Source organism: Ruegeria atlantica (assembly GCF_947495585.1).
Lineage (GTDB): Bacteria > Pseudomonadota > Alphaproteobacteria > Rhodobacterales > Rhodobacteraceae > Ruegeria > Ruegeria atlantica_G.
The window spans coordinates 1-40912 of sequence record NZ_CANLZK010000022.1 but is presented as its reverse complement, the minus strand read 5'-3'; the positions used below and the strand labels follow the sequence as shown (position 1 = coordinate 40912).

Below are 40912 nucleotides of genomic sequence, written 5' to 3'. Positions count from 1 at the left end.
TTTCGGCTGATTATTGCTGCTGATCACTCGCGCGCTAACCCAACAATCGTCAATGTCAAAAAGTTTGCAACAGAGCCCCGGAAAACTACTAGGGCAGACCGGCTTGGGCAGCAGGCGAAGATCCGTTTCTGTCGCCATCAAATTCGGCAATCTGACGCTTTTGTCCGAACGACGTCGTGCCCACAAACCGCATCTTGGCGTCGCCCTTCATGAACGGGTTGGGGGCCTCGATACCCACCGGGTTCGCATTCAATGTCACCAAAATGTACTCCAACGCGCAAACCTTGGTGTTGGACTCGTCGTTATACTCGCCGAAGATATCGGTATAGCGTTTGACGAATTCTTTCATGTCATCCGATGCAATCTCAGGCGTTGACGCGCCCCCAACCGACATGAAGCCGTTGGCCAAGTCCCCTGCCACCTCGCGCAGAACCGTCGCATCCTGCACGGTTTCGGTTGAGAACATGCCTTTGAACCCAAGTTCACACGCCGAGCGGATCAACTGCGGCGCATTGGCCGGGGATACTCCGGACAGGACCAGCAAGTCAGGCTGCGAGCGCATGACAGGGGTTAGAACCGCAGTAAAATCCGTGGTATCCACCTGATAGGTTACGTTGTCAGAAACAACCTCAAGCCCCAAAACATTGGCAGCTTCGATACCTCCATCCCGTTGGCTGAGCGGGTCGGACTCGTTCGCGGCCACAAAAGCAACGGATTTTACACTCTTTTCATCCTTGAGGTATTTATAGATCGCGGATCCTGATTGATAGTTCGCAACCATGCCCAAAACGGCGTTTGACGTCGGGGCCGAGTATAACTCTTTCGGGAAAGCATAGGGAAAATACATGATCCCTTGGGTTTCGGCGACAGGTCGCACGGCTGCAGCACCGTCATCCACGTTGGGACCGAACAGATAGTTGATATCTTCCTGCGCCATCTTTTCCATACCGGCGATCACACGCTTGGGGTCTTATTGATGAACAAAAGAAACGATTTCGCTATCGTAAGTGGTGTCTCCGATCCTGTAACCGCCGGACTCGTTTATCCAGTCGGCCCGTGCCTCCATCGCACGTTGATTTGAGATACCCCAAGCAGCCGCCGGACCCGAGGTCACCCCAACAAAGCCTATCTTCAGCACTGGGTTTTCGGCCCAGGCTGTCGATCCAAGGACGGATGCGGCCGAAGCCAAAGCAACAGAAGATTTCATCAGATTTCTGCGGTTCACTATTTCCTCCCTACTTAGATCTCGGCGCCTATGTAGCGTGCCCCAGTGCTGATGAAGCCCGCGAGGTTTTTGTTGCCCGCCTGATGATTGAAACCGGGATCGTGCGGGAACTGGCACGCGACGTTGGCGAAACTGGAGTTCAAATCCTGCGCGCACATGTCGAGAGGAAAGAGGTCGCGCGCAAAATTGATGACCGAACCGAAATTATTAGCCTTTCGGGTGCCTTTCATGTCGAACTAGCGAGGTGCCATGAGAACTCGGTTCCGACCCGCGTTGTACGCGAATTGGTAACCCGAGCTTCACTGATCGTCGCACTATTCGGAACAAACCAAGGCTCAACCTGCCCGGATGATGTGCACGTATCTATTATCGATGCTATTGTCAGCGGAGACCCTCAATCTGCTGAAGACGCCATTCGTCATCACCTCCTGCACGTTCAAACCAACACTCATATCGCTCAAACGTAAATCAGGCTTAATGCTCAAAAGAAGAACATAATGCGCACCACTTTGCGCTTGGTGAAATCTCATAATCTGCGTAAAAAAGCAACAGCCTTAGTGCACGCTTTTGAAACAACACTCATATGAATACCTCTGGTTCGAGATCTTCCCAGAATTCGAATATCTTTGTGGCGTTCAACCCTGATCGCCACCCATGAGCTCTGAAATGCTCTCGGTCGAGATCATTATCAAGGCCCGATAGAAAGAGCCGCTTGTCGGCATCGCGTTGCGTTGGGTTTCGCCGCGAAACCAGGTCCTCAACAATTGCCAATCGCCGCGCGCGTTCGGTTCGCTCTACAGTCCTTGCTTCGTATTCCTTGTCCTGCTGCACTTGTTCGGCAGTCCTGCGTTTTACAGCATCACCCACTGATGGGCCTGGCACCGCCGACGTCCTCTTTTCTGGTGCTTGATAGTTGTCCCGCAAAGCAGCGGACAGGAAACCAAGAGTCGATTTAACTCCATCCCTGCCCTTGGCATATTCGAGCTTTTCCCGAACATAGTCTTCGCCATGTTCAGAAATCCATTGTCGTGCCAACCTGTCGGACACACCTTGCTGGCGCAGCGTCTTGTAGATTGTCAGATTGCGAACGCCATCTTCATCATCAATCTCAAACATCGCTTTCTGCGGGTTACCCTTTATCAGAAACCGGATATCTGTAACTGTGCGGCCTTTCTTCTGAAATTCAGGCTCAATGAGAATATCAGAGCTTTTGTTAACTTCGGCGACAGCTGGTTTAATGATCTTGGCATTTAGATGCTTGAAGCTGCCATAGTAATCGCTTCCGTCGACCCCCATCAGCTTTCTGAAGACTTCCAATGCCCACCAACCGGTCGATCCTGTCCGGACAAATCGATAGCAATTTTCATAGAGCGCTAAACCGTGTCCTGAACTAAAATTTCTCTGAATCTGGACATTTATTAACGCGTAGATCTTCGGATCATAAAGTTTCTGCGCCAATGCTGGTGAATATGCGTATTCACAGATTCCATTCTTCAACTTTGCAAAACTCAACAAAGATGAAACACCCCATTCCTGGCGTCCCTGCTCATCCAACATGTCCCATTCAGCGACCGTTTCAGCCAGAGCGCGCAAGCTTGCTCGCAACGTGTCAAAGTCGTTTGAGTTATATCCAACCATCATCGCCAACGTCCGGGCGTCAATTGTATGGGTCGGGGCGGACGTCAGCGCGTCATATGCATTCAACAACAAAACGTTCGACAACTTGCGTTGCAACAGCGTCAACTTCCCGCTGATGTGAATCGCGGCGACGTTTTTCTTAACTGTCTCCCGACGCAACGCGCCTGAGAGGTTGTCCATGTTTACTTGTGTATCCGGCATGATTCTGCCTGGCTGCTCGTTTGCTCATTATTTGCATGATAGGTACCTGAGTTGCAATCTAATTTAGGTGCCTATATACAGGATGACGCCAATCCCGTGGACGGGTACCTTAGGAAGTTAGCCCAAAAGTTATCCACAGAAACGCATGGGAAAGATTCGCACGAAGCAAAGAACACGCAAACTCTCGTGCCCTGAACCCCAATTTAGAGCCTTTTTCAAGGTAAATACTGGCGTCCTGAGAATCGGGACCCGTCTAACCGTAACTTGGCGCCATACGTCCTGTACTTGGGTACTTATGATCCCGTATGCGGGTCCCCTTGACCCTGTAAATGGTTACTCAAAAACATGTAATCTTTTGTATTAAATAGATTTTTTCACCCCAAAGATTCTAAATTATACAAACTAACTAAACAATTTGTTGCGTTCTGTTTTATTGATTATTCAAGTTTCGTGGCGAAACCTAGTGGGAACTACAACTTCAGTGGAAAAAACGAAGAGGAAGGATAGCCTCTCATCTAAATGTTCGCTACATTGCGCTATATACGCCGCCAAGGCGAACATTACCTGAGGTACCGACAGTGAATAAGACCAACCAACCTCCCCTGCCCCCTTATCTTAATCTCGATCCGGAAAAAGCAGCGGCAAAGTTACCTGATCCTATTGGAACTTCACGATTCGCTAAAGCCGCCACTTTCTGTGCAAAAGGACGCGAGGACTTAGCCCGGAGAGGCTACGCACCCGACGGTGAAAAACGGTTACGTCGTTTCTCTATCTGGGAGATCACCAAGTACCTAATTCCCGTAGCCCCTGCTCACCTAAGACGCGTCCTCAAAGCAAATACCGAGCTCCCACAAGGAGAGGGAGAAGCAGGGTCAAAGTGGTTTACTCTTGAAGAGGTTCTAACGCTTAGAAAACACTTTGCCGCGGAAGGTGTCAGTACTAAGGAATACTTGCCATATCGTCCGGAAGGCCTGCCTGCCAAAGTCGTATCAGTAGCGAACTTCAAAGGGGGCGTTGGCAAGACATCAACCGCTGCTCACCTTGCTATGTCTGCGGCATTAGATGGCTACAAAGTTCTGGTAATTGATCTAGATAGCCAGGGATCGATGACGTCAATTCTTGGCGGAACAGTTGCGGACGAGTGGCAAACAGTATTTCCGCTGATAGCCAAAGATTACGCGAGGGCTGTTCAAGAAGAGAACCGCGTCCGGCAGGTTGGCGGGCAGGCCGAAATCCCTTTGGATGAAACACTGCAAGAGGCGCTAGCAACAAGCCCAACTGACGTCATCCAGAAAACGCATTGGCCCAATATCGACCTTATTGGTGCCCAACTGAATTTGTACTGGGCAGAATTCCAAATCCCGGTGTGGCGTATGGGGTTAAAAAGTTGGCCACTGTGGGATGGTCTGACCAACTTTCTTGAGACTGAAGGTGTTCTTAACGACTACGACATCGTATTCATTGATACCCCTCCTGCACTTGGGTACCTAACGATCAACGCATTGGCTGCAGCGGATATCCTTTTGGTCCCGCTTGGAGCGTCATTCCTGGAGTTCGATTCAACCGGCCGCTTCTTTGACATGCTGTATACGACGTTCGCAAGTATCGAAGATGGGGAGAACACCGCCCAGCGAGCAGCCGGATTGCCAGAGTTGAAGTTCGAATGGGATGTCGTTCGGGCAATCATTACCCGATTTGATGCCAGCCAACAGACAGATATGGCGAACGTGATCCAGGCGTATTTTGGCGACTTCATGAACGCTTACCGACAGGACTTCACTGCTTTGGTCGGGCAGGCGGGTGAACAAGTGAACGGTATTTACGAGGCTGATTACCGAGATTTTAACCGCGAAACCTATGTCCGTGGACGTGAAACTTTTGATCGTACCTACGCGGAATTTAAAGAAGTTCTAATAGGTTGTTGGTGGCGGGATGCCCAAATGGGAGGAGAGTCGAATGGCTAAACGTAGAAGACTTGCTGTTCCAAACACAGCGGAATTAGAAGAGTTGGAGGTGGGTTTCGCCGCGAAACCTTCTTTGAACCCGTTTGACGGTACAACGCCTACACCACCGATTGCACAGGTAGCAGCAGAGGCTGCATCCTTAAGTGGAATGGCGACTGTCACGGACCGTGTGGAATTAGCCAAGGATCAAAGCGACGCAGCAAGGTGGCGAGACGCAAAGGATGCGGGTTTGGTGGCTGAAATGCTACCGATTGAGTCGATTGATGCTGAGTATATTCGTCGAGATCGGATGGTCGAAGACGAAGAGGCTATGGCGGAGCTTTTGGAGTCTTTGAGAACAAACGGGTTGCGTACACCTATTGAAGTGACGCGTGATGGCGAAAGCTATGGTCTTATTTCGGGGTTCAGGCGCTTAGACGCTTTTAGACGTTTGTCCAAAACTGATGATCGGTTTGCAACCATTCCTGCCTTCGTGAGAGGTGCCGGTTCGGGGCAGGGGGCTTACGTATCGATGGTCGAGGAAAATGAGCTACGCTCTAACCTAAGCCCATACGAGCGTGGACGAATTGCAGTTCTGGCAGTAGGGCAGGGGATATTCGAGTCTACCGAGGCAGCAGTCGATGTCTTGTTTGCAGCGGCCTCCAAAGCCAAGAGATCAAAAGTTCGTAGCTTTGCTATGGTCCATGAAGCTCTCGGTGACTTGCTGCAACATCCTGTGGCGCTTTCTGAGAAGGCGGGATTAAAACTCGCATCGGCGCTGAGAGGGGGGGCTCAGAGTAAACTTCGTCGGGCACTGGCAGAGGCAGAGGTTATTGACCCTAAAACCGAATGGGACGCTCTGGAAAATGCAATGAAGTCGTCTCCTTCGCCTACTACTGAGAAGCCCCGTGGCGGGCGTCCGCAGCTAGTCCAACCGTTGACACCTATCAAGTTGGGTGGAGGGGGGACAATACAGGCCGAGCTGTCACCAGATGAAGTTCGCATTCGAGTCCGAGTGCGGGGAGTATCGACCGAGGATGCTCAAGAACTGATAGAACAGATCGCGCGCCACCTTGGTTAGTTTCGTGGCGAAACCAGAACTAAGCAGATGATGTCCGTTTCCATTGGCGGCTTGGCATCAAAAAGTTCGCGCAACTGCAGGTCATCTATATAGTGATCAAAAAACTCTTTTTATGATCACTATGGGAACTGGCGCTTTGCTACCTTAAAACCCCTTGAACTCAAGTTTTCGACAGATTATGGTTGAACGCTGGGATCTGTTGCAAACTTTTGACCATTGACATTCGTGGCCGAAGCGCCGGCGTAGCGACCGGCGTTACCCAGTTGAAGGTTGGTCTATGATTACTTTCAAAGGTGCGCAGTATCTAAAAGAAGTGATCCCATTCGCAGTGTGTTTCTTTGTTCGATACGGTGTCTCTTAGCCAGACCTGGAAGAAATCATGGCCGAGCGCGGTGTTTCAGTGGATTGCACCACGCTGAACCGATGGGTAACACGCTATTCTGGTGCATTCGCTGAGGCAGCACGTCGCCGCATAGTGCCATGCGACCATTCTTGGAGATTGGGCAAAACCTAAATCAAAGTGAAAGGTGCATCGGGTTACCTATATTGGGCCGTCGTCTAATACGGCAAGACCCTAGAATTCATGCTTTCACGACGTCTAAACAAACCCGCCGCGACAAAATTTTTTGCCCATGATGGTGGAGGGCAAGGCTTTCCCTGCACCGGAGACACAAAACGGGATCGAAGTTGCGCACGAAATCCGCAAGGGCCAACTCACGCTAGGGCTCTGTCCGTTTCGGCAGCTCGCCGAGGGAGCTCGTCTTACTTCGGTGTTGTCGCAAGAACACCTGTGCACGATCAGAACTTTGCAACAAAACCTCATTGGCACAATTTCTTGTCTGGATTGAAGATCACGCAGGATCCAACGTTTGTTCTCTGGCGGGTTTCAGCATGATCTTTTTGAAACGCTGCCACCGTCCCAGAAATGTGGTTTTGTATGTCGTGTACTTCTATTTGAGATGCGCAGTTTCCTCTCGAGATCTGGAGAAGATCCTAACCGAGCGCGGCGTCACTGTTGATCATGCGACACTCAGCAGGAGGGTGGTTAAACTCTCCCCCTTTGGTTGCTAACGAAGCGCACAAGCGAAAGAAAGCTTGCGCTGCTTACTTATGCACGGATGAAACCCATCTCAAAGGGCGCGGCCAGTGGACGTAACTTTACCTCTCAGTCGTTCCCGATCTAGGAGCCGAGGTTCGCGCTGCAGGCGGCCTTGGATGTTTGAACTTTGGTTACAACTGGTTCAGTGTGTCTGATGGCCCGGCTATTATTCACGCGCCGACCTATAACAGGTTTTTCCGTATTTCGATCTTTGATATTAACCACAACACCTATGCGGTCATTGTGAATCCCGACCTGCTTATTCTGATCACACGTCCGGGCCAACCCATTCCCAAGGGCTCATATGGCCACGTCGTCAACCTGGAAACGGATCAGGGCCTCGTGTCTACGCGTATGTTAGTCGACGAAAACCTCGGCGAAGTACCGGGCCTTGGCAAATCCATCACAATGGACGGCGGTAAGGGGGACATGAATCGCAATGTTCAAAGGTTCCCGTCCGAAATTGAATGGCAAGCTCTGGAAATCATCGATTCGATTGTGTTGAACGGCAGCAGTCCGAGTGTTTCTTTTGGCAAGAGATCTAGTGACGTTGGGGAGTTGTCGCTCGCTGCCGGGGGCCAGCAAGGACAGTTGGACACACCACCTGACGCCGTTGGTTACAATGCGCTCTTCACGGACACCCAAGGTGAACCGTTCAATGGAGAGGACTCGCACAAAGTTACGGTTCCGGTAGAAATAGTGCGTGACGACGGCTATCTTTCGATTACGGTCTACGGGCCCAATGACAAGCTTCTAATATCCAATGATCAAAACGGGTACGACCGGACGACCTTTTTGTCTGGAACCAACGAAGACGAATCCCACACCGTGACGCACAGCCGGGATGACAGCGGCGAAAACGATCCCGACCGGGACGCCGGTTTACGTTCTTCTGCGCGCTTATGTGCCTGTCGCCGGAGCAGACATAGAAACTGTTGTGGAGAAGCAATAAATGAGCATGCATTTAGAATTATTTTACGTGTCAGCGATTTGCAGCTCTGTATTTCCGGCCCTTGCATTGGTGGACAAAATGCCTGTCACCCTCGACAACTACAAGGTTGCGAAAACCGGTCTGAGTTTTTCTGATGCCGCCAAAATCGCTTTTGGATACAGTGTTTGCTACCATCCCGATGGCTTGGTTGCGCTTGATGAGCAAGCGGTTGTTCGGATGAACTGTGACGCCGTTCATTCAGCCTACGTCGCCGACGTAGCAATGGTGGGACAACCACTTTGCCGGATGCTGGAGATCGCTATCTCTGGGCCATGGTGCACAAAACAATCACTATATCGATTAGGTTCTTTTGGAACCGGACACCCACGAGATCAAATCCGAGACCGATTTTGCCCTCATTGTTGTCCACATCCAGATAAATGCCAAATTGCACGAAGGCCGGTTTTTCTCAATCACCGTATATCGTGAGCACGGCTATATCGACACCGAGAACGCCATGTTGAACAAATACAACATTGCTTTCTACGACGACGATACATTCACCGGCTCAATAGGAGACACCGTATCGAACATAGAAACACATAGCGAACGGTTTCACGTCATTTTGACACTGCGTACCTTTGAAAGCAATCATGGATCAACCTTTAATTGGCTAACGCCGGTCGCCACGCAGGCGCTGATAGCCACCAAGGTCAATGGTCAAAAGTTTGCTACAGAGTCCTAGCGTTCTGCTCCGCTATCCTTTCGCATGGTCAGACCAATACGCTTGCGCTGCACGTCTACCTGGACCACTCTGACTTTGACCATCTGGCCTGTTTTCACCACCTCATGCGGGTCTTTGACAAACCTGTCCGCTAGCTGACTGACATGGACCAAGCCGTCCTGATGCACGCCCACGTCGACAAAGGCGCCAAACGCGGCCACATTGGTGACTGTCCCTTCCAGCACCATTCCAGATTTCAGATCGGTAATCTCTTCGACCCCATCAGTAAACGAAGCGGTCACGAAACTAGGGCGAGGATCACGACCTGGCTTTTCCAGCTCTGAGAAAATGTCTTGCACAGTCGGAAGGCCAAAATCTTCATTCACGAACTGTTCTACGCTCAGCCCTTTCAAGGCACCGTCATGCCCCATGATTTGGCGAATATCACGACCACAGGCAGATACGATCCGTTTTGCAATTTTGTATGCTTCTGGATGCACCGAGGACGCGTCCAAGGGTTCCACGCCATCCCGTATCCGCAAAAAACCTGCGCACTGCTCGTAGGCGCGCGGGCCAAGACGCGCGACGCGCAGCAACTCCTTGCGGGATTGGAACGCGCCGTTGAGATCACGATGCATAACAATAGCCTCCGCAAGGCCGGGCCCAAGACCAGAAACGTGTGAGAGTAGGGGGGCAGAGGCCGTATTCAGATCCACACCCACAGCATTCACAACGTCTTCGATTACGGAAGCCAGCGACTGTGACAGGCGATGTTGATCAACGTCGTGCTGGTATTGACCGACGCCAATGGATTTTGGTTCGATTTTTACCAGTTCTGCCAGCGGATCCTGCAAACGGCGGGCAATCGAAACAGCGCCACGCAGCGATACATCCAGGTCCGGAAATTCACGCGCGGCCAATTCTGATGCCGAATAGACCGAAGCTCCGGCCTCTGAAACGACAACCTTGGTTGGGGCTTTGACGCCCTTCGGCAGCAGTTTTAACGTGTCAGCAACCATCTTTTCGGTCTCGCGGCTCGCTGTGCCGTTGCCGATAGCGATTAGGTCAATCTTATGGGCTGAGATCAAGCGCAGGATCGCCGCCTGCGATCCGCGCAAATCATTCTTGGGTTGGAATGGGTACAAGGTTTCCGTCGCAACCACCTTGCCTGTTGCATCAACGACTGCGGCTTTGACGCCGGTTCGGATTCCGGGATCTAATCCCAACGTGGCCCTCGCGCCGGCGGGTGCGGAGAATAGTAAGTCTTTGAGATTGCGTGAAAAAACGTGAATTGCTTCGTCTTGCGCACGGCTGCGTAAATCGGCCATCAACTCGACCATCATCGAAAGGGATAGTTTTACCCGCCACGTCCAGCCGGCAACCTTTCGCAGCCATTTATCACCGGGTGCATCGCTGCGCGTCTGCAGATGAGTAGCCACCATAGCTTCGGCTCGCGCAGCGCCAGCCTCGGGCTCTGGGGCGATGTCCAGCGTGACGATCCCCTCTTTCGACGCTCGTAACATTGCAAGGGCGCGGTGCGATGGGGTCTTGGCCCAAAGTTCCGTATGATCGAAGTAGTCGCTGAACTTGGCGCCCTCTTGCTGTTTACCCTCGATCACTTTCGAGGTCAGCAAGGCCTCGCGTTGCATGAAATTTCGCAATTCACCCAGAAGCGCGGCGTTTTCAGTCAACCGTTCAGTGATTATGTCCCGAGCGCCATTCAATGCGTCTTTTGTCGTGGGAACCGGCTCGCCAATGTAACCCTGTGCCAGCCCTTCGGGATCGGTGGAACGGTTCGATAGGATTGCATCGGCAAGCGGTTCCAGCCCATTTTCGCGCGCAATCATCGCCTTGGTGCGGCGCTTGGGTTTGTAGGGCAGGTAGATGTCTTCCAGTTGGGCTTTGGTGTCTGCCTGCGCGATGGACTTCGCCAACTCGTCGGTCAATTTGTCCTGATCCTTGATTGAACTCAGGATGGTTGCGCGTCGCGCCTCTAGTTCGCGCAGATAGGTCAAACGGTCCGACAAAGTTCGAAGTTGCGTGTCATCCAACCCGCCCGTCACCTCTTTACGGTAACGCGCCACGAATGGAACCGTGGCCCCTTCGTCCAGCAATTTTACCGCTGCTCTGACCTGTTCAGGGCGGGCGTTGATTTCGGTGGCGATGGTGCGGGCGATGCGGTCCAAGGGGGCCTCCTGAATTCAATTGGGAGGAACTTCTTAGCCAGCCGCACCGCTAAGGGAAAGAGAAGATCGCGGGCCTTACACCTGTTCGGCCAAAACCAGCAAATCTTCGTGCAGGGTTTTCGCGATCTCAACATATCCACGAGCGGTGTTGCGTGCGCGCGCAGCGAAACGTCTTTGCGACGGCAGGCGCGCACCCTGATCGACGATATCGGCAAAAAGACGTTCGGCGCGATCATCATTTGCTGCAGCACGACCACCGCTGAACTGGGCGGGGTCAAAGGCCAGAATGATCTCGCCGTGATAGGGCGCGCCGCCTTGGCCCTCGGCAAACTCCATGCTTTCCAGGCTGGTCAGGTCGTCGATCAACGGACCGGCCAACAGCTCGATCATAATCGACAGGGCCGACCCTTTGTAGCTGCCGAAGGTCAGCATCGCGCCTTCCATCGCGGTTTGCGGATCGGTGGTTGGATTACCGTCCTTGTCTATGGCCACACCCTCGGGCAGGGGCTTACCCGCCCTGTGATAAAGCTCAATCTCACCACGGGCAAAGGCGCTGGTGGCAAAATCAAACGTGAAGGGGTCCTTGCCCTGACGCGGCCAGCTGAAAGCCAGCGGGTTCGTACCCAGACTGCCACGATTCCCCCCAGCCGGTGCAACCCAGCTGTGGCTGGGCACCATCGCCATCGCGGCCAGGCCTTCTGAAGACAGACTTTCCACTTCGGGCCAAAGGGCCGAGAAGTGAAAACAGCGGTTGATTGCCATTGCAGCGATGCCGTGGGTGCGGGTCTTTTCGATCAGCACAGGCAATGCTTCGCGAAAAGCCAGCAAAGACATGCCTCCGCGCGCATCGACACGAACAATGGCATTATCCGAAGGCGCAAGAGCCGGGGCCACATGCCCGTCAATCTTGCCTGTCTTCATGGTGTCATTGCACATGAACAGGCGGAACAACCCATGAGATTGGCAATCGTCGACCTGGCAGGTCGTCAATACATCGGCAATGGCGGCCGCGTGTTCCGGGCCAAACCCCGACTTGGTCAGGATGGACAGGCTGAGGTTTCGGATCTCGTCCAGTGTCAGTTTGACCGTGTCGCTCATGCCGCGCGTCTCCCTTGTCTGAGGTCAGACAAGGGATAGCGTGGCAGTGCGTGTAAAGGGAACCCGCTTTATTGGATTGGCTCAGGTTTAACCCTGTGCTTCGGCTTGCAAATAGGCGATCACATTCAGGATATCGGCTTCCTTTTTCAGGCCGCGAAACTGCATCTTGTTGCCCGGAACTGTGCCTTTGGGATCCGCCAGAAAGGCGGTCAGGGTGTCGGGTGTCCAGATGATACCGGACTCCTGCAGAGGGGCCGAGAACTTAAATCCGTCAGCCTGACCCGCCGTAGCGCCGATAATGCGGTGAAGCGATGGGCCCACCGTATGGCGGTTTTCGTCCAACTTGTGGCATGCGATGCATTTGCGGAACACCTTCTTACCTGCTTTTACGTCACCTTCGATAGCAACGGCGGCAGTTACGGCGGTGGCGGCAGGTTCCGCTTGGGCTTTCTTTTCGTTCAAGTTAAATATCAGGCGCGCTGTGATGGGTACGGTCCGGGTGATGCCGGGCAGGTCGGCTAATTCCATCAACTTTTCCACACCAGCATCGACGCCTGCATCTTCTGTACTGATGAACACCATGTCATTTGTTGAAACCAAGACGGATGTTTCAGACAGGCGCGCCACAAACATCTCGGCATCAAACGCTACATCTGTGCCTGCCAGCGAAAGCATCGCTTCGACATCGACAATCGTGGTTTCGCCAACGCTCAGGGCCGTTACATCTGCCATGTCGAACTGCACCGTCAGCGATGCGCTGCCAGCTTTGCGGAACACGTATTCAACCATTCGTTCGTTTCGAATGTCGATATTGGTTTCCACCGACGAAAGGTCAATTTCAATATCGGCCTTGCCATCCGGGCCGACTTGGCCAGAGAGATTTGTGAAGGAGTTAACTTCGCCCACGGTATCTTTTTTGATCGAACCATAGGCCAGATGCGAACCTTCGGGGGCTAACGTCCAAGTTTGGGACAAAACAGGGGTTGCAACAATCGCCGACGCGATTGTGACTGCCTTCAACAGAAGTTTCATTTCTTTCCTCCTCGGGTTATGTCAGTCCTGACCCCGCGGGCCCGGTCCGTGGAAAGCAAACACACACAGGTCGCGATTTATTCGATGAGTCCCGAAATTAACTCCGAACAGGCCGTGCGCGGCGCTATCCAGACGCATTCCAAGCGGGTCTGGCGGTTTGGTCTTGCACTATCGGGGGCGTCGGACGTTGCCGATGATCTTTTGCAATCGACTTGTCTGCGTGCGTTGGAGCGTCATCATCAGGTTACGTCGTATGATCGGTTGGACAGTTGGCTGATGACGATCTGCCGCTCGATCTGGCTGAATGAGGTGCGCGCACGCTCGGTGCGTAAGGCCCAGGCGCTGTCCGTAACGCCCGAGGCCGAATTGGTTGCGACCGGACCGGATTCAGAAACGAATATTTTCGCCGCTGAGGTGTTTACACAAGTAATGGAGTTGCCAGAAGCGCAGCGGGAGACAGTCATGCTTGTGTTTGTTGAAGGATATAGCTACCGCGAAGCCGCCGCGTTGCTGGAGGTGCCAATAGGCACTATCATGAGCCGGTTGTCCAACGCCCGGCAAAAACTGAAAAACGTGATGCAGCATGATGCGGCAGACACCGTTCGACGGAGTGGCAAATGAAGTTTTCCGACGAGACGCTGAGGGCGTATCTGGAAGGCAATGCGGATGCGGCCGAGGCCGCCGCAATCGAAGCGGCGATTGAAACCGATCTTGCGCTGGAACAACGCCTGATGACACTGGACCCGTTGGCACCTGTGGTGCAATCAGTGTTCGAAAACATCCCTGCGGATGCGCCGCAGATTGAATTGCCGCAGCCAATGCCGGTCAGTACGGCCGACACCGCAGGCGGTCTCTGGCGCTTGATTGCAGTTGCCGCGTCAGTTGCCGTCGTGGCCGTGTATGCAACATTCTGGGCCACACGCCCAGAGCCAATGGGTTGGGCCGAACAGGCAGCAATCTATCAGTCGCTTTATTCGCCGGATACGATTGAATCGTTGGACAGTTCTCCGGTTGCGCTGGATGCGCAATTTGCGCGGGCTGAGGCACAGTTGGGCCGGTCGCTTAACCGGGATGCGCTTGAGACGCTGCCCGGATTGGAATTAAAACGTGCTCAGGTTCTGTCTTTTAAGGGGAAACCTCTGATTCAGGTGGTCTTTGCGGATGATCAGGGTCAGCCGCTGGCCTTCTGTGTGATCCGCCAGGGTGAAGGTGCGCCGGCAAAGGATGTCAAACTTGCGGCGATAAGTGGTGTTGCCACAGCGACATGGGCGCAGGATGGATTTGGCTATATGCTTATCGGCAGCAGCGAGCAGACTGATCTTGACCAGCAACTGAACATTCTGACCACAACATTCGCCGGTTGACCGGGGGCAGGGCGGAATACGTCTTGTGAACCGCACGAAATGTCCGAAATATAGCGGGCATGACTATGAAACCTGTGATGCCGGACCCGGATGAGGACGACGACGCGATCGGTCCTCCCAGCATCTATGACACCGACCCGGCTGAGGAAGATGATCTTTGGTTTCTCCCTCCCGATGAAGGTATGGCACAGGACGTATTTCTGCCCCCCGGTCCGGCGGTCGATCGCCGCCTTCTGTTTGACCCAAGGGATTGGCGCGCGGCGCAGGCCGAGCTGTCTTATGAACTGGCGGAACTGGCGGCCACGTTTGGGGCGTTGGACGAACGTTTGCGCGCAGGGCCGACAGGGTGGGGACACCGGTTGGCGCTGATGGATGTGTCTGATCTGGGCTGGTGGACAGGGGACAGGATCGGTGTCGACCGGCTTGCATTGTGGGTCGGATTACGGATTGGCGCAACCGGCGATGATGTCCAGGCGATGTTCCGGGCAGGCTGGGCCGTGCGCCGTCTGACGGCGGGGGCTGGCCCAGCAGAGGACGGCTGGGCCACCGGCCTGACCGCATTTCTTGATCGCATGGCACAGGGTATCGAAGACATGCCAGCGGCCGTCGCCGATTTGGCTGAGATCATGCAGAATGCAGAAGGCTTGCATCCCGTCACGCAGGCCGCAATCGGGTTTCATGCCTGGCGCGCCCTGTCGGAAGGCGTTGGTCAGGACACTGAGGCAGCGATCATTGCAGCCCGACATGCTGCGTCGATGGGGCGGGGTGGGGCGATCTTCATGCCGCTGGCGCTGTCAGGTCCGGGGGCGCTGCGCGGGGTTGGCGAACCACAGGAGAAACTCTCGGCCTGGATCAAAGGGGCAGGGCAGTCGATTTTGGCGGCTTTGTTGCACCTGGATCGGGTCAGCGCCTGGGATCAGCGCGCCCGCGAGGAGACAAGCGACCTGAGTGGTCGCACGCCACCGCGCCTGATCGACGCGCTGACCGCATGGCCCATGGTGTCGGCGCCGCTGGCCGAGGACCTGACGCAGGCTTCGCGCGCAGCGGTGCAACGCAATATCGACCGTTTTATGAACCGGGGTTTGATCCGAGAGGTAACGGGGCAGGGGCGTTACCGGGTCTGGACTGCTGCACTGTAATCTTTGAACAGCCTGCGAAATGCCCGGGCGGCAGGAAGACCTTTGGTTAACCGTCGTACCGTGTTGCGACGCGCCGCCAACTCGTCCGGTGTCCGAACATAAACTGGATGCGGTTTCGGCGTTTGGAACGCCGCTTGTCATATCGGACAGGCTTGTCGTGTGATTTTCGACCCCGGATACAGGACTTTTTAAAAAATTAGGTCGAAGGCGCGCTATCTGCTCGTTGGCCAACCGGAATAGATTGCTCATGGTACACCTTTGGAACTATGGGGCTTGAACTACGTAGACGAAATGGCGGCAACTAAATTCATGGGACCAGAACCTAGCCACTCTTATGTGCCTTTCCGTCAATATTACCGAGTTGACCTGCCCGCATTTGTTTGGCGCCGGGTGAAATGCTACAAAATAGGTGTCCTGGTGTATCCGCCTAGGGCTGTTCTGGGAAGAACAACACCTGATTGGTCACGTTGACCGGTCAGCTTGAGAGCGTGACCTGCGGATGGTCAAATGTACATGGCGCATATGCAGTCAGGAATCCCCATGATCAGTGAAATTCCCCAGGAAAATCAGGCACATGAACAATCTAAGATCTCAATCATCTTGTCTTCGCAGGATACGGTAGTGCGGCGTTATCGCAAGGGGGAAGTAATCTACTTTCCGGAAGATGAGGCTAACTACCTTTGCATTCTGGCCGATGGTTATGTTCGCCTGAGCAGCCTGACACAGAACAGTTCGAGTTTACCTATGCTATTTTGCGCCCCGGTGATACATTTGGTGAATTGGGCGTATTCCAAAAAAGCCAATATGCAGGCACCGCAACTGCGTTGAATTACGTCACTGTCTATCGCATTTGCAAGGATGTTGTGAATATGCTCAGCCGATCCAATATGTCGACCTGTCTGGCTCTGAGCGATCTGGTCGCGGAAAGGTTCCGAACATTCGTTGACGCTATGCGTTGTCTGACGATGAACAGCCGGTCGACACGCCTTGCAGAAGCTTTGTTGCGCGTTGCCAGTCAAATCGCGAGCCGATCTCGGTCGACGGACGGCGGGCGATCAAGATAGGGGCGTTTGTCACGCAATCCGATATCGGAAGCATGGTCCGCGGTACCCGCAGCAACGTGAATCGATGCCTGAAAGAGTGAAAGCGAGCCGACGCAATTCGAATTCAGGATCGCTCGATCAATATTCTGAATGCATCCTTTCTCGAGCGGCTTCACGAAATGAAATGCAGTACGGAGCAGTCAAAAAATCTTGAGTCTTGAGACGTAACCAGTGGATTTCTCAGGCAGCATCGAAGGCTTCGTTCAGATTCCGCGCGGGTCCTCTAGCAAGGTCAGGCTCTTTAGAGCGATCGGGTTATCCTGACCAAGGCGCGATAGCCAGGCGTAGATTATTGTGCCCTTAGGGCGCTACTTTTTGGCATTTCCACTGGTTCGCCCCACGCCAGACAGACTTTGATGGATCCTCGCCAGCGGCCAAAGGATTCAGCGACATAGTGGCATGCACGACGACCGTTCAACAACTTGCCGATCCCCATCAAACGGCTGTTACTCTGATGGAAGCACAATCAATTGTGCGGGAACGACTTTGAGATAGGCCGCAATTGCCAAACGGTCGTCATCTGTGAGCTGAGATGTATTCTCGATTACCTCAACCATCTCGCCACCTGCACTGTCATAATCCGGTGTGAAGCCAGATTTCAAATACTCTGCAATGTCAGCCTCGGACCAATCAAGCTGGTCAGATGTCAGGCCTGGTATGCGCCCTTTTCCATTAGGATTTGGCGCACCTGTCAGCCAAAGATCGCGTTTCAAACCACCCAAGCCATTTCGCGGCGTATGACATTCAGCACAGTGCCCAAGCGCTTCCACCAGGTATCGGCCTCGGATTTGTTGGTTGGTCAAATCGCCTTCTACCACCCAACCTGACGCCATGAACAACAGCTTCCACCCACCCAAACCCCGCCTAACGCTAAAGGGAAAACCAACCTCATGCGCTTTGCTTTCGGTCGCGACCGCAGGAAGCGTGCCGAGGAAGGCATGGAGCGATACAATATCCTCTGCGGTCATGTTGGCGTAGGTCGTATAGGGAAACGCCGGGTAATAGTGCTGCCCATTGCGTCCGGTTCCATGGATCAGGGCATTGGCCAATTCCAACGTGGACCACGAACCAATACCGGCTGCCGTATCACTGGATATATTTGGGGCAATGAAGGTGCCGAAATCCGTCTCGAACCGACGACCGCCGGCAAGCATGAGCTTTTCTTCTCCAACGGCGTCCGGTGCAGAGTGGCAAGAGGCACATCCAGCTGCGTAGAAAACGATCTCACCTCTCGTAAGATCAGAAGAGACCCCGTGCAGAAAAGCCTGGTCGACGCTTTTTGGCCGGGTCAGAACCAACCCAGCCAATCCAACCAAAAGTGCAGAGACAGCAGCGAAGAGGAAAAGCCGCCGCACAGCTATCTACCAGTCAGTCTTTCGGTGCTCTGTAAGCTTTGTGACATGCCGAGCAAGCTCCACCCAGATTACCCATTGCCCCCTTCAGGGCATCAACATCTTGCCCTGCCGCAGCCTGCATCGTAACAGCGGCGTCAGCCATGGCCTGCCCCTTAGCAGCTACGTCCGGGAAGTTTTCCCAGATTGCGGGCAGAGCACGTGTGGAAGGGTCAGATACGTTATCTGATCCAGCCGGCCACATTGCGGATTGATCAATCTGCGTCAGAACGACCAGGTTATTCGCGGCCCGTGTTGCCGCCTCCGCATCGTATTCTGTCTCTCCTTTGGCCATGCCGCCTAGAGTACCAAGATTGAATGCATAGAGCTGCATGATTGAGGTCCGAGCTTTCACAGCCGGGTTTTCGCTTTCATGGGCGATGGCAGCGCCAATTGCGGCAACTGACAATAGACCTGCCGCGAAGATTGTGAACTTCTTCATCATGATGTGTCTCCCTGTTCAATAAGCCGAATGTAAGCTTGAACGAAATTTATTGTAATTGTTTGTTATTCGTCGTCACTTGTTAATATATGAACAACGAGAATTGGGATAACATTCGCTACGCGCTTGCCGTTAGTAAACACGGTTCATTGAATGCAGCTGCCGCGGCCTTGGGTGTCACGCATGCCACGGTCCTTCGTAGAGTTGCTGCATTCGAAGAGCAAAATGGCTGCATGATTTTTCAAAAGGGCCCATCAGGGTATGCCGTTCTCCCTGAGGCTAGTGCGATTTTGTCTGCTATGGAAAGTGTTGAAGACGCAGTGCTTTCGGTGGAGCGGGCCATTGTCGGTGCAAATCGTTCCCCTGTGGGCCACGTACGCATTACATCCACCGATAGTCTTTGTCAGATTGTTCTTCCACCAATACTAAACGAGATCTCACACCTTTACCCGGGCTTGAAACTGACATTGTTGAGCGGAAACAACCACCATGATCTATCCCGGCTTTCTGCGGACATTGCTGTGCGCCCATCGGTAAAGCTGGGGGAAGGGTTAATCGGGCAACAGGCAGGAACGCTATCATTTGGAGTCTTTGACGACGGCTCCCCCGGTCGCAAGTGGATGAGGCTTGATGGAGCGTTAAGCCGTTCACTCCCTGCTAAATGGCTGAAGGAAAATGTGAGTGCCGACGATATGATCAACGGTGCAGATAGCTTTTTGGTGCTACAGCAGATGGCCGCTTCGGGAGTCGGCAAAACGATCTTGCCTTCATTTTTTGGCGACGCGGATCCTCGACTTCACAGGTCGCACGACGTGGTCCCCGAATTCGAGGTTCCGCTCTGGGTCGCAATCTTGGACGAAATAGCAAACACGCCGAGGTTTGCAATTGTACAACGAGCGTTGGTTGAACGCTTGGCCAATGTGCTGGTTGGATGATACTTTTTTCAACCGTGCTCACCCAGCAGCCAACCTATCTTTGGTAGGCTGACCGGCAGCACCCATACTTCTAGAAGAAGTACATAATGCCAAAGTATGGGCAATGTTGGTCGACGTCATGTGCGAATTCACCGGAACTTAGCGTGTCGCTGTAATCGACGCTGAAATAGCGGTATCCAAATGTGAGTGCCGTTTTCTCCCAGAGTTGGCAATCGAACCCGATATTCACGCCGATCTGAAGGTCATTCCCACCGGCGCCGAAACCGCCAGGCTATAAAGAAGCAATCCCGGTCCATTGCTTATTCAGACGCCACATACCGCGCGCGCCGATTACGGGTTCGATCCAATTCTGATCGCCACCCAAAACGAGCGGATTTCCGGGACCCGGTGTGGCTACGTCGATTTCCTGACGAATGGAGTTGTATCTAACGCCACCCTGGAGATCGGCACCCAATGGGCCAAGCATATAAGTTTCCTGTTCGATGCCAACGTAGTTGGCGTCAACGATTACTCCAAAGTCCCCATTCCATGCCTCGTACCGCCCTGTGGCCGCGAAATAGAGCATGCCCAGCAGGTCACCAAGATCCAGATCAGCACATCTGCATAGAGGGCAATTCCGGGGCTGAGATTTTTGCCACTCTGAAACTCGGCGGTCGCGAGCCAAGCGTCATTTCTCCAATCATAGGGCGCTTTGATATCTGCTTTGGCCCAATACCCGTCGCCAAACGGCTGAAGCGCAATCAAGTGCTTAGCGGTTTGGCTGACATCGGTCAGGCCATTATACGATGGAAATGCTTGACCAAAGGGATCAGCGTCAGCCCGGTGTTTGTGTTGGCAAAGGCAAAGCCACCAAACGGGGCGATCTGATCCGACCCGGTGCCAATGCCTTCATCGGGGTCGCCAAAATCAAGGGTCCACTCCAACCCAAGCGCGGATTTGACGGTCCAGGTGTCATTCAGGGGTTTCTGTGACGGGAAATAGATCAGCTTCAAACTGGTCTTTTCAAACCCGCTGAACCGTGCGCCAGTCGCATTTGTCGAATTGTAGTGGAGCTCATATTTCAGCTTCAGATCAGGGCGCAGCATATATGCGCCATCAATGAACACATCCTGACGGTCTGCCCCACCTTCAAGATCAAAATACTGATAACGAATGTCCATGTTGTTGACAGCAGCCAATGGGTTCGACGCGTTTTCCTCTGCTCCGGCAGCGATACCCGCCATCAGCAACGAGGGCGTCAGTAATGATTGGATAGTGAAATGGCGGGCCATCGTGTACCAAAAAACTTCGTGCGACTGGTGAGACGGTGGCTTTGCCACCACCATCCCAAGTTCGTTATTGCCAACTGGAAAAGACTTCTCTGGTCAGTTCGCTTTCAGGGCGAAGATTCTCGATACCTTCGTAAGGAACACCCTTTCCAAGTGGCAGATGCGGGTGTCTGGCAATGGTTTTTTGATGGCGCTTGACCATGTCCTGAAAGGACGCGCCGGACCACAGAGAATACCCGACAAGGGGATGTTCTTCACGCGGGTCGCGGTAGACATTGAAAACTGGTGCCGCCGCGCCCGGCTGGCCCGGGGCAGGCAGGTGCATTTTAAACTCCTGCTTGACCACCGAGCGTAAGACCGGCCCCTCGTACACATAGACGTAGTCGCGGCGCGAGTTGCCTTCGCCTTCAAGCAGCAGCGCGGTCTGGTCAATCCCGTCAATCACACGGTCGCGTGGAATACGGTCGGTCGCACCTGCGATCCGGGCAAAGGTAGTGAACAGATCTGAGACATGCACGATATCGCCAGCTGCGCTTCCCGGCTCGATTACTCCAGGCCAACGGATAAATGCATCAGTACGCACGCCACCTTCCAGGTGCTGGGTTTTGCCGCCGCGGTAAATCAGCTGGTTCAGGCCTGATGTCCCCTCGTAGTGATACATCAAGCCATTGTCAGCCATGATCATGACGACGGTACTATCTGACTTGCCGGTTTCATCGAGCTTGGCCAGAACTTCGCCGATCCAGCCGTCCAAAATCTGCAACTTGTCGGCATGGAAGCCGCCATTGCGGGAAACGGCTTCATCAGGATAGGCAAAGTTCAACGGATAAAGCGGCCAGTATTGCATGAAAAACGGGTCGTCCTGCGAAGCCAGCTGCTCCAACTGCTCCAATGCCTGACGCTGATAGCGCAGGTTCATTTCTTCGTATTTCGCCTGTGTCCATTCTTCGCCCGGCGCTATGTCGACTTCGCGAGCAAGGCCGCCCGCTTCACCTTCAACGCCAGTTACGAGGCCGTAAGGTTTGAACCGCTCGTCCAACTGGAATTGGTTAGACTGACCCGACGCATGGAAGCCAAGCATGTTGTTGGCAACCATCGCATCCCGTGTCATCAAGCTGAGCTGAACCTGCTGATGCAAGGGAAAGGCCGCCCAGTCAAATCCCTGATTGTGCGGGTAGGATTGTTCAATATCGCCCTGATGCCATTTCCCGACATGGGCGGTGTTGTACCCTTCTTCCTTCAGGATTTCGGCAATCGTTACCTCTTCGGACGCCAGGCCTTCACCGACCAAAGCAACCTTTACTTCCTCCACGCCCGCGCGCACCGGATGACGACCGGTCAACATCGCCGTTCGTGTCGGCGTGCAGGATGGCTCGGTATACATCCTCATCAAGGACATGCCTTCTGTGGCAAAATCGTTGATGTTGGGCGTATCGAAACCGGTGACGTAGTTCATCGTCCGGTTGCCCATCTGACCGAAACTGACATCGTCAATCAGAATGTAAAGAATATTAGGTGGTTTGCCGCCATTGGCGCCACGGATCTCGGAAAGCTTCGCTTCGATCTCCGTGTCCTGCGCGTCCCATTGCTCTCCAAATTGTGCGCGGAGAAAGTGGAATTCTCCATCATGAATGATGGGCGCATTCTGAGCGAAGCCCGCGCCAGCCATCAGCACCATGGCAGAGGCATGTTTCCATATTGATCTCATCGGTATCCCTTCCCCATTTTCGAATTACATCTTTCCTGCGCGCCGCAGGGACTGGGCGATTTCATCCCTAAGACCATCCAGGGTCTCGCAGATGTCGCATTGAATCTGATACGATTGGCTTCCCGGCTCAGCATTCATGGAGAGATACTCGTCGGTGAGAAGCTGGTAGTCTTGGCAGATCTCATCGAACACAGTGTCCACGCGCCGTAAGTCCGCAATTGCGGCCTGGTGGTCGGGAAACAGCGTATCAAGTTCGAGGCCTTTCAATTTCGATGTCTCGTTCGATAGATCAGCAGATATACTGGAGTGTTGGACGAATTCACTTTTAACAATAGGTATATCGGGGCATAATACGGTGTAGTCATGGATGTAACTCGCTGAAAATATGGAAGTATTTAGAGACAAGTCACCTCCTCTGAATGAGGGCATTGCGCCTGACGCTGAGGATGTGCGGGCCGCACTTCAACGACTTGTCAGATCCTCGACTTTCGCGGGTTCTCAGCGATTGCAGGACTTTCTTGTCTATGTGGTCGAAGAATCGCTCAACGGCCGGGCGGATGAAATTCGCGCCAAGACCATCGCCATGGATGTCTATGGTGGGACGGTGGCAGAAATGGCGCGGCGCGAAAACGTGGTGCGAGTGGACGCCGGTCGCCTGCGTCGCAAGTTGGTTGAATACTATGCAAAAGATGGCCGCGACGAAGGTACTGTTTTCGATCTGCCAAAGGGTGGATATGCGCCAGAGATATCAATCAAGTCGCCAGAGACGGCTCAACCCGGGTTACCTGAACCGAAAGCCAGCCCGCGTACCTGGCCCGGTCCGGTCATCGGGATTGTAGGAGCTTTCATTCTTCTATGCGGTGCTGCAGGCTTCGCATTGCTTTCGACAACGCGTGAAGTTCCGACCAGTTTGCCTGTTGAAGGCTTAAGCCGCGATGAGCGTAGCGCTATTTTTGATGCGTCCCCAATGCGACTTCAGGCCGTGAATCTGGCCAATTCGGGCCGCGACTTGATCTTTCCCGCGTTGGAGCCTGCGCGGCTGAATGCAGCCTTGACCATTTTTAAAGCAGCAATCGAAAGCGACGACAGCTATTTTGGGGGTCATGCAGGGGCCGCGCAGGTTGCATCAACTATTTCTTTGTTAACTTCAGATACCGATCTGTCTCGTGACATGTTGCGTTATGCTGACACGCAGGCCAGCAGAGCGATTGAGCTGGCACCTGAATCGGGGTGGAGTCAAACCGCAAAGGCCTGGGTTGAGTTTACCAAAGGAAATTGGCCAGAAGCTGTGAAGTTTTCTTACAGAGCACAGCGGTTGGCACCCAACGACGTACATGTGTTAGAATTCGTGTCATTGGTCCTGCTCTATTCGGGTTCGTTCGAACAAGTTGTGGAAATCGGTGAAGAGACGCTGTCGAAAGTCGTTCTGAACCGGGGTTATGTGTTTCAGAACGCCATGGGGTCTGCAAAATTCCATCTGAAGGATTTAGAAGGCGCAGTTTCTGCCTTTGAACAGGTAACCGAAAAAGGCGGACCTGTCGGCCCTGTTTCTGTTGCTTACCTGATGGCGGCACATCAGATGTTGGGAAACGAAAGCAAAGCCAAATCCCTTTCGGAAAAGCTCTCGCGTGAGTGGCCCGACAGTCGCGTGGATATATTGTTTCAAAGATTGTTTAAAAATCCAAAATACGGTGTAGAACTTGGCGACGCTATGAAACGAGCCGGTTGGAGGCCAAAAAGCTGAAGACAACTATTTTCTTTGGCTTTCAGGGCCGTTCTGGATCAGGCGGGTCTCGACGAATATGGTCAGGTTAATTGATCTTCACTCTTTGGGCTCTGACGTCTTCCATCGCCAAAACCTTTCAGTTGAGAGATCAATGGATGTCCATTCCATCAGATCCCGATATCTTACCTTCTTCACGCGGCGGGCATTCCTTCTCCAATATGTTGCACAAAGCAAGAACGGCAGGATGGATTCGTGAACAACTGCATGATTCCAAAAAATCGAGAGCTATCTCTGCACCGCTGAATGACGACAACAAGCCCAGTGCTGCCTACTTATTCAAGCGCAGCATTCATAACTATTGGTGCATATGTGCCTTCCATCTCAATCCTTGGGCTAAGAACGGCACAGGGAACTGGCGACATTTTTCTGGGGAATTGGCATGTTTCTCTTCATTCTCGATCAAGTCATCGTAGAACCCCGTTAGTCTTCGAACAGGCAATGAAGCGTCTTGCAAAACAGCGCCCACAAAACAAATACGATTTGGCCGCGCATATCCGGTAGCGCCCGAACCGCGATTGCGATTGGGTTTTTTAGTTTTGTCTCCGCCTGCGCCGAGCGCCCATCCGATGCGGACCTCAATCCGGAACGTCAGTCAATGGCTCTGCGCGAGGTCGCGCAAAAGCAAGCCCGGGGGCAAAGGGTGTGGTGCGTGCCCTACGCACGGAACCTCAGCAGTATCAAAATTCGCGGCAATGCCAAGGATTGGTGGGGTCGGGCGCGCAGCACTTTTGAACTGGGCAATGAACCAGCTGTCGGAGCGGTGATGTCGTTTCGAGCAACCAACGTGATGCCCCTGGGTCATGTGGCTGTCGTGTCCAGTATTGTCACGGACCGGGAAGTCATCGTGAATCACGCCAACTGGCACCGAAACAAGGTATCGTTGAAAATGGGCGTCAGGGACGTATCCAAACACAATGACAAGACCTTGGTCCGTGTCGAAACCCAACCGGGCCGATATGGCAATTTCTACCCAGTGAACGGGTTTATCTATCCGAAAGATGACGGGTAGCTCAATTTCTCTTCGCGTCTGCCGCGAGGCATGGGAATGCGCCACGAGCGTTTCCTGCTTCGGCCGTGAAGCGCAGACACTATCCAATAGTGCAGCGAAGTCAAAGGTCGGTATCGTCCGCAAGTCGTGAGCTCACTGACACCGTAATATTGCACCCGATGCAAATATCGCGTAAGCGGGCTACGCCCTCTAAGCTTCGGCTGGCTGCCAGACGTCAACGTGGGGCCGGGTCTGCAATACATTGCTGTTGCTCGACAGGCGCTATGTTGCGGTCTTGACGCGGCGATTTACCAAATTTGCGAGAGTATTCCCGGGAAAACTGCGCCGAACTTTCATACCCAACCCTTAACGCAATGTCTGATACTTTCGCCCTTGTAGCCCGAAGCGCATCCCGCGCCCGAAGCAAACGCAAGTCTTTCTGGTATTGTAAAGGCGACGTCCCGGTTATTGCCTTGAACTGTTCGAAAAAAGCTGAGCTACTCATGCCGATACGCTGTGCCAGATCGCCGACTACAATTGTCTCCGACAAGTTGCTTTGAATTTCACGGGTCGCCTCGTTAATACGACTGGCTGCGCTGTCGTGCCAAAGAAGCCTTAGAAGGACATCAGCGTGACGTCCGATTAATAGTCGGGCATGGATCTCGCGGGCCGTGATCGGGGCCAACAAATGACGCGTGTTCTTTGCTTTGCACTGCACAAAGTATCGCAACAGTGCATCTTCCAAGCCTTCATCCATGTCGCGTCGGAAAATGGAAAACGGGTCTGATGCAGCTTTATCAAAGGTTGGCATCACGGCGGGTGCCAAAGACCGCAGCAGATCAAGGTCTAGCGGGAAGACCAGCGCGATATAAGGCCGATCAGGCGATGCCTCCGTAATCCGGGAAACAACCGGCAAGGCATGGCTCACGATCAGGGACTGACCGGCGCGCACTTTGAGCAATTTTGCACTGGTTCCAACTTCCTTCGCGCCTTGCAGGATCAGGCAAAAAAGCGGGCGATAGACTGTTGCATCCAGATTGGTTGTCACTTCATGCCGCAACAAGTGTGTGTTGGTGTGCACATCGTGAATTGCGCCCCGCTTCACGCCAGCAGCGTCCAGGATTGAGGCCACATGTGACAATAACGTCTGACTGGTCATGTTCGTTGCCTGTGCCATGTGGCGACGGATACCACAGTCGGATATTCAGTTTTATCTAAAAACCAAAAATTCTGGAGGATCGTGCAAGAAATATGGACAATTCAGAAAGATTAACGCGCTCTTTTTAAGTATTGTGTTTCGATCAGGTCGAAAAGGGCTATGACATGAATACAATTCTGATCACTGGTGCCTCGTCTGGCATCGGGGCGGCAACAGCCAGACAATTTCAGGCAAACAGTTGGAATGTTGTCGCCACAATGCGCGATCCTTCTGGCAGCGCCGAACTTGGCAAGCTCGACAATGTTCACCTGACACGCCTCGACGTGACAGATGCGGGGTCAATTGCTGCATCTGTTGCAGAAAGCATTGACCGTTTCGGTAAGATCGATGTCCTTCTCAACAACGCGGGCTACGATGCCTACGGCCCGCTTGAGGTGTTCCCGATGGATCGCATCCGGCGGCAGTTCGACACCAATGTAATCGGCCTTTTGGAAGTCACAAAAGCCGTTTTGCCTCATATGCGCGCAATCCGCGCAGGCACTATTATCAATATCTCATCCATCGGGGGGCAGGTCGCGTTCCCGCTTGGCACAATTTATCATGGCACAAAGTTCGCCGTCGAAGGCTTGTCCGAAGCGCTTCACTACGAGCTTGAGTCGCTCGGCATCTGTGTTCGTATTGTCGAACCGGGCATGATCAATACAAACTTCGGAGGCAGTTCGTTTGATTTTGCTATGGACGACAGCATTAAGGACTATACGCCGACGGTCGAAGCCATGGATCGCCTGTTTGGTAAACTGGCGTCAAAGCCGTCCGCACCCGAAGCCGTGGCCGACGTGATTTGGAAAGCAGCCAATGAAACGGGAAATCGCCTGCGTTTCCGAGCTGGCCCGGATGCTGAAACGCTTCTCGATAGACGAAAGGCCCAGGACGATGCGATGTTCATAGACGGCATTAAGGACTTGATGGCACCGTAACCGCGCCAAGCACAACAGGAGGCTCAGATGATGTATAGAAGAGCAATTGAACAAGGTGGTTTGGCCGTTGTTACCGGTGCCGCAAGCGGTGTCGGAAAGGCAGCAGCACAGAAGTTTATGGAAGATGGGTTGGGCGTTGTGCTTGTTGATCTACCCGGCGAGGCGCTGGAAACCGCTGCTGCGGACCTGAATGCGATATCACGTGCATCTGTCAGCGTGACGGCGATACCAACTGATGTTGGCGACGCCACCGCCGTGCGCGATTTGGCAGATCAGGTATTTGCGCTTGGTGAGGTTGCGGTCCTGATGAACAATGCCGGGATCGCAATTCCCACCGGCAGTTGGGAGAAATCGGAAAACTGGCGCAAACTGCTGGAGGTGAACCTTTTTGGTGTCATGAACGGCACCCATGCCTTCCTGCCGCGGATGATAGCGGCAAACCACCCTGCTGTCGTCATCAACACCGGTTCAAAGCAGGGGATCACCACACCACCCGGTAACCCGGCATACAATGTCAGCAAAGCTGCGGTTAAGGTGATGACAGAGATGCTGACCCATGACTTGCGTGAAGCCGATGCATCCATCTCTGCGCATCTCTTCGTGCCGGGATTCACCTATACCGGTATGATACAACGGTTCATGCCCGAGAAGCCTGATAGCGCCTGGACCAGCGAACAGGCGGTCGAATATCTTGTGCAGCGCATGTCTGCCGGAGATTTTTACATCCTTTGTCCGGATAACGATGTCTCTGTGGAGCGCGACATCAAACGCATAGAATGGGCCTTGGGAGACATCACAAACAATCGCCCGGCCCTTTCCCGCTGGCATCCTGAATTTTCGGATGCATTTGCCCAGCACGAAGCCTCTGGCTAAGTGTCCCAAACGGCGTGCTAACGAGAAAATCTCGTGATCCTTGGTGTCTCTGCGTTGGAGTTCAGATTCCATGAGCGTAGCAGTCCCAGCAGACTGTTAGTTTTCCGGGTATCCAATTTTGTGATTGCAGCGAAAGTCCGGCGTGAAGGCCCGCGCCATAGAGTCAGAGATGGTCGTTGGATGCCGGCTTTGGGCCTTTTTTGTGGGCCATTGACCCTGGATTCCGCTCTCGTTTCTACTGCAAAGCAAAGTAGTTTCAAACCTTCAATGGGGCGGTTTGAGCAGGATAGGAAGCTGATCGGCACATTGGTTACTAGCGCCGCAGTCTTTTGGTGTCGTAGGGTCGCAACTCATCGTGCTTGGACATGCATTGCTAAGTAAGTAGCCTCGACGCGACACAGACTGTCATAACCGGTGTTTCGCCGGTTGCCATATCCTGATGCACCTTGGTCAAGTTGGGACTGACCCAGCTCTCTGTTTCGGGTGGGTAAGGTTTAGAAACTGTTTCTGTTCCTTCTGTTTATTTGTTTGCGGTCCAAATCAGCCGAGCGGAGCCTTTGTGGAGCACAAGCGAGGCAAGAAAGGTGCTGCAGTTAAGACAAGAGCAGCAGTCGAAGTCAATCCGCCAAGGGATGTTTGCGGTCTTTGTTTGTTGCAGCCGGTTCTCCAGGTTCCGATGATGTTGCGGGTCCCGGCGAGATTGCCGAAGATGTGTTCATTCAGGCACTCATCTCTCGGACGTTAAGTCAAGCTTTCGACGGAGGTGTTCTGCATGGGCTTATCGGACGCCATGTAGTGCCAGTACACACTAGTTTCCTGACGCTACGTCAGAACAGAATGAGGGGTCATTTCCAACCCATTGTCAGAGACGATCACGTCGGGCTGGTCACACCTATGGATCTGGTCATCCGGTTCACGGATCATTTGCGCAACTTACAACGAATAATCCAAGACAGTTGCAAATGCTCCACGGGACCCGGGTAAACACGATATGAGAGGTGCCTACGTTGAGCGTTTTTTAGCGGCAGCACTGGATTCTGAAATTGGGCTCCGATCAGTCAAGCCCAACCAAGCTCGGGAGGTCGGCACCGAAACCGGTTGTTTTCCTGGGCGGCATCCTAAATAGCACTTTTTTCGCAAGGCGGGTCCAAATTGCGGCATCACTAAATTTCTGTAGCTGATTACGACTGCCGGTTGGTCGCAGCACTCTGACTATCTCGGGATCAATCCCCAAATCGAACGGAGCAACAAAACAGACTTAAGACCAACTTTTGCAACCGGGAAAATTCCTTAACTTGCGAGAGAGGATAATCGGTTATCCTAAATGACGAAAAGCCGATTTGCGCGGTCAACGCCAACGATTGTACCAAGGTCAATCTACTGCCTTCACTGCAGTGTAGAGCCGGCGAAACAGCCTCAGTCTGTCGTGCAGCGCACCGGGATTAACGGGCTCAAACCTGTCTTTTGTCTGGGGCTGAACCGCCAGATCGGCAATGCCAAAGGTACCAACTCCACAGGCGGCCAAAAGGGCTGCGCCATAGGCGGGGCCAGAGTCCGATCCTTCTGAGCGTATCACCGGCTTTCCTGTCACCGATGCAATCAGGCCCAGCAAGAGGTCCGATTGACTGCCACCGCCGATGGCTGCCAGTTCCGGGAGATTGTCTATCGTGTCTCCGAAGCTCTGCGCGGCGTCAGCAAAACAAAAAGCAATTGCTTCGACTACGGAACGGCAGAGATCCGCGCGCGTTGTCGAATCCTCAAGACCAAAGAAACAGGCGCGAATATGTGGATCCCCAAGTGGGCTGCGTTCACCCGTCAAATACGGCAGGAAAATCGGCCCGCGATCACCGCTGACCGTTTCAGCAAGCGCAACAACTTCGGCAGCGGACAGCTCCAATTGACCACCAATCCATGAAATCGGCCTTGCGCCGTTCAGCATAGCGGCCATTTGATACCAACGGTCGGGCAATGTGTGCGCAAAAGCATGCACATAGTGTTCAGGATTGGGCTTGAACCGACGGTCCGCCACGAACAACTGGCCGGACGTCCCCAGTGAAATGAACCCACGTCCCGGTTCGGTGGCGCCCAGAGATACCGCCCCGGTTGCCGCGTCTCCGCCTCCGGCAACGACGGGCACGCCAGGTTTCAGCCCGGTTTCAGCTGCGGCTTGCACCGTCACGGTTCCGACGACGACGTGACCGTCGAAAACCTGCGGCAGCCAATCGGGCGCGACATCTGTGGCTTCGGCAACTCCGACATGCCATTTTCGCGATGCCTGATCGAGCCACATTGTACCGGCTGCATCGGAAGTGTCGGTTGCCAACTCTCCATGCAAGCATAACCCGATGTAATCCTTGGGCAGCAGGATATGAGCAAGTCGAGCATAGTGTGCCGGCTCATGTTGTTTCAACCAGGCGATTTTGGGTGCCGTGAAACCCGGCAAAGGGAGAACGCCAGCGATATGACCAATCTGCGGTTGGGCTGCGCGCAGTTCATCGCATTCACGTACCGCTCTGCTGTCATTCCACAGGATCGCCGGACGGATCGGGCGCAGATCGCGATCCAGCAAAACGGCCCCATGCATCTGACCGGACAACCCGACGGCCTGCACCTCAGACAGCGTGACTTGTTTTGCAAGTTGGCTCAATGCATCGCGCGTCGCCTGCCACCAAATATCCGGGTGCTGCTCTGACCAACCAGGCTGTGGCGAGGAAGTCTTTATGTCTATTGAAGACGTTGCAAGAATTCGATCGGTATCCGCACAGACAAGTTTGACCGCTGACGTTCCGATATCAATCCCGAGAAACATTCAATCCCCTTGCCCGCAGAAACGCCCGAACCTTGCATGGCTATTGATTTTTTAGCGCGCGCAAAGAATATGTAAAAATATGATAAGATCAAGGCGGCTCAGATCCGCAGGCAGACTGACATGACCAAAATAAAAAATATGGAAGAGTTCGCAGCCCTCAGTGGCATCTCGCGGCCTACGGTATCCAAGTACTTTCACGATCCCGACAGCGTTCGCCCGACAACACGGGCCCGTATCGAAGAGGCGTTAGAGCGGTTCGACTATCGCCCCAATATTTATGCGGTGAACCAGAACCGGAAGCTGACCAAGAATATCGGCATCGTCGTGCCCTATCTGGCTGATCCGTTCTTTGCTGAAATCGCGCGCTATTTGGAACAAAGCTGTATCGCGGCGGGGTATCGCCCGTCCCTCTTTAGCTCTCATGGTGGACAAAAACTGGAAAACGACATTCTGGACGGGCTGCAATCCATGAAGCCTGCCGGGGTTTTGTTGGCGCCATTGGGGCGGACCTCAGACCAATCAGTGATCGAGAGGTTCTGCGCCAATGTGCCGACCGTATTGTTCGACAGTAACCTTGATGGTCTGGGTGCCGCGTTTATCGGGTCGGACAATTTCAGCTTTGTGTCGCAAACCGTGGAATACATGATCCGGACGGGCGAGCCCCCGTCCTTCTTCGAAATGCGAACACCTGCAAACCCGAACGCCAATAAACGCCGAAAAGCCTATGTTGAAGTCATGGAACGTCTCGGGTTCGAGCCGCATATCATCAAAGTCGACGGTAAGGGCTGGGCGTTTGAAGAGATCGGTCACAAGGGTGCCCTGAAAGTTCTGGCGGAAAATGAGTTGCGAACTAACTCGGTCCTGTGCAGCAATGACCGGCTGGCAATCGGCTTTCTGGCGGCCTGCTACGAGCAAGGGATTCGGGTCGGTCGAAAGGATGATTGCGCGCTGCGTCTGGCTTCAAATGACGATCATCCCTTCGCAAAATTTACGTGCCCCTCTCTGACCACGGCTGCCCATGATTACGACAACGTTGCCGGGCGTAGCGTCGAAACTCTGTTCGAACTCATTGAAAGTGGAGGGAAATTTGAAACGCGGTCGGAAACGTTGTTCCCTGCAAGGCTGGTATTGAGGGATTCCGCGTAATCTTAAAAATTAACGCGCGTAAAGTTTTCATTGACGCCGCGACAATTTTTGCATTACGTTCTCTGTACGACATCCAAGCTCAGGGAGGACAGGGATGTATTTGAGAAACGCACTTCGTGCGGCGACTGCAATGACACTCGTCGCGACGGCAGCAGCCCATGCGGATACCTTAACAATAGCGACCGTAAACAACGGCGACATGATCCGGATGCAGGGCTATACCGATAAATTCACCGAGGCGACCGGCATTGACGTCGAATGGGTGACGTTGGAAGAAAACGTGCTGCGTCAGCGCGTAACGACCGACATCACGACCAAAGGCGGTACGTTCGACATCATGACAATCGGCATGTATGAGACGCCGATCTGGGGCGCGAATGGCTGGCTGGTGCCGCTGGATGGCCTGTCCGAAGAATATGACGTTGGTGACATTCTGCCAGCGATGGCAGGTGGGTTGAGCCATGACGGAACGCTTTTCGCGGCACCGTTCTATGGTGAAAGCTCGATGATCATGTACCGCACTGACCTTATGGAAAAGGCGGGCATGGAAATGCCTGAGGCGCCGTCCTGGCAGTTCATCAAAGAGGCCGCCGCCGCGATGACCGACCGCGACGCCGAGATCAACGGCATCTGCCTTCGTGGCAAAGCCGGTTGGGGTGAAGGTGGAGCCTTTATCACTGCGATGTCCAATTCATTCGGTGCCCGCTGGTTTGACGAAGAATGGAAGCCTCAGTTCGATCAACCCGAGTGGGCAGATACGCTGAATTTCTACGTTGAAATGATGAACGAATCCGGTCCGGCCGGCTATGCCACCAATGGGTTTAACGAAAACCTGTCGCTGTTCCAGCAGGGCAAATGCGGCATGTGGATCGACGCGACAGTTGCGGCTTCGTTCGTAACCAACCCGGACGACTCCACGGTCGCGGATCAAGTAGGGTTTGCGCTGGCACCTGACACCGGATTGGGCAAACGGTCCAACTGGCTTTGGGCGTGGGCACTGGCTATTCCTGCCGGTACACAGCAAGAAGACGCTGCTAAGCAATTCATCGAATGGGCGACCTCAAAGGACTACATTGAGCTAGTGGCCGAAAGCGAAGGATGGGCAAACGTTCCCCCGGGTGCACGTACGTCTCTGTACGAGAATCCTGAATACCAAAAGGTTCCGTTCGCCAAGATGACACTGGACTCAATCCTGTCAGCTGATCCGAACAGCCCGACGGTAAAACCCGTCCCTTATGTTGGCATCCAGTTTGCCGCGATCCCGGAATTCGCAGGCATTGCCACACAGGTGAGCCAGGAGTTCTCGGCGGTATATGCCGGACAGCAAACGGTTGAGGAAGCACTTGCCAAAGCGCAGGCTTTCACAGCTGAAGAAATGGAAGCCGCCGGTTACTGAGGCATCCTCCCAACGGGTGGGCAGAAGTCTGCCCCCCCGTTCAACCCTTCCACAATTCGCGTTTTTCTCGCAGGCTGAGTTACGCCTGAACAGAGAGGGTTTGCGTTATGGCTACTCAACATTCTCGATCAGTTGCCCGCCTGATGATGGCACCCGCAGTGGTCCTGCTGCTTGGCTGGATGCTCGTGCCTCTGACGATGACGCTGTATTTTTCTTTCAAGAAATACCTGCCGCTGCGTGGAGGTGATCTGGGCTGGGTCGGGTTCGACAACTACGTTCGCTTCGTGTCCTCCAGTTCCTTCTGGCCCGCGGTTCAGGCGACTTTGGTGATCGTTGGCGGCGTGCTGGTGATTACGGTCATTCTGGGCATTCTGCTGGCCATGCTGCTGGATCAGCCCATGTGGGGGCAGGGCGTTGTCCGCATCCTTGTGATCGCGCCATTCTTTGTCATGCCGACCGTATCAGCGCTGGTCTGGAAGAACATGTTCATGGACCCGGTGAACGGTTTGCTGGCCCATCTTTGGCGCTTTTTCGGGGCCGAGCCGATTTCGTGGCTGTCCGAGGCTTCGATGACCTCGATCGTTATGATCGTTTCCTGGCAGTGGCTGCCCTTTGCGACGCTGATCCTGCTGACCGCGATCCAGTCTCTGGACAGTGAACAGCTGGAAGCGGCCGAGATGGACGGCGCGCCGGTTCTGAAGCGCTTTTATCACATTATCCTGCCGCATCTTGGTCGTGCCATAACGATTGTGATCCTTATCCAGACGATCTTTCTACTGTCGATCTTCGCCGAGATTTTCGTGACCACCGGCGGCGCCTTCGGCACCCGTACACTGACCTACATGATCTTCCAGCGCGTGTTGGAAAGCCAGAACGTTGGCCTCGGATCAGCCGGTGGTGTCTATGCAATCATCCTTGCCAATATCGTTGCCATCTTCCTGATGCGCATTGTCGGCAAAAACCTGGACGCGTGAGGAGACAAAACCATGGCCCGCACCGTCACGACACAACGCAAAACACTAAACACTGCCCTTGCCTGGGCCGTAGGTCTGCTGATCTTTTTCCCAATCCTCTGGACGATCCTGACCAGCTTCAAGACCGAGGCGCAGGCGATTGCAAGCCCACCGATCTTCCTCAACTTCGATTGGACGCTCGAAAATTACGCCATCGTGCAGGAACGCTCTGACTATATGCGGTTTCTATGGAATTCGGTCATCATCGCAGGCGGATCGACCGTTCTGGGTGTGATCGTTGCGATACCCGCAGCCTGGGCGATGGCCTTTGTTCCGTCCAAACGCACCAAGGACATTCTGTTGTGGATGCTGTCCACAAAGATGTTGCCCGCAGTTGGTGTTCTGTACCCAATCTACTTGCTGTTCATTCAGCTGGGTTTGCTGGACAGTCGCGGCGGGCTGGTCGTGGTGCTGATGCTGATCAACCTGCCGATCATCGTCTGGATGCTCTACACCTATTTCCGCGAAATTCCGGGGGAAATCCTTGAAGCGGCACGGATGGATGGTGCGACGCTGAAAGAGGAGATACTTTATATCCTGACGCCCATGGCCATCCCCGGCATCGCCTCGACAGTTCTGTTAAACTTCATCCTGGCCTGGAACGAGGCGTTCTGGACCCTAAACCTGACGGCCGTCGATGCGGCCCCGCTCACCGCATTTATCGCCAGCTATTCCAGCCCCGAAGGCTTGTTCTTTGCCAAGCTCAGCGCGGCCTCGACCATGGCGATTGCACCCATCCTGATCCTTGGCTGGTTCAGCCAGAAACAACTTGTCCGCGGCCTGACTTTCGGCGCTGTGAAATAAGGAAGACTTCGTATGGGACGTATTCAACTCAAGTCCGTGACCAAAAGCTTCGGCGACGTAGAGGTCATTCCCCCGCTGGATCTGACCATCGAAGATGGCGAGTTCACCGTATTTGTCGGCCCCTCGGGTTGCGGCAAGTCCACTTTGCTGCGCCTGATTGCGGGACTGGAAGACATGACCTCTGGCTCCATCGACATTGACGGCGCCGACGCAACAGACGTGCCGCCTGCCAAACGCGGGCTGGCGATGGTGTTCCAATCCTACGCCTTATATCCGCATATGACCGTTCGCAAAAACATCGCATTTCCGCTGCGCATGGCGAAACTGGATCAGGCCGAAATCGACAAGCGAGTCGAAGGTGCGGCAAGCGTTCTGAACCTGACCGACTACCTGGATCGCCGTCCCGGCCAACTGTCTGGCGGGCAACGTCAAAGGGTGGCCATCGGTCGGGCTATTGTACGCGAACCGTCTGCGTTCCTGTTTGATGAGCCGTTGTCGAATCTGGACGCCGCCTTGCGCGTTGGTATGCGGCTGGAAATCAGCGAACTGCACGAACGTCTGGCGACCACGATGATCTACGTCACCCACGATCAGGTCGAGGCCATGACTATGGCCGACAAGATCGTTGTGCTTCAGGCAGGTGTGATCGAACAGGTTGGCAGCCCGTTGGAGCTGTACCGTACGCCGCGCAACCTGTTTGTTGCAGGCTTCATCGGTTCACCCAAGATGAACTTCATCGAAGGCCCCGAGGCAGAAAAGCTCGGTGCCCAGACCATCGGAATTCGCCCTGAACACATTGCGGTGTCTGAATCTGAGGGAGACTGGTCCGGCGTCGTAAGCGTTTCTGAGCACCTCGGCTCGGACACTTTCTTCCACGTCCACGAAACAGGGTTGGCCGAGACCATCACCGTCCGTGCAGATGGCGAGGTCAGCTTTCGCCACGGCGACCGTATCCATCTGACACCACGCTCGGATGTCATTCACCGGTTTGACGCGAAAGGTCTGCGGTTCGAATGACGCGTCTGACCGGCAAAACTGCCCTTATCACCGGGGCCGCGCGAGGCATCGGACTGGCGTTTGCCAAGGCTTATGTGGCAGAGGGCGCACGCGTAGCCATCGCGGACATAGACGGGCAGCGTGCACAGGATGCAGCAACTGAGATCGGCGCGGCCGCGTTGGCCGTCGAGATGGACGTGACCAGCCAACAAAGCATAGAAGACGCCGTTGCGCGAACGGCTGCACATTTTGGCCCAATCGACATTCTGATCAACAACGCAGCGATCTTCTCCGCCGCTCCAATCGTTGAAATTGAGCGTGCTGACTACAATCGCGTTTTTGATATCAACGTTGCTGGCGCGCTGTTTACGATGCAGGCCGTTGCGCGCCACATGATTGATCACGGAACCAAAGGTCGGATCATCAACATGGCATCGCAGGCAGGGCGTAGGGGCGAGCCGTTGGTCGCCGTGTACTGTGCCAGCAAGGCCGCGATCATATCTTTGACCCAATCGGCGGGGCTGAACCTGATCTCTCATGGGATCAACATAAATGCCATTGCCCCTGGTGTTGTCGATGGCGAGCATTGGGATGGTGTTGATGCGTTTTTCGCAAAGCACGAAGGCAAACCACTGGGCCAGAAGAAACGCGAAGTTGCTGCAGCCGTTCCCTATGGCCGAATGGGCCGGGCCGAAGATCTGACTGGGATGGCCGTATTTCTGGCTTCTGACGATGCAAAGTACATCGTCGCACAAACCTACAATGTCGATGGCGGAAACTGGATGAGCTGATGGATCCTGTGGCGAATGCAAACCCTCCGGTATGGTTACGGCGAAATAACCTTTCAGACCTGCCTGCGACGGTCAGAACCCCGGTGTATGAGCATTCGGATCTGACGCCCGGCATTGTCCATATCGGACTTGGCAATTTTCATCGCGCGCATCAGGCCTGGTATATTCATCAGTTGATGCAGCTGGGCCAGGCCCATGACTGGGCAATCATAGGGGCCGGTGTCCGAAGCTATGACGCCGACATGCGAGAACGACTGCTGGCGCAAGACTGCCTGACAACGCTGATCGAACTGGACCCAAACGGAATGTCCGCCGAAGTGATTGGCCCGATGATCGATTACCTGCCGATCGAAGACGACAATGCCGCGCTTATCCGAACGATGACCGACCCTGCCATTCGGATAGTTTCGCTGACTGTAACCGAAGGTGGGTATTTTCCGGATGCCGACACTGACGCGTTCGATACGGATCACGCAGACATTCGGCACGATGCCGAGAACCCGGACCAGCCGCGCACGGCTTTCGGCGCTATTGTTGCGGCGCTCAGGCAACGGCGTACAAATGGTTTGAAACCCTTTACCGCTCTCAGCTGCGATAACCTTCAAGGCAACGGTGGAATTCTGCGAAACTGCGTTGTTGGTTTGGCGCGTCTATCCGACCCGGATCTGGCCGATTGGATCGATCAGAATGGCGCGTTCCCGAACTCGATGGTGGACTGCATCGTGCCCGCAACGACCGAGCAGGTCGTATTGCAATGCCGTACGCTTGGCGTCGATGACCGTGCTCCGGTCACGCATGAGAACTTTCGCCAATGGGTGATAGAGGACAATTTCTGCGCTGAACGACCGCCCCTTGAGCAAGTTGGAGTAACCTTGACGCAGAACGTCCACAGCTATGAAGCGATGAAACTGCGCATATTGAACGGCGGCCACCAACTGCTCGCAAATGTCGGGGAGATTCTGAATGTGCCCACGATTTCAGACTGCATGCAGGACCCGGACATCGTGGCGTTTTTCAGGAAAGTTCAGACGGAAGAAATTCTGCCTCAGGTCGAAGCCGTCCCCGGAACCACTGCCGCCGAATATCTTGGGTTGGTTGAGAGGCGGTTTTCCAACACCACCATCCACGACACAACACGACGCGTGGCGTTCGATGGATCGTCACGACACCCGGGTTTCTTACTGCCGTCGCTGCGCGATGCACTTGCGTCCGGGTCGTCCGTAAATGGGCTTGCGCTGGCCGAAGCGTTCTGGTGCCGGATGTGTGCAGGCATTCGCGAAGATGGTTCAGAAATTTCCCCAAACGATCCCCATTGGGAGCATTTGCAAAAAACCGCACTGGCTTCCAAGGCCAATCCGATTTTGTGGATCGAACAAAGCCAGTATTTTGGTGACTTAGGACGCGACACGCAGTTCACAGACGCTTTTTCCACCTGGCTGGCCGCGATTTGGCAACGTGGTTGCCGCGAGGCGATAGCTGACTTTTCCACTCTGGAGCCAAAGTCCCGCTAACCTTCCTGCCGGCATGTTTCAGGCTATTACCTGAGATGAAGCCCAACTTTGCACGAGGCATTGTCAAGTTGTTGAAACGGTTTTGCTGTTATAGCGCGATGCCATGTTGAATCTGTCTGATCCATGCCACCTCAAGGGTTTCCGTTTGTCGCGTTCGGCCATTGGCTACGCGGTATGGGTTTACCATAGAACTGCGCTCAGTCTCCGTGACGTTGAGAATCTGCTGGTCGCGCGGGGCATTACTGTGCGCTACGAAGTGGTTCCGGAAAATACAGCGCGTTTTGGCGTCCAATTCGCCGCGATAGTATAACTGGCCCCAGAGATTGATCATCGCCTGCCCAATGGATTGAACGATCGTGCTAAGGCTTCACACAGACATACGCGGCGGAGAGAAAAGATAGTGGGCCGGTTCAAGTCACCCTCTCAGGCGCAACGGTTCTAATTGGTCCACAATCTAACCCCACCTTGTTCCGCCGCAAACGCAACCGTCTTTCAGCTTGTTCTTATCGCCATTCACGAGCGGACGCCCTCAATCTGTGGGCCAAATTCATCGGCCATCTAACCGCCTAAACTATCCCGACCTGGCAACTTTCAGTCAAATAAAACACCCTGACAATGCCTACAGCCCATATCGCCCGTCTATACGGTGTCATTCTGCCCCTGGCCTCCATAAACCCCTGTAGCGGAAGGGGTGTCGGAACAGAAACAGTGTTTGTCAGGCCAAAATCAAATTTTTTCGAGTCTCCTGAGTATCCGCCAAAAGAAAATGTCCACTGAAGCAATCACTCACCTACGCGCAGTGAAGTTGCATATTGCCCGGGATCAACGTTGGCGACGGAAGACGCGGCATTGCGGGGTTTATGTATATGATGGCATCAGCGAGCGGCGGCAAACTTCGCAACATAATTTACAATGTCATTAAAGCTGTCTTCCTGCACAAAATGCTTCCCATCAATTTCGTACCATCAGTCAAGTCCGAGTGCATCGCTGTTCTTTGGTGTCATGTCAGACATCCTGAGTGCTGGATCAAGTCATCCTAGATCACTTGCGCAGCATAGTTTCGTTGCTGCAGGCTTGTCCTGATACGTTGCTCGAATTCTTCGGTTCGCCTGAATCCTCGCATGATCTCAGGAACGCCTGCCCGCCATCCACACGCTTTTGCAGTTTTCCGTATGCCAAAATTAAAGGTAGCCCGGTTTGCGTAGCATCCTTCGATAACGCATGAATGCCCACAAGACCGGCGGATTCATTGGCGCAATTGATCCGTTGCAGAGTTTTAGGGAGGCCAAAGGGATTTGGGATTACTTTAGGTATAGATAGCCAACTCAGAGAATTGACGAAACGAACGGATTACAAGCGACGATTGGCCCTTGCGGATCAAGTGATCTACTTCGTTTCATTCGAGCGTTGCAGCTGCTGAAGCGAAGCCTTTGAACCCCAACATTGGCCGCATGCGCCTCTTGATGCAACAGTGGCCCGGCCCGACGATGTTGTCTAAGTATTTCCGCCTCACCACTTCTATTGGTATCGGACAGCCGAAGCTCTTCAGCATTTTGTTGGTAGCCTTGAGGCTCGAAATGTTGGCCCCGCTTCTGTTGATCACAATCTTCTTCGGCAACCAATTGGTCTCCAACATCCGAGAAAAAAACGCCGTGGCGGCCGGTTTGTTTCGACGAGAAAGCATGAGATCAAGTGTCCTGCCATGCTTATCGACTGCTCGACAAAGATGGACCCACGCCACTTTCACTTGGGTGTCAGTTTTATCCATTCTCTCGGAGCGGTTGCATGGTCGTTTGCGGCCGGGGCCCTGTTTCTGCATTCGCGGCGAAATACCGTGTGGCCCACCGGTTCAGCATGGTGTGATCAACAGAATCGTCACTCTCACGCATGATTTCTTCCAGATCCCGGTATGACACTCCATAGGAGACATAGAATAGCACCGCGATCAGGATAGCGTCCTTCGGATATCGCGAACCTTTGAAAAAGATCATGAACTGGCTTTCGACTTGATAATTCCGGAAGTCATCCACCCGCTGGCCACGCGTGCGTCAATGGCCAAAAGTTTGCAACTGATCCGCTGCGGAATAGATTGCCCTTTGTAGAAGTGTACGATCTGCGTGTCGTCTTGATGCTTGGCGATGTGGTCACAAACTGC

General features: G+C 53.8%; 38 protein-coding genes and 4 pseudogenes. 25 read left to right on the top strand and 17 right to left on the bottom strand.

All coding sequences use genetic code 11. From position 1 onward, the window contains the following. Positions 1-88: 88 nt before the first annotated feature. Together QMP16_RS22295 and QMP16_RS23595 are read right to left on the bottom strand one after the other, a co-directional pair. A complete protein-coding gene (locus QMP16_RS22295) occupies positions 89-958 on the bottom strand; it encodes an ABC transporter substrate-binding protein (protein ID WP_348774630.1) in 870 nt (289 codons plus the stop codon). Between the two features lie 12 nt (positions 959-970). After that, positions 971-1225, bottom strand: a complete 255-nt coding sequence (locus QMP16_RS23595) for a hypothetical protein (protein WP_348774631.1) — start codon at positions 1223-1225, stop codon at positions 971-973. Here QMP16_RS23595 and QMP16_RS22290 point away from each other — a divergent pair. Continuing rightward, positions 1174-1692: a GntR family transcriptional regulator gene (locus QMP16_RS22290; RefSeq protein WP_282154193.1), complete on the top strand. Its 519-nt coding sequence runs from the start codon at positions 1174-1176 to the stop codon at positions 1690-1692. The genes QMP16_RS23595 and QMP16_RS22290 overlap by 52 nt on opposite strands. A 112-nt stretch (positions 1693-1804) precedes the next feature. Here QMP16_RS22290 and QMP16_RS22285 read toward each other — a convergent pair whose 3' ends face one another. Then, complete coding sequence (locus QMP16_RS22285; protein WP_282154192.1) at positions 1805-3064, bottom strand: replication initiation protein; 1260 nt, start codon at positions 3062-3064, stop codon at positions 1805-1807. A gap of 578 nt (positions 3065-3642) precedes the next feature. On the opposite strand from QMP16_RS22285, the gene QMP16_RS22280 reads away from it, so the two are divergent. The 5 genes and pseudogenes from QMP16_RS22280 to QMP16_RS22260 all read left to right on the top strand — a co-directional run bounded on the left by QMP16_RS22280 (position 3643) and on the right by QMP16_RS22260 (position 8863). After that, complete coding sequence (locus tag QMP16_RS22280; RefSeq protein WP_282154191.1) at positions 3643-5028, top strand: AAA family ATPase; 1386 nt, start codon at positions 3643-3645, stop codon at positions 5026-5028. After that, entirely contained in the window at positions 5021-6088 is a 1068-nt protein-coding gene (locus QMP16_RS22275) for a ParB/RepB/Spo0J family partition protein (RefSeq protein WP_282154190.1), read from the top strand. The genes QMP16_RS22280 and QMP16_RS22275 overlap by 8 nt, the downstream gene beginning before the upstream one ends. A 277-nt stretch (positions 6089-6365) precedes the next feature. Beyond that, positions 6366-6746, top strand: a pseudogene (locus QMP16_RS22270) (DDE-type integrase/transposase/recombinase); the annotation flags it as partial. A 588-nt stretch (positions 6747-7334) separates the two neighbouring features. After that, a complete protein-coding gene (locus QMP16_RS22265) occupies positions 7335-8273 on the top strand; it encodes a DUF1254 domain-containing protein (RefSeq protein WP_282154189.1) in 939 nt (312 codons plus the stop codon). Positions 8274-8488: 215 nt separating this feature from the next. Further along, positions 8489-8863 carry a hypothetical protein gene (locus QMP16_RS22260; RefSeq protein WP_282154188.1) on the top strand — a complete coding sequence of 125 codons (375 nt, stop codon included), beginning with the start codon at positions 8489-8491 and terminating at the stop codon, positions 8861-8863. On the opposite strand, the gene QMP16_RS22255 is transcribed toward QMP16_RS22260, so the two are convergent. From QMP16_RS22255 to QMP16_RS22245, 3 genes are all read right to left on the bottom strand, one after another. After that, the gene (locus QMP16_RS22255) at positions 8860-11028 is read right to left on the bottom strand and encodes a Tex family protein (RefSeq protein WP_282154187.1); all 2169 of its coding nucleotides are present in this window, start codon (positions 11026-11028) and stop codon (positions 8860-8862) included. The genes QMP16_RS22260 and QMP16_RS22255 overlap by 4 nt on opposite strands. Positions 11029-11103: 75 nt before the next feature. Next, positions 11104-12126 carry an Ldh family oxidoreductase gene (locus QMP16_RS22250; RefSeq protein ID WP_282154186.1) on the bottom strand — a complete coding sequence of 341 codons (1023 nt, stop codon included), beginning with the start codon at positions 12124-12126 and terminating at the stop codon, positions 11104-11106. Positions 12127-12213: 87 nt separating this feature from the next. After that, on the bottom strand, positions 12214-13158 hold the full coding sequence (locus tag QMP16_RS22245) for a c-type cytochrome (RefSeq protein WP_282154185.1): 945 nt from the start codon (positions 13156-13158) through the stop codon (positions 12214-12216). A gap of 84 nt (positions 13159-13242) precedes the next feature. On the opposite strand from QMP16_RS22245, the gene QMP16_RS22240 reads away from it, so the two are divergent. The 3 genes from QMP16_RS22240 to QMP16_RS22230 are packed head-to-tail and all read left to right on the top strand — an operon-like array spanning position 13243 to position 15661. Then, positions 13243-13779, top strand: a complete 537-nt coding sequence (locus QMP16_RS22240) for an RNA polymerase sigma factor (protein ID WP_282154184.1) — start codon at positions 13243-13245, stop codon at positions 13777-13779. After that, positions 13776-14522, top strand: a complete 747-nt coding sequence (locus QMP16_RS22235) for a hypothetical protein (protein ID WP_282154183.1) — start codon at positions 13776-13778, stop codon at positions 14520-14522. The genes QMP16_RS22240 and QMP16_RS22235 overlap by 4 nt, the downstream gene beginning before the upstream one ends. A 59-nt stretch (positions 14523-14581) precedes the next feature. Beyond that, the gene (locus QMP16_RS22230; RefSeq protein WP_282154182.1) at positions 14582-15661 is read left to right on the top strand and encodes a helix-turn-helix domain-containing protein; all 1080 of its coding nucleotides are present in this window, start codon (positions 14582-14584) and stop codon (positions 15659-15661) included. A gap of 46 nt (positions 15662-15707) precedes the next feature. On the opposite strand, the pseudogene QMP16_RS22225 reads toward QMP16_RS22230, so the two are convergent. Beyond that, a pseudogene (locus QMP16_RS22225) lies at positions 15708-15848 on the bottom strand (IS5/IS1182 family transposase); the annotation flags it as partial. 353 nt (positions 15849-16201) lie between these two features. On the opposite strand from QMP16_RS22225, the gene QMP16_RS22220 reads away from it, so the two are divergent. After that, positions 16202-16489: a hypothetical protein gene (locus QMP16_RS22220; protein ID WP_282154181.1), complete on the top strand. Its 288-nt coding sequence runs from the start codon at positions 16202-16204 to the stop codon at positions 16487-16489. Further along, entirely contained in the window at positions 16414-16725 is a 312-nt protein-coding gene (locus QMP16_RS23710) for a hypothetical protein (protein WP_432653429.1), read from the top strand. Before QMP16_RS22220 ends, QMP16_RS23710 begins: the two co-directional genes overlap by 76 nt. Positions 16726-17210: 485 nt before the next feature. On the opposite strand, the gene QMP16_RS22215 is transcribed toward QMP16_RS23710, so the two are convergent. Both QMP16_RS22215 and QMP16_RS22210 read right to left on the bottom strand, forming a co-directional pair. Then, entirely contained in the window at positions 17211-18119 is a 909-nt protein-coding gene (locus tag QMP16_RS22215) for a c-type cytochrome (protein ID WP_282154180.1), read from the bottom strand. Positions 18120-18132: 13 nt separating this feature from the next. Further along, positions 18133-18600 (bottom strand): c-type cytochrome, encoded by a 468-nt coding sequence (locus QMP16_RS22210; RefSeq protein ID WP_282154179.1) that lies wholly within the window; start codon positions 18598-18600, stop codon positions 18133-18135. 86 nt (positions 18601-18686) lie between these two features. Here QMP16_RS22210 and QMP16_RS22205 point away from each other — a divergent pair, with 86 nt between their 5' ends. After that, entirely contained in the window at positions 18687-19532 is an 846-nt protein-coding gene (locus tag QMP16_RS22205; RefSeq protein ID WP_282154178.1) for a LysR family transcriptional regulator, read from the top strand. A 271-nt stretch (positions 19533-19803) separates the two neighbouring features. Here the strand turns inward: QMP16_RS22205 and QMP16_RS22200 are convergent, their stop codons facing one another. The 4 genes from QMP16_RS22200 to QMP16_RS22185 all read right to left on the bottom strand — a co-directional run bounded on the left by QMP16_RS22200 (position 19804) and on the right by QMP16_RS22185 (position 22775). After that, positions 19804-20196, bottom strand: coding sequence for a hypothetical protein (locus tag QMP16_RS22200; protein ID WP_282154177.1), 393 nt, complete (start codon positions 20194-20196; stop codon positions 19804-19806). 106 nt (positions 20197-20302) lie between these two features. After that, entirely contained in the window at positions 20303-20755 is a 453-nt protein-coding gene (locus QMP16_RS22195; RefSeq protein WP_282154176.1) for a hypothetical protein, read from the bottom strand. Positions 20756-20867: 112 nt separating this feature from the next. Beyond that, positions 20868-22508, bottom strand: coding sequence for a sulfatase-like hydrolase/transferase (locus QMP16_RS22190; protein WP_282154175.1), 1641 nt, complete (start codon positions 22506-22508; stop codon positions 20868-20870). A gap of 24 nt (positions 22509-22532) precedes the next feature. Beyond that, positions 22533-22775: a hypothetical protein gene (locus QMP16_RS22185; RefSeq protein WP_282154174.1), complete on the bottom strand. Its 243-nt coding sequence runs from the start codon at positions 22773-22775 to the stop codon at positions 22533-22535. 238 nt (positions 22776-23013) lie between these two features. Between QMP16_RS22185 and QMP16_RS22180 the strand changes: the two genes are divergently transcribed. The 3 genes from QMP16_RS22180 (at position 23014) to QMP16_RS22170 (ending at position 25303) form a co-directional block, all read left to right on the top strand. Then, on the top strand, positions 23014-24252 hold the full coding sequence (locus tag QMP16_RS22180) for an adenylate cyclase (RefSeq protein ID WP_282154173.1): 1239 nt from the start codon (positions 23014-23016) through the stop codon (positions 24250-24252). 137 nt (positions 24253-24389) lie between these two features. After that, entirely contained in the window at positions 24390-24707 is a 318-nt protein-coding gene (locus QMP16_RS22175) for a hypothetical protein (RefSeq protein ID WP_282154172.1), read from the top strand. 182 nt (positions 24708-24889) lie between these two features. After that, positions 24890-25303: a CHAP domain-containing protein gene (locus QMP16_RS22170; RefSeq protein WP_282154171.1), complete on the top strand. Its 414-nt coding sequence runs from the start codon at positions 24890-24892 to the stop codon at positions 25301-25303. A 214-nt stretch (positions 25304-25517) separates the two neighbouring features. Here the strand turns inward: QMP16_RS22170 and QMP16_RS22165 are convergent, their stop codons facing one another. Beyond that, a complete protein-coding gene (locus tag QMP16_RS22165) occupies positions 25518-26441 on the bottom strand; it encodes an AraC family transcriptional regulator (RefSeq protein ID WP_282154170.1) in 924 nt (307 codons plus the stop codon). 164 nt (positions 26442-26605) lie between these two features. On the opposite strand from QMP16_RS22165, the gene QMP16_RS22160 reads away from it, so the two are divergent. Both QMP16_RS22160 and QMP16_RS22155 read left to right on the top strand, forming a co-directional pair. Then, complete coding sequence (locus QMP16_RS22160) at positions 26606-27418, top strand: SDR family oxidoreductase (protein ID WP_282154169.1); 813 nt, start codon at positions 26606-26608, stop codon at positions 27416-27418. Between the two features lie 27 nt (positions 27419-27445). Beyond that, entirely contained in the window at positions 27446-28291 is an 846-nt protein-coding gene (locus QMP16_RS22155; protein ID WP_282154168.1) for an SDR family NAD(P)-dependent oxidoreductase, read from the top strand. Positions 28292-28831: 540 nt separating this feature from the next. On the opposite strand, the gene QMP16_RS23705 is transcribed toward QMP16_RS22155, so the two are convergent. Both QMP16_RS23705 and xylB read right to left on the bottom strand, forming a co-directional pair. Further along, a complete protein-coding gene (locus QMP16_RS23705; RefSeq protein ID WP_432653430.1) occupies positions 28832-29014 on the bottom strand; it encodes a hypothetical protein in 183 nt (60 codons plus the stop codon). Between the two features lie 649 nt (positions 29015-29663). Next, a complete protein-coding gene (gene xylB / locus QMP16_RS22150; protein ID WP_282154167.1) occupies positions 29664-31100 on the bottom strand; it encodes a xylulokinase in 1437 nt (478 codons plus the stop codon). A 120-nt stretch (positions 31101-31220) separates the two neighbouring features. Between xylB and QMP16_RS22145 the strand changes: the two genes are divergently transcribed. The 8 genes and pseudogenes from QMP16_RS22145 to QMP16_RS23700 form a co-directional block, all read left to right on the top strand. After that, positions 31221-32246, top strand: coding sequence for a LacI family DNA-binding transcriptional regulator (locus tag QMP16_RS22145; protein WP_282154166.1), 1026 nt, complete (start codon positions 31221-31223; stop codon positions 32244-32246). Between the two features lie 94 nt (positions 32247-32340). After that, entirely contained in the window at positions 32341-33642 is a 1302-nt protein-coding gene (locus QMP16_RS22140) for an ABC transporter substrate-binding protein (protein ID WP_282154165.1), read from the top strand. Positions 33643-33749: 107 nt separating this feature from the next. Next, positions 33750-34616 (top strand): carbohydrate ABC transporter permease, encoded by an 867-nt coding sequence (locus QMP16_RS22135; RefSeq protein WP_108859810.1) that lies wholly within the window; start codon positions 33750-33752, stop codon positions 34614-34616. A gap of 12 nt (positions 34617-34628) precedes the next feature. Next, a complete protein-coding gene (locus tag QMP16_RS22130; protein WP_113791433.1) occupies positions 34629-35459 on the top strand; it encodes a carbohydrate ABC transporter permease in 831 nt (276 codons plus the stop codon). A gap of 12 nt (positions 35460-35471) precedes the next feature. Further along, positions 35472-36476, top strand: coding sequence for an ABC transporter ATP-binding protein (locus QMP16_RS22125; protein ID WP_282154164.1), 1005 nt, complete (start codon positions 35472-35474; stop codon positions 36474-36476). Beyond that, positions 36473-37246: an L-iditol 2-dehydrogenase gene (locus QMP16_RS22120; RefSeq protein ID WP_282154163.1), complete on the top strand. Its 774-nt coding sequence runs from the start codon at positions 36473-36475 to the stop codon at positions 37244-37246. The genes QMP16_RS22125 and QMP16_RS22120 overlap by 4 nt, the downstream gene beginning before the upstream one ends. Next, the gene (locus tag QMP16_RS22115; protein WP_282154162.1) at positions 37246-38757 is read left to right on the top strand and encodes a mannitol dehydrogenase family protein; all 1512 of its coding nucleotides are present in this window, start codon (positions 37246-37248) and stop codon (positions 38755-38757) included. Before QMP16_RS22120 ends, QMP16_RS22115 begins: the two co-directional genes overlap by 1 nt. A 346-nt stretch (positions 38758-39103) precedes the next feature. After that, positions 39104-39196: pseudogene (locus tag QMP16_RS23700) on the top strand (IS6 family transposase); the annotation flags it as partial. A gap of 867 nt (positions 39197-40063) precedes the next feature. Here QMP16_RS23700 and QMP16_RS22105 read toward each other — a convergent pair. Next, positions 40064-40748 (bottom strand): annotated as a pseudogene (locus QMP16_RS22105) (IS6 family transposase). Positions 40749-40912: the final 164 nt, after the last annotated feature.

Excerpts from the sequence above, each read along its gene's own strand:
- QMP16_RS22230 (WP_282154182.1), top strand. The coding sequence starts at position 14,582 with ATGACTATGAAACCTGTGATGCCGGACCCGGATGAGGACGACGACGCG.
- QMP16_RS22125 (WP_282154164.1), top strand. The coding sequence starts at position 35,472 with ATGGGACGTATTCAACTCAAGTCCGTGACCAAAAGCTTCGGCGACGTA.
- QMP16_RS22165 (WP_282154170.1), bottom strand. The coding sequence starts at position 26,441 with ATGACCAGTCAGACGTTATTGTCACATGTGGCCTCAATCCTGGACGCT.
- QMP16_RS22220 (WP_282154181.1), top strand. The coding sequence starts at position 16,202 with ATGATCAGTGAAATTCCCCAGGAAAATCAGGCACATGAACAATCTAAG.
- QMP16_RS22245 (WP_282154185.1), bottom strand. The coding sequence starts at position 13,158 with ATGAAACTTCTGTTGAAGGCAGTCACAATCGCGTCGGCGATTGTTGCA.
- QMP16_RS22140 (WP_282154165.1), top strand. The coding sequence starts at position 32,341 with ATGTATTTGAGAAACGCACTTCGTGCGGCGACTGCAATGACACTCGTC.
- QMP16_RS22120 (WP_282154163.1), top strand. The coding sequence starts at position 36,473 with ATGACGCGTCTGACCGGCAAAACTGCCCTTATCACCGGGGCCGCGCGA.
- QMP16_RS22135 (WP_108859810.1), top strand. The coding sequence starts at position 33,750 with ATGGCTACTCAACATTCTCGATCAGTTGCCCGCCTGATGATGGCACCC.
- QMP16_RS22290 (WP_282154193.1), top strand. The coding sequence starts at position 1,174 with ATGCGGCCGAAGCCAAAGCAACAGAAGATTTCATCAGATTTCTGCGGT.
- QMP16_RS22235 (WP_282154183.1), top strand. The coding sequence starts at position 13,776 with ATGAAGTTTTCCGACGAGACGCTGAGGGCGTATCTGGAAGGCAATGCG.
- QMP16_RS22130 (WP_113791433.1), top strand. The coding sequence starts at position 34,629 with ATGGCCCGCACCGTCACGACACAACGCAAAACACTAAACACTGCCCTT.
- QMP16_RS22195 (WP_282154176.1), bottom strand. The coding sequence starts at position 20,755 with ATGGCGGGTATCGCTGCCGGAGCAGAGGAAAACGCGTCGAACCCATTG.
- xylB (WP_282154167.1), bottom strand. The coding sequence starts at position 31,100 with ATGTTTCTCGGGATTGATATCGGAACGTCAGCGGTCAAACTTGTCTGT.
- QMP16_RS22160 (WP_282154169.1), top strand. The coding sequence starts at position 26,606 with ATGAATACAATTCTGATCACTGGTGCCTCGTCTGGCATCGGGGCGGCA.
- QMP16_RS22240 (WP_282154184.1), top strand. The coding sequence starts at position 13,243 with ATGAGTCCCGAAATTAACTCCGAACAGGCCGTGCGCGGCGCTATCCAG.
- QMP16_RS22190 (WP_282154175.1), bottom strand. The coding sequence starts at position 22,508 with ATGAGATCAATATGGAAACATGCCTCTGCCATGGTGCTGATGGCTGGC.
- QMP16_RS22275 (WP_282154190.1), top strand. The coding sequence starts at position 5,021 with ATGGCTAAACGTAGAAGACTTGCTGTTCCAAACACAGCGGAATTAGAA.
- QMP16_RS22145 (WP_282154166.1), top strand. The coding sequence starts at position 31,221 with ATGACCAAAATAAAAAATATGGAAGAGTTCGCAGCCCTCAGTGGCATC.
- QMP16_RS22250 (WP_282154186.1), bottom strand. The coding sequence starts at position 12,126 with ATGAGCGACACGGTCAAACTGACACTGGACGAGATCCGAAACCTCAGC.
- QMP16_RS22115 (WP_282154162.1), top strand. The coding sequence starts at position 37,246 with ATGGATCCTGTGGCGAATGCAAACCCTCCGGTATGGTTACGGCGAAAT.
- QMP16_RS22155 (WP_282154168.1), top strand. The coding sequence starts at position 27,446 with ATGATGTATAGAAGAGCAATTGAACAAGGTGGTTTGGCCGTTGTTACC.
- QMP16_RS22285 (WP_282154192.1), bottom strand. The coding sequence starts at position 3,064 with ATGCCGGATACACAAGTAAACATGGACAACCTCTCAGGCGCGTTGCGT.
- QMP16_RS22205 (WP_282154178.1), top strand. The coding sequence starts at position 18,687 with ATGAACAACGAGAATTGGGATAACATTCGCTACGCGCTTGCCGTTAGT.
- QMP16_RS22210 (WP_282154179.1), bottom strand. The coding sequence starts at position 18,600 with ATGATGAAGAAGTTCACAATCTTCGCGGCAGGTCTATTGTCAGTTGCC.
- QMP16_RS22175 (WP_282154172.1), top strand. The coding sequence starts at position 24,390 with ATGTCCATTCCATCAGATCCCGATATCTTACCTTCTTCACGCGGCGGG.
- QMP16_RS22170 (WP_282154171.1), top strand. The coding sequence starts at position 24,890 with ATGGCTCTGCGCGAGGTCGCGCAAAAGCAAGCCCGGGGGCAAAGGGTG.